The following is a 54788-nucleotide window of genomic DNA, read 5'->3' as shown; positions in this document are numbered from 1 at the left end:
CCGGCGCGTCTTGGCGATGTGCGCGATCAACTGGCCGAAGTGGAAGCTCATCTCGGGTCCGGCCTCGCACAGGCCGACCTTCTTGCCGTTCCAGTGGGTCTGCAGCGTGAGGTGCACGCGCCCGCCTTGCCAGGCCGCACCCAGCTCGTCGGGCGTGACGGCGACCGGGCTGAAGGCGGTGGCCGGCTTGCTCTGCAGGAAGCCGAAGCCCTTGGCCAGCTCGGCCGGGATCAGGTGGCGCAGGCTCACGTCGTTGGCCAGCATCAGCAGGCGGACCGCGTCGATCGCGGCCTCCGGCGTGGTGCCCATCGCCACGTCGCCGGTGATCACCGCGACCTCGCTCTCGAAGTCGATGCCCATCTTCTCGCTCGGCACCACGATGTCGTCGCGCGGCCCGAGGAAGTCGTCGCTGCCGCCCTGGTACATCAGCGGGTCGGTGTAGAAGCTCTCGGGCACCTCGGCGCCGCGCGCCTTGCGCACCAGCTCCACGTGGTTGAGGTAGGCCGAACCGTCGGCCCACTGGTAGGCGCGCGGCAGCGGCGCCATGCACTGCGCCGGCTCGAAGGCGAAGGCATGGCGCGCCTTGCCGTGGTTGAGCGTCTCGTACAGGTCCTGCAACTGCGGCGACACGAAATTCCAGTCGTCGAGCGCCTGCTGCAGGCGGCTGGCGATGCCGCTGGCGTAGTGGGCCAGGCCCAGGTCGCGGGAGACGACGACGAGCTGGCCGTCGCGCGAGCCGTCCCGGTAGGTGGCGAGTTTCATGGGGCGCTGTTCCTCGGTGCGCGACGGGACGCTCCCGGCGAAGTTTCGATACAGTGAATCGGCTCCGTGATTGTAAATTTGACCGCATGCGCTCCCTCTGCCTTCCATCCGTGCCACCGGCACGTGCCGCCGCACCGGGAGCGCCGTTGGGGGGGAGGCGGCGCCGATGAGACGGCGCCGCCTGCCCCTGCTGGCCGGCCTCGGCGTCGCGCTGCTGCTGCACGTCTGGGCGATCGGCGGGCTCGGTCTGGCGGCGCCGGCGGGCACCGCGCCGGTGGCCGCGCCGCGCCCCGTGCTGGCCCTGGCCGTGGCGCCGGAGCACACGGCGCCGCGGGAGATGCCGCCGGCCGTTGCGCCGCTCGTGCCCGCCGTGCTGCTGGCGAGTGCCGACCCGCCGGTGTCGCTGCCGGTCCGGGCCGCGATGACGTCGGTCCCGGTGGCCACGCCGTCACCGGGGCGCAAGCCCCGGCCGGCGCCGCTGTTGCCGCAACAGGACGCAACGCCGGTGGCGCCGGTGGCCGACGAGCCGGCGGCCGAGCGGCACGCCAGTTCCGAGCGCGCGCCAGCGATGCAGGACGCGAACGATGCCGCCCCGGCCGATGCGGCCCCCGCGCAGGCCGCGCCGCCCCGGCTGCCGGACGGCCTGTTACTCGCTGCCGCCGCCACCGCGACCCCCGCTGCACTGGCGGCGCCCCCGGCGGCGCCGGCCATCGACGTCGCCACCGCGCCGACCTACCGCACCCGCATCCCGGCGGCCGCGCGGGTCGACTACCGGCTCAGCCGCGGCGCCATCACCGGCAGCGGTGAAATCGACTGGCAGCCGCAGGCCGGCAGCTACGTGCTGCGGCTGGAGGGCCGCGTGCCCATCATCGGCACGCTGATCACGCAGACCAGCCGCGGCGGCTTCGACGCCGCCGGGCTGGCCCCGGAGCGCTACACCGACCGGCGCCTGCGGCGCGGTGAGCAGGCGGCGAACTTCCAGCGCGCGGCCGGCAGGATCAGCTTCTCGGGCCAGAGCCCCGAACTGCCGCTGATGCCGGGGGTGCAGGACCGCTTGAGCGTGATGCTGCAGCTCGCCGCGATCGCCAATGCCTGGAACAAGCCGCCGCTGAGTGGTGAACATCTGCGCATCCAGGTGGTCGGCGCGCGCGGCGACTCGCACGTCTGGTCGCTGCGTTTCGAGGGCGTGCAGCCGGTCGAGACGCCGGGCGGCAGCGTGCGGGCGCTGCGTTTCCTGCGCGAGCCCGAGAACCCGCAGGACACGCGCGCCGAATTCTGGCTCGACCCGGCCCGTCAGTACCTGCCGGTGCGGGCCCGGCTGACGGACGGCAGCAGCGACGCCTTTGAACTGCTGAGGGTGAATTGAGTCCAATGGCCGAAGCTGCACGCTTGCTGGCTTGAAAGTTGCGTCGAACGCACCATCTGGCTCTCAAAGGGGAAGTCCATGCAGATGCTCTACAACTCCGACAGTTTTGCGGTGGTGCAGTTCGAGGTGGCGTCCGCCGGGCCGGATCTCCGTGACGGCGTGCCCGGGCTGACGCGGGGCGGCTACGAGATCGTCGACAAGTTCGCCCGCAAGGAGATCTTCATCGAAGGCGCGCTGGCGGCGAGCTTCCGCGAGGGCGTGGACGCCTTGATCGAGACCTCGCCGTCCGAGGAAGAGATCGACGCCTATGTCGCTCGCTACGCGGCGCTGATGCAGCAGCCGCTCGTGCTGCACTGACGTCGGGTCACGCCGCGGCGGGCGGAATCACGGCGGCGGGTGTCGGGGCTTCGGCCGGGGGCTCGACCGCGGCGTCGATCGGGGCCGCGAGTTCCGTCGCCGCCCCCTGCACCACCAGGTGCACGAATTGCAGCTTCGCCACCACCGGCCGCGGCAGCACGAAGGGGTAGAAGTCGTGCTGCCCCATGCTGCGCGACAGCTCGTTGAGCACGCTGGTCAGCGCGACCCAGTCGTTGACGAAGGCCAGGAACTCGGCAGCGCCCGGGTCGTCGGGGCGCCACAGCACACTGGCGTCGAAGGGCTCGATCTCGATCGCCACCGCGCGGGCGTCCAGGCCGAAGCTGAGCGCCGTGTCGTGCGTGTCGACCATGTGCAGGTAGTGCGCCCAGGTCTCCGCCCAGTCCTCCCACGGGTGGGTGCTGGCGTAGCTGCTGACGTGGCGCTGTGCCCAGTCGGGCGCCGGGCCCTCGACATAGTGCCGCTGCAGCGCGGCCGCGTAGTCCGCGCGCTCGTCGCCGAACAGCTCACGGTAGCCATCGAGCCAGGGCGTGCCGGCCACCAGCCGGTCCCAGTAGTAGTGGCCGACCTCGTGGCGGAAGTGCCCCAGCAGCGTGCGGTAGGGCTCGCGCATCGCGGCGCGGGTGCGCTCGCGCACCGCGTCGTCGGCCTCTTCGAGGTTCAGCGTGATCAGGCCGCTGGCATGCCCCGTCATCACGGCGGGCGCGCCGGGCTGTGCGGCGAGCACGTCGAACATCAGCCCGCGCTTCGCATCCATGTCGTCGCCGGCGGCCCGCGACGCGACCGGCAGCCCGAGCGAGATCAGCTGCGACACCAGCCTGCGCTGCGCGAGCTCGATACGGCGCCAGAGTTCGGCGTGGTCGGGCTGCGTGAGATCCGGAATGGTGTGGTTGAGCCGGCAGGCCCGGCACAGGGGCTGGAAGCTGCCATCGGCCGACGCCGCCACCAGCCAGTTGCAGCCGGCGACGGTGTCGAAGTTGCCGCAGCGCCGGTAGAGCGTCTGCGGGTCGCCGTCCGCGAGCCAGGTGCGCTCCTGCGGGCCGGGCTCGAGCGCCAGCACCTGCCCGCGCTCGGCTTCGTAGCCAAGCGCGGCGCCACAGCCGTTGCACAGGCTGTTGCGAAAGAACACCGGCCGCCCGCAGCGGCAGCGGTAGCTGCGCGGCACGCGCGGCATCGCCGACGGGGCGGTGCCGTGCGGGGGCGCAGGGGGCGGCGTCTCGGGCACGTCGGTCATCGGGGGCTCCGCGGCCGCCGAGGGGCCGCTGCAGACCAGTCTGCCATGCAGGGGCGATCGCCGCACGGCGCGCGCAAGGCCCTGGTCACGGCGACATGCCGCGTTGCGGCCCCTGCAACGCTTGCGATACTTGCTGCCGGCAGCACCGTGCCCGCGGGCGCTGCCCTCGTGACGCCGCGCCTCCAACCACCGACCTTCCCATGTGCCAGCTGCTCGGCCTGAACGGCAACACGCCGACCGACATCGTGTTCAGCTTCACCGGCTTCGCGACGCGCGCGGTCGAGCACCGCGACGGCTTCGGCATCGCCTTCTTCGAGGGCCCCGGCGTGCGCTGCTTCGTCGACCACCACAGTGCGAGCGACTCGCCGGTGGCCGAGATGGTCCGGCGCTACCCGATCCGCAGCCGGCACATCATCTCGCACATCCGCAAGGCCACGCAGGGTCGGGTGGCGCTGCAGAACACCCACCCCTTCGTGCGCGAGCTGTGGGGCCGCTACTGGGTGTTCGCGCACAACGGCGACCTGAAAGACTTCCACCCCAAGCTGCACGCCGCCTTCCACCCGGTCGGCGACACCGACAGCGAGCGCGCCTTCTGCTGGCTGCTGCAGGAACTGGCCAAGAACCACGCCGCGCTGCCGAGCGTGCGCGACCTGACCGAGACGCTGCGCGAGCTGGCGGCGCCGGTCGCCCGCCACGGCAGCTTCAACTTCCTGCTCAGCAACGGCGACGCGCTGTGGGCGCACGGCTCGACGCGGCTGCACTGGCTGCTGCGCCAGCATCCCTTCCACGACGCGCGGCTGCAGGACCAGGACCTGACGGTGAACTTCGCCGAGCACACCACGCCGAACGACCGCGTGGTGGTCGTCGTCACCGAGCCGCTCACGGCCGACGAGACCTGGCATCCCTTCGCGCCGGGCGAGCTGAAGGTGTTCCAGGACGGCCGGCTGCTGGACGCATGAGCCCGCTGCACTGGTAACAACCGTACCGCGATGCACGGCGCCCACCGGATCTGCGTTGCGCATTGACACCGATGCGCTTGCGCTTGCGATCCAGATCGCGGAGGCTCCTGATCGCCGCCGCCGGGCAGCGCGGACCCCAACAAGCCAAGGAGCGAGAACATGCCGAGCCGACTCTTCACCGCCACCCTGCGCCGGTGGCACCTCGGGCTGGCACTCGGTGCTGTCGCGCTGCTGGCTGCTTGTGGTGGCGGGGGCGGCGCGGAGGCGGGCCGCCTCAGCGTGCGGCTGACTGACTCGCAGGGCTGCAGCTACAAGCAGGTGTTCGTCACCGTCGAACGCGTGCGCGTGCACCGCAGCGCGACGGCGGCCGATGACGACGGTGGCTGGCAGGAGCTGCTGCTGTCGCCGACGCTGCGCGTCGACCTGATGACGCTGCGCAACGGCGTGTTCGAGGAGCTCGGCACGCTGCCGCTGGATGCTGGCGACTATTCGCAGGTGCGGCTGGTGCTCGGGAGCAATGGTGCGAGTGCGCCGTTCGCGAACCAGCTGACACGGGCCGACGACAGCGTGGTCGCATTGAGCACGCCGAGCGGCCAGCAAAGCGGCCTGAAACTGAACCTCCACGTGACGATCCAGCCTGGGCAGCTCGCCGAACTGGTGCTCGACTTCGATCCCTGCAAGTCGGTCGTCAAGGCCGGCAACTCCGGCAACTACAACCTCAAGCCGGTGATCACCGCGTTCGCCGAGCCGGTCAACGACATCGAGGGCCACACCCTCGCGGGCGCGGTCGTCAGTGCGCAGCAGAACGGGTCGAGCCTGAAGTCGACGGTCGCCGGGAGTGACGGACGTTTCGTGCTGTGGCCGGTGGCGGCAGGCAGCTACGACCTGGTGATCACCGCCGACGGGCGGGCCAATGCGGTGCTCAGCGGTGTGACCGTCACGAGCGGCACGACCGTCGTCAGCGCAGCGGGTACGCCCCTCGTGCCGGCGGCGAGCGGCAGCTTCCGCAATGTCTCGGGCAGCGTCGCCACCGGTGCGACCGAGATCGACGCCGCGGTCAGCGCGCTGCAGCTGCTGAGTGGTGGCACGGCGATCGAGGCGGCGGCCACCCCCGTCGACGCGCTGACCGGTGCTTATGCCTTCTCGTTGCCGACCGCTGCGCCCGGCAAGGCCGACTGGGTTGCGGGCACCCTGTCCTACAGCTTCAGCGCGGACGCGCCGGTCGCGGGCCTGTACAGCGTGCGTGCCACGGCGGTGGGGTTCCCGGCGGCGAAGGAGGCGGCGGTGAACCTGGGCGCCGCGGACGCGACGGGCGTGGACTTCGTCTTCCCTTGATCCGGCCCACCGACGGCCGGTCGTGGCCCATGCGCTGCTCGTGCTGAGCGGTGCGCGGCTGCGCGTGCAGACGCTGCGCGCCGGGGCCTCAGCGCGCCGCGTTGAGCGCCGCGCGCGTGGCCTGCGCGACGCGCCGCGCCGCGCTCGCGAACTCCGCGTCGTGGCCGGCGTACAGCACCGCACGCGACGAGTTCACGACGACCGGCGCGCGTGTCTGGTGCTTGTCGCCGCGCCAGGCTGCCTTCACCGTGGCTGCCGCATCACCGCCCTGCGCGCCGACGCCGGGGATCAGCAGCGGCAGCGTCGGCGCGAGTTCGCGCACGCGCGCCAGCTCCGCGGGGAAGGTCGCGCCGACCACCAGGCCGAGCTGGCCGGTGGTGTTCCACGGCCCCTGCGCCAGTTGCGCGAGGTGCTCGTACAGCCTGGGCGTGCCGTCGACATCGGCCAGGCGCTGGTTCTGCAGGTCGCTGCCGCCGAGGTTGGAGGTGCGGCACAGCAGGATCGCGCCCTTGCCGGGCCAGCGCAGGTAGGGCTCGACCGAGTCGAAGCCCATGAAGGGCGACAGCGTCACCGCGTCGGCCTGGTAGCGCTCGAAGGCCTCGCGTGCGTACTGCTCGGCGGTGCTGCCGATGTCGCCGCGCTTGGCGTCCAGGATCACCGGCACGTCGGGCGCCACGCGGCGGATGTGCGCCATCAACCGCTCCAGCTGGTCTTCGGCGCGGTGCGCGGCGAAGTAGGCGATCTGCGGCTTGAAGGCGATCACCAGGTCCTTGGTGGCGTCGACGATGCGGGCGCAGAAGTCGTAGATGCGCTCGGCGTCACCGGTCCACGGCACCGGGAACCTCGACGGCTCGGGGTCCAGCCCCACGCACAGCAGCGAATCGTTCAGCCGTTCGGCGGCGAGCAGTCGATTGCGAAAGCCCATCGGTGCGGTCCTCGTCAGGCGATGCGGCGGGCCAGCTCGGCCGCCTTGCCGGTGTAGTTGCCCGGCGTCAGCGCGCGCAGGCGCTGCTTCTCGGCCTCGGGCAGCTCCAGCGTCTCGATGAAGGTGGTGATCGACTCGCGGGTGATCGCCTTGCCGCGCGTCAGCTCCTTGAGCCGCTCGTAGGGATTGGGCAGGCCGTGGCGGCGCATCACGGTCTGGATCGGCTCGGCCAGCACCTCCCAGGCGGCGTCGAGGTCGGCCGCGAGCGCGGCCTCGTTGACCTCGAGCTTGCCGAGGCCGCGTGCCAGCGAGTCCCAGCCCAGCAGCGCGTAGCCGAGCGCCACGCCCATGTTGCGCAGCACGGTCGAGTCGGTCAGGTCGCGCTGCCAGCGGCTGATCGGCAGCTTCTGGCTCAGGTGCGCGAGCAGCGCGTTGGCCAGGCCGAGGTTGCCCTCGGCGTTCTCGAAGTCGATCGGGTTGACCTTGTGCGGCATTGTGCTCGAGCCGATCTCGCCGGCCTTGAGCTTCTGCTTGAAGTAGCCCAGGCTGATGTAGCCCCACATGTCGCGCGACCAGTCGATCAGGATGGTGTTGGTGCGCGTCACCGCATCGAACAGCTCGGCCATGTAGTCGTGCGGCTCGATCTGGATCGTGTAGGGGTTGAACGCCAGGCCGAGCTGCTGCTCCACCACGCTCCGGCTGAAAGCCTCCCAGTCCACGTCGGGGTAGGCCGACAGGTGGGCGTTGTAGTTGCCGACCGCGCCGTTCATCTTGGCCAGCAGCGGCACCGCGGCGATGCGCTGTCTCGCCGTGACCAGGCGCGCCACCACGTTGGCGATCTCCTTGCCCACCGTGGTGGGGCTGGCGGTCTGGCCGTGGGTGCGGCTGAGCATTGGCAGGTCGGCGAACTGGCTTGCCATGCGCGTGAGCGTGGCCACCAGGCCGTCGAGCGATGGCAGCACCACGCCCTCGCGCGCCGCGCCCAGCATCAGCGCATGGCTGGTGTTGTTGATGTCCTCGCTGGTGCAGGCGAAGTGCACGAACTCGCCCGCCGCCTGCAGCTCGGGGTGGCCGGCGAATTTCGACTTCAGCCAGTACTCGACCGCCTTCACGTCGTGGTTGGTGGTCTTCTCGATGTCCTTGATGGCCTGCGCATCCGCTTCGGCAAAGCCGCTGACCAGCGCGCGCAGGTGAGCGCGGGCTTCGCTGCCGAGCGGCGCCAGTTCAGGCAGCCCAGCGTCACTGAGGGCGATGAACCACTCGACCTCGACCTGCACGCGGCGGTGCATCAGGCCGAACTCGCTGAGCAGCGGCCGCAGCGCGGCGAGCTTGGCGGCATAGCGGCCGTCGAGCGGCGAAAGGGCGGTCAGGGCGGTCAGGTCCATGGGGGAACGGTCGGTCGGGCAAACGTGCCGCACGGGTGGCAGGGAGCTTGCAATTGTAGGAGGGGCCTCGCGCCACACCCCCTACGGAACGCCACGGTCCGGTCGAGGTGGCTCGCTAGAATCGTTTCGCAGCCTCCACCCCACCCCACATGAAACTCATCGGTTCCCTCACCAGTCCCTACGTTCGCAAGGTCCGCGTCGTGATGGCCGAGAAAAAGCTCGAATACAAGTTCGCGCTCGACGACGTGTGGGGGCCGCAGAGCACGATTTCCGAATCCAACCCGCTCGGCAAGGTGCCCTGCCTCGTGATGGAGGGCGGCGAAGCGGTGTTCGACTCGCGCGTCATCGTCGAGTACCTCGACATGCTGTCGCCCGTGGCGCGGCTGATCCCGCCGTCGGGCCGCGAGCGCATCGAGGTGCGCACCTGGGAGGCGCTGGCCGACGGCCTGGCCGACGCGGCGATGCTCGCGCGCCTGGAGCAGACCTGGGCCGGGCGCAGCGACGAGCAGCGCAGCGGTGCCTGGGTCGCGTGGCAGATGGCCAAGGTCGACGCCAGCCTGCAGGCGATGAGCCAGGGCCTGGGGGACCGCCCGTGGTGCGGGGGCAACCATTTCACGCTGGCCGACATCGCCGTCGGCTGCGCGTTGGCGTGGCTGGAGTTCCGCTTCCCGCAGATCCCCTGGCGCGACGATCATCCGTCGCTGTCCAGGCTGCTCGACAAGCTGGTCCAGCGACAGAGCTTCATCGACACCGCGCCGCCGGTGGCCTGAAAGATAGCGCCCCGGCCCGCTCCCGCCAGCGGGAGAGGAAGAGTAGAAAGCTCAAGCCGCCGCGGTCCCCGGCACCGGCAACTCCAGCGTCACCGCCCAGCCCTCCGGGTGCGGCCCGCTGTCGAGCCGGGCCGACAGCGCCGCGGCGCGGCGCTGCATGTTGGCCAGGCCGCGGCCCCCGTGGACGAGCGACGGCGGCACGAACAGCGGCATCTCCACCTGCGCCTCGCTCATGCGCTGCTGCAGCCCGTTGTCGATGACGGCCAGCACGAGCCGCTGCGCGCCGCGGGCCTCGAGCCGCAGCCACACCACGGTGGCATGGGCATGCTTGATCACGTTGGTGAGCGCCTCGCGCACGATGCGCAGCACGTGCAGGGTCTCGGCCGCCGGCAGCTCCACTTCGCTGGCCGCGTCGTCCACCTGCCACACCAGCCGCACCCCGGCCGCGCGCAGCGAGGGTTCGACGCGAAAGCGCAGCTCGGCCAGCGCCTCGATCAGCGGGCGCTGGTCGGTCTCCAGCGAATCGAGCGCCAGCCGCAGCTCGACCAGGCAATCGTCGAGCGTGAGCTTCAGGTCGCGCAGCGGCTCGTCGACGCTGCGCGGCTCGCCGCCCGGCGGCGGCAGCGACTGGCGCTCGACCTGCGAGGTCAGCGCCATCGCCGCGACCAGCCGGCCGCCCAGGCCGTCGTGCATTTCGCGCAGGATGCGGTCGCGCTCGGCCAGCACGGCCTGCTGGTGCTCGCGCTGGCGCGTGCCCTCGAAGGCGAGCTGCAGTTCGCGCTCCTTCTGCGCCACGCGGTCCTGCAGCTCGCGGTTCAGCGATTGCAGCGCCGTGTGCGAGCAGGTGAATTCGTCGACCAGCAACCACGCGACCACGGCGAGCAGCAGCAGCGCGGCCGGGTGACTCCAGGCCGCGGCATCCGGCACCCACAGCACGCCCACGCCGACCGCGAGCCCGAGCGCGGTGGCCGCGCTCAGCAGCACCGCCGCCGTCGTGCGCTCCTGCCAGGCGGTCCGGCACAGCAGGGCCAGCAAGCCCGCGACGACGGCCAGGCTGCCGATCCGCAGCAGCGTGTTCAGCGCCGGCACGTCGAGCAGCACCGCCGCCGCACCGAGCGCGAAAGCGAGCGCGGCCCAGGCCAGCAGCGCCCGGCGCACGCGCGGCGTGTTGCGGCCCACCGTGGCCAGCGCATACAGCCCGGCCAGCGCCGCGATCCAGGCCAGCGAGGCGTTGAACACGATCGCGGCGAGCGGGGCCCAGCCGCTGCCCGCCAGCGCCAGGTCGTTCTGCCAACCGCACTGCCGCGCCGCCCACAGCAGGCTCGCGGCACCGAAGCAGGCGTAGGCCGGACGCTGCGCGCGCCAGGCCAGCAGCAGCGCCAGCGCGCCCATCACGACGGTGGCGGCGCCGATGACCCAGGTGTCGCGCTGCGCAGACGCCGCGGCCGCGGCCACCGCATCCTGCGCGGCGGCGGCCCGCCAGACGATGCTGCCGGCGGCAAGCCCCAGGTGGTCGAGCCAGGAGCGTGCCCGGCCGGCACGCGCCCGCTCGTGCCGGCGCGGCCTCACGCCCAGCGGGGGCGGGACTGCGCCTGCACGGTGGCGCGGGCACGCTGCCCGAGTTGCAGCTTGCGGTAGACGTTGCGCACCGCGGTCGCGACGGCGCGCGGCGTGGTCAGCAGGCGCTCGGCGATCTCCTCGCCGACATAGCCCTGCGCGACCAGGCGCAGCACCTCGTGCTCGCGGGCGCTGACCTCGTGGTCGCGGCGCGAGGGTTCCTCGAGATCCATCATGCCGGTCTCGGACGCGCCGCTGAACTCCGAGAAGCCGGAATCGCGAAAGCTCGAATCGCTGAAGCCGTCCTCGCGGAAACGCTTGAGCAGGTGGCGGGCGATCGCCGGGGAGATCGGCGACTCGCCGCGCGCAGCCTGCTCGACGGCACGCACCAGCTCCTCGGCGGTGCAGCCCTTGAGAAAGTAGCCGTCGGCGCCGGCCTCGATCGCCTGGATCACGCGCGCCTCGTCGCCGAACACCGAGAACACCAGGATGTGCGGATGCCACACGCCGTCGATCGCCGGCGCGTGGCTCAGTTCGCCGATCAGCTCGGTGCCGTCGCCGTCGGGCAGGCCGAGGTCGGACAGCAGCACGTCCGGGCGGCACTGCGGCAGCTCGATGCGCGCCGTGCCGAGCCGGCTGGCATGGCCGACGCAGCGGATGCCCGGCGCCTCGTTGAGCGTGTCGCGCACATGCTGAGACACCAGCGGGTCGTCTTCGACGAGGTAAACCTTCAGCACGCTTTTGTCTCCTGGGCGATCCGTTTTTTTCGGTGAACCGGCCGATTGTCTGCGCAGCCTGGCCGTCCGCGCACCCGCGTTCGGGGGCCCGCTGCCGCCAGCTTAGCCGCTCAGGCCGCCGCCGTCGCCAACGGATCGGGCTGGTGCAAGAAGGAATGCGCACTCGCGCGCGGCCAGTAGAGGCGGAACACCTGGTGCGGCCAGTCGGCGTCGCCGCGCTCGGCGGCCAGCAGCGCGCCCGGCCGCACGAAGGGCAGCAGCGTCGCGAGCAGCTTCACCTCGTGGTCGGCCACGCGGCGCACGATGTGGGCCGCGGTGATCTCGCGCGGATGCTGCAGCCCGGCGGCCTGCACCAGCTCCTTCAGCGCGCGCAGCGTCTCCTGGTGGAACATGAACACGCGCTCGCTCTTGGTCGGCACCACCAGCGCCTTCTGGCGCTGCGGGTCCTGCGTGGTCACGCCGGTCGGGCAGTGGCCGGTGTGGCAGTGCTGCGCCTGGATGCAGCCCAGCGCGAACATGAAGCCGCGCGCGCTGTTGCACCAGTCGGCGCCCAGCGCCATCAGCCGCGCGATGTCGAAGGCGCTCACCACCTTGCCGGCGCAGCCGAGCCGGATGCGTTCGCGCAGGCCGATGCCGGTCAGCGTGTTGTGCACCAGCAGCAGACCCTCCTGCAGCGGCGCGCCGACGTGGTCGGTGAATTCCAGCGGTGCCGCACCGGTGCCGCCCTCGGCGCCGTCGACGACGATGAAGTCGGGCAGCAGGTTCGTCTCGCGCATCGCCTTCGCGATCGCGAACCACTCCCACGGGTGGCCGATGCACAGCTTGAAGCCCACCGGCTTGCTGCCCGACAGCGTGCGCAGCCTCTCGATGAACTGCAGCATGCCGACCGGCGAGTCGAAGGCGGCGTGCCGCGACGGCGACACGCAGTCCACGCCGACCGCCACGCCGCGCGCCGCGGCGATCTCCGGCGTCACCTTCGGGCCCGGCAGCACGCCGCCGTGGCCCGGCTTGGCGCCCTGGCTGAGCTTGAGTTCGATCATCTTCACCTGCGGGTCGCGCGCGGCCTCGGCGAAGCGCTCCTCGCTGAACGAGCCGTCGTCGTGGCGGCAGCCGAAGTAGCCCGAGCCGATCTCCCAGATCAGGTCGCCGCCGTGCTCGCGGTGGTAGCGGCTGATCGAGCCCTCGCCGGTGTCGTGCGCGAAGCCGCCGCGCCTGGCGCCGGCGTTCAGCGCCAGGATGGCGTTCGCGCTCAGCGCGCCGAAGCTCATGGCCGAGATGTTGAAGATCGAGGCGCTGTAGGGCTGCGCCCGCTCGGCCCCGATCGTGACGCGGAAGTCGTGGCCCGCGATCGTGGTCGGCGCGATCGAGTGGTTGATCCACTCGTAGCCCTCGGCGCTCACGTCGCGCTGGGTGCCGAACGGCCGCTTGTCCGGATCGCCCTTGGCGCGCTGGTAGACCAGCGAGCGCTGCTGGCGCGAGAACGGCGCGGCCTCGTTGTCGCCCTCGATGAAGTACTGCCGCATCTCCGGGCGGATGAACTCGAAGAAGAAGCGCAGGTGGCCGATCACCGGGTAGTTGCGCAGCACCGAGTGGCGCGACTGGCGCACGTCGTGCACGCCGACGACCACCAGCGCGATGAAGGTGAGCGTCCACAGTCCGCCAGTGCCGGTGACCACCCACACGAAGGCGCCGAGCAGGGCGCCGACGGCGCAGGCCAGCCACACGAAGTAGCGGATCGGGAAGTGTTCGTTCAGGCGCAACAGCCAGGCGGGCATGACGGGTTCCTCGGGGCGCGGTGACCCGGGGATGCTAGCCCCGCCGCGTGTCAGTGGGCCGGCCCGCCGGGCTGAGGGTTTCCACCGGCGCCGGGCAGCCCGGCGGGTGCTTCGAGCTGCCGGTACACCGCCGTCGCCAGCGCCTGCAGGCGGGCCCGCGGCAGGTCGGCGCTCAGCGCATAGCCCTGCCGGCCGTCGACCCAGTAGAAGCTGTGCGTCGGGCCATCGCCGCCCCACTGGAAGGCGGCGGGGGCCGAGGCGCCGGGCGCGGCCGCGCTGCCCAGCACCGACACGTACAGCGTTGCGCGCCGTCCCTGCGCGTCCTCGTACATGAACTGCGCGCGCGCCTGCCCGGCCTCGCCGGGCAGCAGCCGGCCGCCGACCAGCCGCAGCCCCTCGTCGTCGAGCACCGGCACGCGCAGCGGCGCGCCCAGCCGCTTCGACAACCACTGCACCAGGTGCGCCTGCTGCGCTGCGTCCACCTCGACCGGGTGGCGCTGCTCGGGCACGTAGACGGCGTGCGCGGCCATCGCCTCGCGCACGAAGCCCGGCGCCGCCGCCTGCGCCGCCACGGCCGGCGGCCGGCGCCACTCGGCCGCGCCATAGCCGAGCAGCGCGCCGAGCGCCAGCAGCAGGCCGGCCGCCAGCGCCTCGAACCGTCGCGCGCGGCGCGGCGGCGCGATCAGCGCGCGCGCCAGGTGCGGCGGTGCCGGCTCGTCCAGCAGCCCGGCGTGCAGCGCCTGCAGCCCCGCGCGCTGCGCCTGCCAGGCGGCCACGCGCGCCGCCTCGTCGGGGTGCGCGGCCAGCCACTGCGCCACCTCGGCGGCACGCCGGGGCGCCAGCTGGCCATCGACCCAGGCGTGCAGCTCGGTCTCGCCGGGTCGTGTGTCCATCGGGCCGTCCTTCACTTCACCACCTTCAGCGCCGTGCGGGGTGCCGGCGCGCCGTCCATCAGCTGGCGCAGTTGCTCGCGCGCCCGCGCCAGGCGCGACATCACCGTGCCGACCGGCACGCCCAGCATCTCCGCCGCCTCGGCATAGGCGAACTGCTCCACCGCGACGAGCAGCAGCACCTCGCGCGCCGCCGTCGGCAGCAGCGCCAGCGCGCGCTCCAGGTCGAGCCGCACCACCGTGCCCGGGGTCGGATCGTGGCGCGGTTCCAGCGCCGCGTCGAGCTCTGTGCTCGGGTGGGCGGCCGACTGCCGCCACTGGTTGGCGTGCAGGTTGTGCATCAGCGCGAGCAGCCAGGCGCGCAGCGCCGCCTGCACGTCGGCGCCCGGCGCGCCGGGCGGGCGCCACAGCGCCCACTTGCGGCAGGCGCGCTCCAGCGTGTCCTGCACCAGGTCGTCGGCGCGCGCCGCATCGCCGACCAGCAGCCGCGCATAGCGGCGCAGGCGCGGAATGTGGGCGATGGCGTCGGCGATGTCCAAGGCGGCGTGTGCAGAGGCACCTAGGGCGTGGCGGCGTGCCACACGCCATTGACGCCGTCGCCGGTCTTGTCGCCCGGCTTGGCGTCCTTGGCCCAGTAGTACAGCGGGCGGCCCTTGTAGGCCCATTGCCGCGTGCCGTCGTCGCGCGTCACCACGCTCCAGTCGCCGCTGGCCGCGTCGGCGGCAGCGGCGGCGAGCGGCGGCCAGTTGGCGGCGCAGGGGCCGTTGCAGACGCTCTTGCCGGAGCCGGCCGCGTCGCGGTCGAACACGTACAGCGTCATGCCGTTGGCGCCGGCCAGCACGCCGTCGGCCGCCTTGGCCGGCGCCGCGGCATGCGTGCCGTAGGAGCTGCCAGCGGAGGAAGACGTGCCCGAGGCACTGCCGTAGCCGGCGCAGCCGGCAACGAGCGCAGCGATCGGAGCGAGCGAGCAGAAGAACAGGGTCTTGCGGTTCATGGAGCCTCCGGGGGGTGTCTGTCGTGGTGAACAGTCCGGCCCGCCGGTTTATTCCGTTACCCGCCAAAAAAATTCTGCAGCTCGGTCGCCGTCAGCGCCGGCAGCTCCTCGGGGATGAAGTGCCCGGCCGGGACCGCATAGCCGCTCACCGCGCCGCTGCAGACCGCCTGCCAGTCGGCGATCGGCTGGAACAGCCGCGCCACCACGCCGCGCGCGCCCCACAGCACGCGCAGCTCGCAGGCCACGCGCTGGCCGGCCTTGCGGCTGGCGCGGTCGTGGTCGAGGTCGATGCCCGCTGCGGCGCGGTAGTCCTCGCAGGCGCCGTGCACGCCGTCGGGGTTGCAGAAGCCGCATTCGTAGTCGGCCAGCGCCTCGGGCTCGATGAACCCAATGCCCTTGCTGCCCCAGCTGCCCAGCGTGTGCCGCAGGTACCAGGCCGGGTCGGCGCCGATCTGCTTCTCAGGCAGCGGCGCGGGCTGGATCAGGTAGAACCAATGGTAGTAGGCCTGCGCGAAGGCCATGTCGGTGCGCTCGTACATCGTCAGCGTCGGCACGATGTCGATCACGCACAGCTTGCGCACCGCCTTCGGATGGTCGAGCGCGAGCCGGTGCGCGACGCGCCCGCCGCGGTCGTGGCCGGCGACGAAGAAGCGTTCATGCCCCAGCGCGTGCATCAGCCCCAGCACGTCGGCCGCCATCGCGCGCTTGCTGTAGTTGGCGTGGTCGTGCGCGCCGGGTGGCTTGGCCGAGCGGCCGTAGCCGCGCAGGTCGGGCATCACCAGCTGGTAGCGGTCGGCCAGGCGCTGCGCCACGCGCTGCCAGATCGCATGCGTCTGCGGGTAGCCGTGCAGCAGCAGCAGCGGCGGTCCGTCGGCCTTGCCGCCGACGCGGGCGAACAGCGTCACGCCGCCGATGTCGAAGCGGCGCGCCTCGAAGCCTTCGAACCAGGCCATGGCATTCAGGCGCTGCGCCCCGGTTCGTTCTCGTCGAACCAGCGCACCGCGGCATCGAGGTCGGGCACGCGCGTGTAGAAGTCCAACGCGAGCTTCGGGTCCTTCACGCGCAGCATGCTGTGGTTCAGCGTGAAGCCGCGCATCGCGGCCGAGGCCTGCTCGCAGACGCCGGGCTGGTGTTCGGTGGTGAAGCTCATGGGGGGCCTGTCACGGGGGATAGGGGGTGGGCCTGGGCATGATGCCGCAGCGCGCCGAGGCGATCGCGGTGTGCAGCCGTTCACCCGCCTCAGATCACTCAGCGTTCTTTGGCTCGTTGCGGTGTCCAGAACGCTGCCTGTCAAGCGTCAGCGCAGGCGCTGCGCCGTGTCGCTGTGTTGCGTTCATGTCCCCCGGTGTCGGCCTCACGGCCGCCCCCTCCTCCTTTACTTCACTCCACACAACGACCCGCCCCAGCGCTGCCACCACCGCGGTCCGCCTGGGCTTGAATACCTGCACAGACGGCGATGGTGCGTGCTGGTGAGGGCGCCGGGTGAGCGGCGCAGCGAAGTAGAGGAGGAGGGGGCGGCCGTGAGGCCGACACCGGGGGACATGAGCGGAGTCGTTCACTCGGCGCCCTCGCCAGCACCGCGCGGTGCTTGCAGGCGGCCGGCCGATGGACGATGGACGCGTCGACCCTCAGAAACGACCCATGCACACGAACCGCTGCAAGGAGCCCTGGCCCAGGCTTCAATCGGATGCGTTCGAATGCATGCCGTTCAGCAGTCAGCCGCCGCCCGCGCCAGCGCCGCCGTCAGCGCGCCCGGATGCGCGGGCAGGCTGTAGCCGCCGGCGCCGAAGATGCGTCGCAGCGCCGGTGCCGCCGCCGGGTCGAGCCCGACGCAGCGCACCGTGATGCCGCGCCGCGCCGCGGCTTGCACCGCGCGGCGCGCGTCGTCGATCAGGTAGCGCGGGTCGTGCGTGTCGATGTCGTGCGGCTCGCCGTCGCTCACCAGCACCAGCGTGCGGTGCGTGGCGCGCTGCCGGCGCAGCAGCGCGGTCGCGTGGCGCAGCGCGGCGCCGAGCCGCGTCGACAGGCCGCTGGACAACGCGCCGAGGCGGGCGGCTGCGTCGGCATCGAGCGCGTCGTCGAAGTCCTTCAGCCGCCGGTAGTGCACCGCGCCGCGGCCCTCGGAGCAAAAGCCGTGGATGGCGCAGGCATGGCGCGGCCCCTGCGTGCCGCAGGCCGCCTGCCAGGCCGCGGCACGGGCGGCGCGCAGCAGGCTCACGCTGTCTCCCGCTCCCGTGCCCATGCCGCCTGCTGCGCCCCGCGCCGGGCCCGCGCTGGACGCCGACGCATCGATCAGCCACAGGCTCGCACGGCGCCCCGCCGCGCGGGCGCGGCGCCGGTGCACGCGGTCGTCGGGCGGCAGGCCGGCGCGGCTGGCGGTCGCGGCCTGCGTCAGCGCGTCGAGGTCGAACTCGTCGCCGTCGAGCTGGCCTCCGCGGGCGGGTGGTGCTGCGGCGCGCGGCTGCGGCGGGCCGCGGCTTTCCGCGGGGGCCAGGGCGTCGCGGGTCAGGAGGGCGAACACCTCGCGGGGCGGCGACGAGTGCGCCTCGTGCCCGGGCGGCAGGCCCGGCGGCGCGAGCGGCCGGGTCTCGATCACGGTGCACCAGCCGGGCCGGTGCCGCGCGATCAGCCGGTCCCATTCGGGGTAGCTGTAGCGGGCGGCGGCGGCCGGCACGCGCTCGCGGTCCGGCGCCGGGCCGGCCGGCACGGGCGTTTCGTCGGGGCGGGGCGCGGCGGCCTCGGGCGCGGCGCGCTCCTGCTCGGGCAGCCACAGCCAGCTGTTGTCGTCGCGGTAGCTCGGCTGCACCAGGTAGTCGCGGGCGTTGAAGCCGGCCCGCAGCTGCCCGATGTCGTGGCCCAGCCGCGCGGCGAGCGTGCGCAGGGCCGCGGTGTGCGGCACCGCGAGCACCTGCCCGTGGTCGTCGAGGAAGAACAGCCGGCGCCCCTTCGCGACCCAGGGGTGCGGGTCGCCGTAGCCGGGGTCGAGCAGGCTGCGCGCGAGCCGCCGCATCAGCGCCTCGAAGCCGTCGCCCAGCGCGGGGCCGGCGTCGTGAAAGCGCAGCCACAGGCGGCGCAGCCCCGGCAGTTCGCGGCAGGCCAGGTGCTCCACCCGTGCGTCTTCCAGCAGCCCCACCAGCGCCTGCACCACCGGCCCGCTGCCGGCGCGCGACAGCGGCTGGCTCGCATAGGCCCGGTGCGCGGCGGCGTGGGTCGCCGCGGCGCGGTACCAGTCGCGCGCCTGCGCCTCGTCGGCGCCGTCGTGCGCCGCCAGCGCCACCGCCGCCGGCAGGTGCACGCCCTGCAGCGACAACCACGGGCGGCACGGCGGCGCGGCCTGCGGCCCCGGCGCGCCGGTGGCCAACGGCGGGGCTGTGCGCCACAGCGTGCGCAGGTAGGGCGCGAGTTCGGCGCGCAGCGCGGCGAGTGCCAGCGCCGGCGGCGCCGCTGCGGCTGCGGTGGCGTCGGGCCACGCCGGCCGGCTCGCTGCAGCGGCCGGCGCGGGCCCGTTCATGGCGCGCTCAGAAACTCGCGTCCACCACGGCCCGCAGCGCGGCGGCGAGGTCGGGGTCGTCGGACAGCGGCGCCACCAGCGCCATGCGGCAGGCCGCGGCCGGCGCGGTGCCCGCGGCGATCAGCAGCGCGGCGCGCACCAGCATGCGGGTCGACGCACCTTCGTCCAGCCCCTGGCCCTGCAGCCGGCGCGTGCGCACGCCCAGCGCCACCAGGCTCGCGGCCAGCTCGGGCGCGAGGCCCGACTCGCGCGCCACGATCTCCACCTCCACCTCGGTGCCCGGGTAGTCGCAGTCCAGCGCGCAGAAGCGCTGCCGCGTCGACGCCTTCAGCTCGCGCACCGCGCCCGCCGGCCCGGGGTTGTAGGAGACGACGAGCTGGAAGTCGGGGTGCGCCTTCAGCAGCTCGTTGCGGCGGTCGATCGGCAGCAGCCGGCGCGTGTCGGTCAGCGGGTGGATCACGGCCAGTGTGTCGGCCCGCGCCTCCACCACCTCGTCGAGGTAGCAGATCGCGCCGTGGCGCACCGCCAGCGTCAGCGGGCCGTCCTGCCAGCGCGTGCCGTCGGCGTCGAGCAGGTGGCGGCCCACCAGGTCGCCCACGCTGGTGTCATCGTTGCAGGCCACCGTGATCAGCGGGCGCTGCAGCGCCCACGCCATGCGCTCCACCAGCCGCGTCTTGCCGCAGCCGGTGGGGCCCTTCAGCATCACCGGCAGGCGCTGCGCGCAGGCGGCGCTGAACAGCAGGAGCTCGTCGCCGACGCTGCGGTAGTAGGGCTCGGACGCGACGCGGTACGCGTCCATCACGAGGCCGGCGGGCGGGCGGGGCGTGGGCGCGAGCACGGCGCGGCTTCAGCGGTGGCCCACGCTGCTCTGGTTCGGCAGGCCCTCGATCGGCGCCTCGTCGGTACCGACCGTGCTGCGCGTGAAGCTCTCCACCCGCTCGCGCATCGCCTCCGGGTCGGCGATCCACTGCGCATAGAAGTCGTAGGGGCAGGCGGCCACGCCCTTGTCGCCCTCGCGCGAATTGATCATGCCGGTGTAGCCGCGGTGCAGCAGCTTGAACAGGTGGTTCTCGCTCTGGCCGTTGCGGCGGAAGTCGCGGATCAGGTGCTTGCTGAGCGCCGCGTACTGGATGCCCATTTCCTCCTCGCCGCACTCGCCCAGCGTGCGGCCGTCGAAGCCGATCAGCGCCGAGTGGCCGAAGTACGAGTACACGCCGTCGAAGCCGGCCGCATTGGCCACCGCCACGTAGCAGTTGTTCGCGAAGGCCATCGCCTTGCTGATGAGGATCTGCTGCTCCTTGGCCGGGTACATGTAGCCCTGGCAGCGCACGATCAGCTCCGCGCCCTTCATCGCGCAGTCGCGCCAGATCTCGGGGTAGTTGCCATCGTCGCAGATGATGAGGCTGACCTTCAGGCCCTTCGGCCCGTCGCTCACGTAGGTGCAGTTGCCCGGGTACCAGCCCTCGATGGGCACCCACGGCATGATCTTGCGGTACTTCTGGACGATCTCGCCCTGGTCGTTCATCAGGATCAGCGTGTTGTAGGGCGCCTTGTGCGGGTGCTCCTCGTGCTGCTCGCCGGTGAGCGAGAACACGCCCCAGACCTTGGCCTTGCGGCAGGCGGCGGCAAAGATCTCGGTCTCGGCGCCGGGCACCGTGGCCGCGTTGGCGTACATCTCGGCGCTGTCGTACATGATCCCGTGGGTGCTGTACTCCGGGAAGATCACCAGGTCCAGCCCCGGCAGGCCGGCCTTCATGCCGACCACCATGTTGGCGATCTGCTTCGCATTGGCCAGCACCTCGGCCTGGGTGTGCAGGCGCGGCATCTTGTAGTTGACGACCGCAACGCCCACGGTGTCCTTGCTGCTGGAGATGTCTCCGTGGATCATTGGGCACTCCCGGTACGGCTGATGAACGAACCCATTCTTCGGTGGCCCCCCCGCCCGGTGAATACGTTGATTGACGTAGAACGCGCGGCGCGCCGCATCGCCTGCCTGCTGGCGCTGCTGCTCGCGGCCGGGGCCTGCGGGGCCGGGCCGCTGCGCGAGCGCCTGGCCGGCCGCGCAACGGACGGCGCCGCGCAGGACCCGCTCGACGCCGATGAAGCGCCGCCTACCCCCGGCAGCCGCGCGCGCTGGCTGCCGCCGCAGGTGCAGGTGCTGCGCGACGTGAGCTACGGCGCCGACGAGCGCCAGCGCTTCGATGTGTACCGCCCCGCCCACGCGCACGGCGCAGCCACCGTCTTCATGGTGCACGGCGGCGGCTGGGCGCATGGCGACAAGACCATGGACTCGGTGGTGAAGCACAAGGTGGCGGCCTGGGTGCCGCGCGGCGTGGTGGTGGTGTCGGTGAACTACCGCATGCTGCCGCAGGCCGCGCCGCTGGAGCAGGCGCGCGACGTGGCCCGCGCACTGGCGCTCGCGCAGGCGCGCAGCGCCGAGTGGGGCGGCGACCCCGCGCGCTTCGTGCTCATGGGCCATTCGGCCGGCGCCCACCTGGTGGCGCTGCTCGATGCCGCGCCGGCCCTCGCGGCCGAGGCCGGCGCCACGCGCTGGCTCGGCAGCGTGCTGCTCGACAGCGCCGCGCTCGACGTGCCGGCGCTGATGCAGGCCCGCCACCTGCGGCTGTACGACCGCGCCTTCGGGCGCGAGCCGGCCGACTGGCGCGCCGCCTCGCCCTGGCACCGCCTGGCCGCGCGCGGCGCGCCGCTGCTGGCGGTGTGCTCCACCCGGCGCGACGAGGCCTGCCCGCAGGCGCGCCGCTATGTCGAGAAGGCGCAGTCGTTCGGCAGCCGCGCCAGCGTGCTGCCGCAGGACCTGTCGCACCGCGACATCAACCTGCAGCTCGGCGAGCCCGGCGCCTACAGCGGCGCGGTCGAGGCCTTCCTGCGCTCGCTGGACGACGGCCTGGCCGCCACGCTGGCCGCCGCGCCGCGCTGAGGGCCGGCAAGGCCGGGGCAGGCGCCGCCTACAGCGCGCGCAGGGGCACGCACAGCAGGCAGCTCATGTAGCCGGTTTTCGGGTCGATCTCCTGCGGCCGGTCGTACCACTCCACCGCGGGCCCGTCGGCGGCCTGCCAGCCGCTGCCGGGCAGCCACTCGCGGAACAGCCCCTGCCAGGCCGCCAGCAGCTCGGGGATGCTGGAGCCGCTGTAGCGCGCGCAGGCGTAGCGCCCGCCGGGCAGCACCTGCACGCCCACCTCGCCTTCGGGCTGGAAGCTCGCGTCCACCTCCACGCAGCTGTCGTAGCGGCATTGGTCGGGCGCGGTGAGCGTGGGGCGGTCCTGCCCCAGGCCCAGCACCTTGCGGCCCGGCTGGAACAGGCCGCGCTGCGCCGCCCACGGCGCGAAGCGCTGCCACATCTGCGAGATGCCGGGGCTGCCGTAGGGGCCCACGTGGCGCATGTAGGCCAGGCGGGTTTCGGGAAACTGCTCGATCGTCACGTCCATCGTCTTCTCCCCCGGTTGCTGGGCCCCGCCCAGGGCGGGCGCCGCAGGTGTGGCGGGGCTTCGTCGTCCTGGCTGGCCGGCATTGTGGCAAGCGGCATCGCGCGGCGGGCGGGGCAAGGGCAGTGCGCACCGGCCAGCTGCCTACACTCGCACCTGGCCCTCGCGGCCTGCACCTCACCCACCACCGCCCCATGCGCATCGACTCCATCCGCCAACGCCTGCGCGCGCTCGGCGCCCGGCCCGGCCACGAGCAGAGCGTGCTGCGCCACTGGGCCTGCGCGCTGCCGCAGCAGCGCCGCAGCGCGAGGGAAGACGTGCTGCCACTCGCGCTGCGCGAGGCCCTGCCGGCGCTGGAGGCCGAGCTGCAGGGCCTGGCGCGGCTGCGCTCCGAGCACCCGGCCGAAGACGGCTCGGCCCGCCTGCTGGTGGCGCTGGCCGACGGCCAGACGGTGGAGAGCGTGCGGCTGCCGCGCGACGGCTTGTGCGTGTCGACCCAGGTGGGCTGCGCGGTGGGCTGCGTGTTCTGCATGACCGGCCAGGGCGGCCTGCTGCGGCAGCTGGGCAGCGCCGAGATCGTGGCCCAGGTGGCGCTGGCGCGCAGCATCAGCAACAACGGCGGGCGTTCGGTGAAGAAGGTGGTGTTCATGGGCATGGGCGAGCCCGCGCACAACCTGGACAACGTGCTCGAGGCCATCGAGCTGCTGGGCACCGCAGGCGGCATCGGTCACAAGAACCTGGTGTTCTCCACCGTGGGCGACGAGCGCGTGTTCGAGCGCCTGCCGCAAGGTCCTGTGAAGCCCGCACTGGCGCTGTCTCTGCACACCACCAAGCCCGAGCTGCGCGCGCAACTGCTGCCGCGCGCCCCGCGCATCGCCCCCGAGGAGCTGGTGGCCCACGGCGAGCGCTACGCCCGCGCCACCGGCTACCCGGTGCAGTACCAGTGGACGCTGATCGACGGCGTGAACGACGGCGACGACGAGTTGGACGGCATCGTGCGCCTGCTGGCCGGCCGCTACGCGGTGATGAACCTCATCCCCTACAACACCGTGGACGGGCTGTCTTTCCAGCGCCCGGCCTGGGAGCGCGCGGTGGCGATGGCCGGCGCGTTGCACCGGCGGGGCGTGCTGACCAAGCTGAGAAGGTCAGCGGGGCAGGATGTGGAGGGGGGGTGTGGGCAGTTGAGGGCGAGGGCAGGCGGTGAAGGCGTGCGACGGATTGAGATCAGGCCGGTTCTCGGTGTGGGCGTGCTTTAGTCCGGCGCGGCGCTGGTTTGACTGCACGCGAGAAGATCGCTGTTGACGAGAGATAGTTGTCTGCCGTGAACTGCTCTTCGAGTCGGCGAAGTGAGTGACAGGTAAAGACTGGCGGCTGACGTCTGACCTACCGTCACGAACGTCTGCTGCTGACAAGAACTGCCGTTGACCTTCGCTCAATCCAATGACGCACCTTCTCTGAACGGGGCTGTCTATTGCCCGATAAGCCGCCGGGTGTCTTTGAGCGAGGTGATCAAAGACGGCGCACCAAGTCCTTAAGCCATTCCCAGACGCGCTGGCCGGCGGGTTTAACTTGCACTTGGCGTTGCAGCTCTCGCTCGGCAAAGTACGCCTTGCGCCGGCGCTGCTCTGCTCGACGCCCAGCTTCGACCTGTGCGACGGTCCAGTCGCCGTGCCACTCAACATCTCCGCGCCAGATCCAGTAGTGGGACCGGCAAGGCTGCTGCCAGTTGCCCACCGATGGGTTCAAGCTTGGACCCTCGTCCGCTTCCTCCAGCGTCCATTCAGTGGGGCCAAGCGGCGTTCGAATTTTCGCGCCGCAACCGCAAGCGCACAGATGTGCTGCCGTGCCGAACTCTTCGGAGGCATAAAGCACACCCGGCTCGAGGACCTTGGGCATGTGGTGAACACGCTCCAGTCGCAGCCGCTCAAGCCGCGGCATCGCTTGCAACCTTCAAATCGCGGATGTCGAATAGGAAGTTGTTGCCCTCCACACCATCGACGTAGAAGCCGCGCAGTTGCTTGAACCGCACCACGGCGATGGCGGCGTTGAGCGCGTTCAGCTCGGCAATCTGAATGTTCGTCCGGTAGATCCCTTCCGGCGCATCCTGCGTCTCCGCGTGACCAGCGGCGCGGAGTTCCGCTGCTCTGTCCGGAGGGTAGTACGTCGTGCGCAGCATGCCCTTGATAGGTCCGTCCTTCGACAGCGACGGTCCCATGCCAACGTCAATAAAGGGGATGCCTTTGGCCATGAGCATCTCGAAGACTTCAGCGCGCGAAGAGCCCTTGTCGACGCAGACGAATGCGAAAGTCACGCCATCGAGATCACTGGCCGAACTGCTGTCAAGCATCTTCGACCGCAGGACGAGACCGTGGCGGAAGTTGTCGTAGCGGTTGGCGTAGACCTCGGCCTTGGTCCGCCCCAGTTCCTCGACGACAAGTCGACCAGGCGAGCGATAGGCGTTGTGCACGTGGAAGGGATCGACGTCGAAGGCTCGAATCTCCTTCACCGGCGTCTTGACTACGAAGTCGAGAACGTAGCTGCCTGTGCCGCCGAGACCGATGATTGCAGCGACCTCGTCAGAAAATCTCCGGGACAACTCAGTGATCTCAGCTCGGCTGGTCAGCGTATCCTGAAACTTGAAGACAGACGGCTCTTGCTCGGCTTCTACGACCCGAAACGTGTACGGACTCGCGTCGCACTTCGACATCGCCGGGCCAGCGATCAGCGCGACGTAGCTCTCGATCTTGTCGAAGAAGTTTTCAAATTTTCCCGTGTCGCGCGGCTTGTTGGAGAAGGACCGCTGCACTACCACGTCCGCGCTGGTTTGGCCCAGGGCCAACTGATGCGGTCCACCAGCCAAGTTCGCAACGGGCGAGCCGTCCATGTTGTGCGGTACCCCGCCGCTGAAGTAGATCTGGTGATCATCCTGCACGACGCGAACCTCGTCGACGAACACCAGCTTGGCGACGAAGGCCGCCCACTGAAGCGACCCGGAGCCGTCGAGATAGGGAATGTCGCGAACGATCAAGTGCGCCCCGTCGACGGCTAGGGCATAGCCCTTTCCGGCAAGGCGACGAAGATCCTCGTTATGACTGGCCAGTCTCTGAAACACTGAACACCATCCCGTCCTTGACCTTCACCGACTCGCCCGGAGAAAGGATGCCCTCCGGCTTGTGGCCTTGCCCCCGGGTGTACTTGACCGAATAGCTGATGCCCGACGCGGGCGAGTAGTCCTGCACCTCCAGAGTGACGACCTGCGTAAACGAGATCTCCTCTTCCTTCGGCCACTCGTGTGGCGTGCCCTCAACGACGATCGTGACGGTCTTCGGTTCATGGGCCATGACGGCCTCCTTTCTGCAGTGCTCGCACTGATGAGCAGTTCTTGCTAGGCGCCCGCGAACAGCCGTTCGATCTGGACATGCTGCACAAGCGCGGATGTATACAGCCGTGACTGATAGCGGACAAAAGCTCTCAAATCAGCGGAAGTGACTTGGCCGTGAAGGCATCCCGGGTGAGGTGAGCAAGGTAGGCGGCGCCCGCGACGAGGCCGACCAATCGCGCCAGCCGCTGCCAGTCGTCTTCGGCTTCCCATTTGTACAGGCGATGCAGTCCGTACCCCAGGGCGGCGAACGCGGTGACGCTGTGAAAGAACTTTCGGTGGTTCGGATGTAGGGCCGGCTCAAGAACGTCTGGCAGCGATGGCAGACAGGCCGCTGCGGCGCCCATTGCGAACGGCATGGCGTCGACGGGGCGACCCTCACGGTCTCGCACTACAGCGCACGCGCACGCTACGGCGACAAAGTTGAATTGAGCGTGTTCGATTGCGCAAGCCATTGGTGGACTCCGGTAGGTAGCTTCAGACGATGGACAGGGGGAGCGTGGTCGCGGTCATAGGCTCAGAAGCCGCTTGCGGTCCTTGCGGTAGAGCTTCACGGCCAGCAGCAGGCATGACGCCAGCGAAGCCCAGGCTTCCTTGTCATACCGATGCCCGATCTGCTCGCGCACAACATCTGTCAGCGGCGCGAGCAAGCCTTGCAGTTCGATCTGCCCAACGAAATACTCGCCAGCCAGCATGAACCCCGCGAAGGAAACCAGCCCGAGCACGATCGCAAACTGGGTTCGAGGCGAGTACGCAAGAACGACGAGGAATTCAATCAACCAATCTTTCATGTTTGCTCCCTGCCCAGCCACTTCAGCGCTGAAGTGCGGCTTGCGCTGCGGCGATCGCTGCGTCGGAGCCTTGCAACTCCATGGAAGCAGGCCCACCACTAGCGCTCCGCTTGAAGCGCACAGTCACACCACCGTGGCGAAGCGCGGCAGCTTTTGCCTTCGACGCGAGGTCCTTCTCAATAACGGCAGTTGCCGCTTTGAGCAGGTCGTTGGCGGTCGGGCCTTTGACACTGATCTTGATCACTTGGTATCCCTCGGTGGGCAGGGGTCGTTGCCGTGGGTGTCGCGCGCACGGATGCGGCCGTCCTGACCATGGATGAGCAACTCGCCCTGCCCCTGACGAGCCATCTGGCGGCCGGCCTGTATCGCCTGGGCCTGGGTGTCGAACACTTGGCTGGCACGTTGCCCGCCCTCACGCAAAGTGCCCCATTGATCGCCGCGCTGCACGATGTGGACGTTGTTTCGGTTAGCCATGAGAAGCCTCCAGTGGGTTGACATGCAGAAGTTTACAAACGATAATATAAAAAGTCAATATGTAAACCAACCAAGTCGGAGAACTCGATGATCGGAAACCGACTGAAGCGAGCCCGGGAGGCCCTTGGCCTCTCCCTGCGCGACCTCGAAGGCGCCATCCATGGGCAGGTCTCTGCCCAGGCCATCGGCAAGTACGAGCGCGGCGAAATGATGCCGGGCTCGACGGTGCTGCTCGCCCTCGCCAAGGCACTGCACATCACGCCTGAGTTCCTGCTCAGCGAGCGCGAGGTCGAGCTCACGGGTGTGGACTTCCGCAAGGCGCCGCAGGCCGGCGTGAAGGAAGAGCGGGCGGTCGAGGCGTCCGTGCTTGATCAGGTGGAACGCTACCTGGAGCTTGAGGAACTACTGCCAGGTGTTGACGAAGCCTGGCAGGCACCGACGGGACGAGAGTTTGCGATCCATCGCGTCGAGGACGCGGAGCAGGCTGCAGATTCGCTGCGCAAGCTATGGTCGCTGGGCATCGATCCAATCCCCATCATGGCTGAGCTGTTGGAGGACAAAGGTGTCAAGGTCATCGCACTTGATCTGCCGGAAAGCGTCTCTGGCTCGAAGGCGTTCGTCCGCCGCCGGGAGCACGACGACGTACCGGTCATCGTGGTGAACCAACACCATAACGGTGAAAGACAGCGCTTCACGCTGGCGCACGAACTTGCGCACCTGGTGCTGCGCTTCAGTGATCTGAGCGATGCAGAACAAGAGAAGGCCGCCGATCGATTCGCCGGCGCGTTCCTGATGGCAAAGGACATGGTGCTGCGGCTGCTGGGCAGCCACCGCACGTCCATCTCGCTTGGCGAATTGGCAGAGCTGAAGAAACTGTTCAAGGTCAGCATCGCATCGTTGGTGGTGCGCTGCTCGCAGCTTGGCGTGTTGACGAAGGCCGCCTACGGTCGCCTCTGGGCGCAGATCAGGGGCCTGGGGTGGAACGGGCCGGCCTCTACCGAGCCGAACGCACTGCCGCCCGAGGTGCCACTGCGCATGGAGCGCATGTGCATGCGTGCAGTCGCTGAAGGTGCGATATCCGAAGCCAAGGCGGCCGAACTCCTCAGCATCAGCGTGCGGGAACTGGATCGCCGGCTGATGGGGCAAGCCGCCTGATAGACCATGATCATCCTGGTCTCGGACACGTCCATCCTGATCGACCTGGAGCGAGGCGGGCTGCTGGAGGCCGCTTTTTCCTGCGGGCTGACCATGGTGGTGCCAGACCTGCTCTACGAGCGTGAACTCGAGCCCGAAAATGGACCCCTGCTCCGCAAGCTGGGCCTGGGGGTCGTCTCGCTGACACCGGAAGAGGTGGGATTCGCGCAGCAACTTCGCGCCGAACGAAAGGCACTTTCCCTGCCCGACTGCTTCGCGCTCAGCTGCGCTACGCGTGCGAATCACGCGCTCGTCACGGGGGACAAGATCCTGCGCGCCGAGGCCGCTGCCCGTCTTGGTACCGTGTATGGGCTGCTCTGGATCCTAGACCAGATGGCTGCGTCCAGAAGTGTTGCCACCACGATCTTGTACGAGGGCTTGGCACGTATTTCATCCCATCCTCGATGCCGACTTCCACATGGCGAGGTGCGCACGCGACTGGATGCGTGGGCGCGCTCATAGGTTGGGAGCCCGACACCAGGTCTTTGCACAATGGCAGGCTCTGTAGCGCCTAAGCTCCGTTGCTCATTTCAATGCCGCCTCAATGACTTTGCGTGACGCTTTGATCTCGCGAGCGGCCGTGGTCTGTGCCGCCGCAAGTGCCAGCTATCGCTGCCGAACCGACGTTTGCAGTGCTATCACGACCAGCCGAGCTGGATCGTCTGTGGGGACTGCGAGACAGGCGCCGGAGGCTAGCTTCAGATGTAGGCTTGCTGGTCAGGACATTCACTTTGCCCAGGCTTCCGATCCGAGGGGCAACGAATTCAGCTCCGTCCGCGATTCACGCCACTGAGGCCAGTGGCGATCCAGCATCGCTAGGAAGCGCTCGTTATGGCTGGGCTCTAGTAGATGGACCATCTCGTGCACCACCACATACTCCAGCAGGTCCTTTGGCTTCTTCACCAGCTCCGTGTTGAGCCGGATGTGATGCTTACGCGGGTTGCAGCTGCCCCACTTGGTCTTCATTCGCTGCAGGAAGTAGCCCGATACGCGAACACCGAGCTTGCTTTGCCATTTGTTGATCAACCCTGGCACGACCGCGTGTAACTGCGCCTTGTGCCACTCATGCATGACCTCTGCGCGCTTTTGTGCTGACGATCCCGGCCGCACTTTCAGCGTCATGCGTCGGTGGCCGAGCAGCACTAGCGGCTTCTCATTGACCTCGGCAACTGACATCAGATACCGCCGCCCCCATAGGTAGTGACTCTCGCGCTCGACGAACTGGCGCGGCGCCTCGCGCGCCTGCGCGTTCAGCTTCACCCGCTGTTCGCGGATCCAGCCCAGCTTCGTGATCGCGTAGGCCCGCGCAACCTCCGTTCGCGTCGCATGCGGCGCCACCAGCGTTACGCGCCCCGTCGGCGGGTGCACGGTCAGGTGCACATGCTTGACGTCCTTGCGCGTCAGCGCGACGAGCACGTCGCCCAGCTCAATGGTCTCTTGCATCAGTAGCCCGGCTGGTTTTTGATGATGTCGAAGAGTGCCTGGGTCGCTTCCCGGTCCCTATCCAGCAGCGGGAAGATCGCGTTCTGCACCGTCCGCTCCCGCGTCTCGTCGCCCTTCCAGCCGGCCGGCGCACGTTCGCGCACTGCGAGATCGATCTTTAGTGCCAGGGCGGCACGATGCTCTTCGTCGGTGGGGTACTTGAAGGTCTTGGCCGGGATCGAGTCGAGGTTGTTGTAGATCGTTGCGGCCTTGGTGTTGCCGTGCAACGAGGCGGGAACTCCAACCCCCGGCTGCTTCTCGGCCAGCTTCCTCACCAGTTCCTCGGCCTTGCGCAGGAACTCCTCGTACGCCTCCGCGTCCGTGCGGCTCTGCGCGATCAGGTCGTCCAGCAGCTTGGACATCTGTTCGTAGAACTTCGGGTCGGTCAGCTGGTCTCGGATGATCGTCTTGCGGACGTTGTTGATGATCCCTTCGGCGACCGCCTTCTTCGACAGCTTGCCCTGTTCGTTGAGTTTCTTGGCGATGGCGTCGTGGATGCCCGTCTGCACGATCAGCTCGGTCAGCGACAACGCGCCCAGGTCACCCAGGTTCGCCGCCGCATCGGCCTGCACGTAGGTGTTGAGCAGGTGTCGCATGTCAGCTTCGAAAGGCTTGATGTCCAGCTCCTCACCTGCATGCTTCTTGATCGAGGCCCGGATGCCGGCATAGAACTCGACCTCGCCCTTGATCGCCGCGGCCTCGGCGTCCGAGTAGCACGCCTCGGTCAAGTGTGTGGCGATGTTGGCGTAGGCCCGCACAAAGAGCGCCACCGCCTTGTAGAACGAGATGCGCAACGCCTCGGTCGCGTCCAGCGCGCCCGGGTCGGCTGCATCGCCGCAGAAGTAGCGCAGGAACTGCTCTACGTCCCGCGGCGACGGCACCGGCTCGCACAGGTAGTGCAAGGCCTGCCGCGCATCGTCCAGCTGCGCCTTGCCCTCCACCAGCCAGTTCTTCAACTCGACGTTGTTGCCACCATCACCTTTGTCGCCGCCTTCGTCGATGTCCAGTTCGTCGGAGCTGTACACGGCGATAGCCTGCTGCACGTCGCCGAACAGCTCCTTGAAGTCGACGATGTGGCCGTAGTCCTTGTCGGCGCCGTCCAGTCGGTTGGTGCGGCAGATGGCCTGGAACAGGTTGTGGTCGCGCAGCTCGTTGTCCAGGTAGATGTAGGTGCAGCTCGGCGCGTCAAAGCCGGTGAGCAGCTTGCTCACCACGATCAGCAGCTTCATGTTCGCCGGCTCATCCTTGAAGCGGCGCTTGGTCTCGTCCTCGTACTGCTTCGTCGTCTGCCCAGACTTCAGCACATGCTGGGTGTAGGTGTCGAACTTGTAGCGCTCGTCGCTGTTCGGCGGCTCGCGCGAGATGGCGTTGTGGTTCGGTTCGTACGAGGTGATGACGCCGCAGTAGGGGCCGAAGCTCGTGTTCTGAAACAGCCGGAAGTAGTGGCATGCGTCGTAGATTGACGCCGCCACCAGGATGGCCGTGCCGCGGTTGTTATCCAGCCGGGGTTTCAGGCTGAAGTCTTCGATGATGTTCGCGATGATGCGTTGCTTGCGCTCGCCGGCGCTCATCAGCTTTTCCAGCGTGGCCCAGCGGCCGCGCAGCACCGACTTCTGGTAGCGGTTCAGGTTCTTCGTCTTCTGCTCGAACCAGGCGTCGATCTTCTCCGGCGTCAGCAGTTGCTGTGGCACATCGCGCGCCTCGTACTTCAGGTCCAGCACCACCTTGTCGGCCACGGCCTGGTGGAACTTGTAGGTGTGGATGTAGGTGCCGAACACGTCGCGCGTCATCTGCTTGTCGCGGCGTAGCAGCGGCGTGCCGGTGAAGCCGATGAACACCGCGCCTTCCAGCCAGCGCTTCATCTGCTTGTTCATGTCGCCACCCTGGGTGCGGTGGCATTCGTCGACGAAGACGTAGAAGCGGCCCTGCACGCGCGGCGCCGCGCCGGTCAAGTCGGGCTCGAACTTGTGGAGCAGCGCGCACAGCAGGCGCGGCGTGGTGGCGGCCAGCTTCTGCGCGAACTCGGCGCGCGAGGTGATGCGCGGCGAGGGCGAGTCGGTGCCGATGACGCCCGCGTTGCGCATCACGCCCTCGATCTGCTTGTCCAGCTCGTCGCGGTCGGTGATGACGAGGATGCGCGCGTCCGGGTCGTGCTCCAGCAGCCATTTGGCGATCAGCACCATCAGGATGCTCTTGCCGCTGCCCTGGGTGTGCCAGATCACGCCGCCCTCGCGGCGCGCCATGCGCTCCTGCGCGGCCTTGACGCCGAAGAACTGGTGCTGGCGCGGCACCTTCTTCTGGCCCGCGTCGAAAATGATGAAGTTACGGATCAGGTCCAGCAGCCGCGCCTTGCTGCACAGCTGCGTCAGCGGCCGGTCCAGCAGCACGCCGGGCACCACGTCGGCGGCCGCGGGGTCCTCGTCCTTCCACTCGACGAAGAACTGCTCCGGCGTCCCAGTGGTGCCGTAGCGCAGCCCTTGCGAATCGCTGCCAGCCAGCACCAGCTGCACGGTGCTGAAGTAGCCCTTGTTGAAGATCTCTTCCTGGTTGGTGATGAGCTGGCGCACGCCGTCGGCCAGCTCCACCGAGCTGCGCTTGAGCTCGATCACCGCGATGGCCATGCCGTTCAGGTACAGCACGATGTCGGGCCGTCGCTGGTAGCCGCCTTTCAGCGTCACCTCTTCGGCCAGCGCGAAGTCGTTGGCCTCTGGGTTCGCCCAGTCCACCAGGTGCACCGTCTCGTGCGCCTGCCCGGCCGCCGTCTGCACCGGCACGCCGTAACGCAGCAGTTGATAGGTGCGCAGATTGGCCGCGTACAGCGTGATGCCGGTGGAATCGGCCGCCGTCTCCAGCTTCTGCAGCGCCGCGCCGATCTGCGCCGGCGTGTAGCCGCGGGCGGCGAGGTTGTCGCGCAGCAGCGCGGTCTCGATGCCGCGGTTGTGCTCGCGCTGATGCCAGTCGCCCAGCGCGCGGTAACCCAGTCCGCCAGCCGAAGCTGGTGCCGTGAAGCGCTGGACGGCGCGGTTCTGCGTCACCCGTTCGGGGCGGAGTGGCTGGGTCATGCGGCGGCTTCCTGCAATCGTTGTGGCGACCAAACCATCTCCACCAGCGCAGCGACCAGGTCTCGCCGCTCCAACTGCTGTTCCTTGGTGAAGGTCTCGAATGGCTTGAACGGCAGCTGGCGCGCTGCCGCAAACTGCTGGAACTGCGGCTGGTGCACGTAGGCGCTGGTGTCCAGGCTGGCGGCATAGAAATTCTGCTTGGCGTAGTGCATCCGCTTCTGGTCGAAGGGCTTGGCCTGTAGGCTGCGGTTCACGTCGGCCGGCAGCAGCAGCAGCAGCAGCGAAGCGACGTGATTGCGCCACTCCACGAACTCGGCCTCGGTAGCGAACAGCGTCTTCACCGCCTCGAAATCGTCGGCCCAGATGTGCTCGATGTCGAAGGGGTTCTTCACCTCACGGTTCACCAGCTTGTCGATGGACTCCGTGCGCCCGGCGCCGGTCTCGGTGGCCTCGGTGATGCGCGCCAGCAGGTGGTAGATGTAGCGCCGGCTGAACTGGTTCAAGCCCAGCCCCTGGATGCCCGTGCGCCCCTTGGCCGCGCTGCCGGCGAAGGTCACCTCGTCATCGGCCAGCTTCTGCTGCAGGATGGGCACCAGCTCTGGCAGCGGCTTGCGCCGGATGTCGCGGCACAGCAGCCACATCGCGTACGACACGCTGGAATAGCCCACCCGGATGTAGTTCACCGCCCGGCGAATTAGCCAGATGTCCAGGTAGGTGGCGGTCACCGCCATCTTGCGGCGCACGGTCTCGTCGTCGTCGGTCTCCACCAGCGGCGCCAGCAGCACTGTGCTCTGCCAGGTGAAGTCGTTGTGGGCGTTGTAGTACACGGCCTGCAGGCCCGGCGTGTAGTGCCTGCTGGCCTGCAGCACGCGCCGGTAGGCCTTGGCGAAGAACGGAAAACTTTCAGCCATCAGCTTCTGGTTGGCCTGCGCCTTGCCCAGGCCCAGGTGCGCGCTGTGGTCGCGCACCCAGCGGTGGAACACCGAGCCGATCAGTTCCCAGTCCTTGTCCACCGCGCCGGCCTTGCGCTCGCGCGTGCTGTCGGCGTACTGCGCGCGCAACCAGGCCTTGATGCAGTTGGCGTCGCGCTCGGGCTCGTGGCTGCCGCCCCAGGAGATCAACTCCAGCACCTGCTGCTTCCAGGTCTGGTTGACCTGGGTGCGGGCCTGCGGCTCTTCGATGGGCGCCAGCAGGTAGGCCTTGAGCATGTCCACCGGGCTCAGCGGCTTGCCCCGGTCGTTCATGGTCTCGAAGATGGCGTAGGCGTAGCTGTCGTTGTCGGTGGAAATCTCGATCAGGCCCACCTGCGTCAGCAGCCAGTAGATGAAGTGCGGCAGTGCAGGGCCCAGCTCGGCCATCAGGTCGTTGGCCTCGATGTCGCCGTAGCGGGCGTACATCGTCTGGATGGACTCGTCCTTGCCATCCGGGCTGAAGGCCTGGCCCTCGAACAGCGCTTTGATGACCGGCAGCCGCTCGGGGATGTCGAGGTTGAACTTGGGCTGACCCAGGTTGTCGCTGAAGATGAGTGGGGCCAGGGTCTGCACCACCGGCAGGGCCTGCACCTTGGCGGCGCGGTACAGGCAGATCAGAAGCAGCGTCAGCGAGGTCACCCGCTGCTGGCCGTCGATCAGGTAGTTCTTGCCGTTGCGCTTGCTGACGATGATGGAGCCGAGGAAATACTCGCCGTAGCCGCTGACCGCAGGCGTCTCTTCGCCGGGCTTGTAGTGGCTGAAGAACTTGGCCTGCAGATCGGACAGCAGCTCGTCGATGTTCTCCTTCTCCCACTTGTACTCGCGCTGGTACTCGTCGATGGAGAACGACTGGCTTTGCAGAAGCTGCTGCACGTTGCGGTAGTGCGGGGTGATGGCGCTCATACCAAGCGGGTTCTTCCGGTCAGGAGTTCTTGCATCATCCCCTGCTTGAGCGCGCGGGTCTTGTCGCGGCGGGCTTCGAGGGCGGTGAGTTCGGCGTCCATGTCGGAGAGCACGCTGGCGATTGCGGTCTGTTCATCTGCCGAGATTGACAACTTCACTTTGAAGGCGGTCAAGGCGGTCTTTTGTACGTTCGGCAATCCGGATCCCACGCGAAGCGCCATGATGGCAGGCTGCTGTGCCTTGAGCGCTTGGTAAAGAAAGCGGTTGTCGATCGAGTTCGGAATCACCGAGTAGCAGTGTCCGCCGCACCAGTACGGTTGTTCCATGAACTGCACATGACCGCAGGAGTTGCCGCCCTCGCTGATCGCGATGGTGTGCCCTTTGGAATTCCACTTGGTCGTGTACCCGGACGGGGTTGTGCCACCGTTCAGGTGGGCGAACTGGCCGGCATCGTCTAACTCGCTGCTACGCAACTGAGTTCCTTTCGAAACTGCCGCAAGTTCGCCGAGGAGCCTTACCGTCCAATCGGAGTGAAAACCCGGAAGCCGGGTCTGGCCGGTGAGGAGTTGCTGCATGGCGGCCTGCTTGAGGTCGCGCTTCTTGGCGATGAGGCGGTCCAGCCCGTCCAACAGCGAGTCGACATCACTCAGTGCCTCAGCGATGGCACCTTGCTCGGGAAGCGGTGGCAGCGGCAGATGCACCTTCACCAAGTCGGATTTCTTGACGTGAACGAATGACGCCTTGAACCCGTGAGCTTGCTTCGCGATGTCCGCTTCTACTCGCGCGAAGACCACCAAAGAAAACGGCAGCGTGATCTGTCGCTCGTCGATGGCGACCTTGAATATGTGCTGGTTCAAGACTCCCGACGGGCCTGCCCAAACACGTGCCCCGAAGGATGAGCCGATCGTTCCGGACCAAGCGAACAGAAGATCGCCCGGCTCGACTCGGTTCCTTTCGGCGACTGGAGCTTGCGAGAAGTTAAACGGCGCCGAGGGGTCGTTTAGATTCTGGATTCGGACAATCGGCGTGCCGCTCCGCTTCCAGTCCTCGGGCTTGAAGGCGCAGCCGTTGACTAACCGAAACGTCTGTCCGATCGAGCGGACTGCCCAGTCATCTGGAATCACGCCCACCTCAGTGAGCTTGTATCCCGGCCTCAATTCCACACCGCCCCCATCTTCGCTAGGTGGCGACCGACCTTGGCTGCCAGTGCCGCCACCTTGTCAGTGAGCTGCGGCAACGGTGTCGCGTAGCGCTCGGCCAGCTCACGGATGCGGCCGGTCAGCGTCTGCGACGCACGGTCGAGTTCGTCCCGCACGGTCGCCGCCAGCGTGGCCATCCACTTATCGTCGATCACCAGCGACTGAATATCCGCCTTGGTCAGCTTTGGGTACTTCGCGTAGGCCAGCGTGTCGAGTGCGGCCTCAGCGTCCTTGATCTGCTTCTTCAGCGCGGCGATGCCGTTACCCAGGTCCAGCCACTGCTTCAGTAACTTCAACTCGTCGGCGCCGTCGCGGTCGCTGCCGATCTCGCGTATGCGCTCCTTCACCGCCACGGCAGTGATGCTGTCGTAACCCGCGAAGATGCCCTCGTCGCCACCTTGCTCTTCCTCCAACTCGGTCTGGCTGGCCATCGCCGCGTCCAGTTCGGCCTGCAGCGCGTCGAGAGCGGCCTGTTCCGTGGCGAAGTAGCGGGCGAGGATCAAGGGCTTCGGGATCAGCTCGCAGGTCCAGCCGCGGTCCTTGGTCTTGCCCTTTTTGTCGGTCTCCAGGATGCGGCTGGTCTTGGCCACCCAACCGTCGGCGGCGATGAGGTAGGCGTCGTCCTGCATCGTGGCGGCCCAGTAGTCCATCAGGTGCTGGTAGACGTCGTAGGCGTCGATCAGCGGCACGTCGGCGAAGGCGGTCAGCAGCTCTTCGGCCAGCGTCTCGATCATTGCCTTCGGGTGGCCGCCGGCGCCGAAGGCTTGCAGGCGCTTCGTGGCTGCGGCGCGCCAGTCGGCAAAGCGCTGCGTGGCCTTCTCGTTGAAGGCCTGGAACTCGGCATGGCCCAGGATGGCGGCCTTCAGGTCGGGCAGCGGCAGCTTCAACTGCAAATAGCTGCCGGGGCCGGCCGAGCCGAAGAAGCCACTGCGCACGCCGGGCAGCACCTGCCAGTAGGGCGCCAGCGGGCTGGCTGGGTCGTCAAGGTCGCGCGCCGGGATGCCGCCGCGCAGGTGGGCGGTGATGTCGTGCAGGTCTTCGGGGTCGCTGCTGTCGATGTAGCGCGGCAGGTTGAGGTTGAAGTCGTTCTTCGCATCGGCAATCTCGGCCAGCGGCACCCGTCGGGCGTAGCGCGGCACGTCGGCCTGGCGCTGGAAGGTGTCGACGATGCGGTGGATGTCCTGCTCGCGCAGGCGGTTCTTGTTGCCGTCCTTGATGTAGCCCTTGCTGGCGTCGACCATATAGATGCCGGTGCCCGCGGCCGCGCGTGCCGCAGCGCCGGCCTTGTCCAGTACCAGGATGCAGGCGGGGATGCCAGTGCCGTAGAACAGGTTGGCCGGCAGGCCGACGACGCCCTTCAGGACGCCCGAGCGCACCAGCTGCTTGCGGATGGTGGCCTCGGCGTTGCCGCGAAAGAGCACGCCGTGCGGCAGGATGCAGGCGCCCTGGGCTGTGCCCTTCATCGACCGGATGATGTGCAGCAGGAAGGCGTAGTCGCCCTGCTTGGCCGGCGGCTCGCCCCAGGCGAAGCGCTGCCAGGGGTCGGTGGCCGGGGTCAGGCCAGTGCTCCAGGTCTTTACCGAGAACGGCGGGTTGGCCACCACGTAGTCGTAGGTGCGCAGCTGCTGGCCGTCCTTGAACTTCGGGTCGGCCAGCGTGTTGCCCGTCAGGATGCTGGCCGTCGGGAAGTCGTGCAGGATCATGTTCATGCGCGCCAGGCCGGCGGTGGTCACGTCCATCTCCTGGCCTTCCAGGGTGATGTGCGTGCCGGCCTGGGCCGCCACCTTCAGCAGCAGCGAGCCTGAGCCGCAGGTAGGGTCGTAAGCCGTGGTCGAGGCCTTGGCGTTGTGCGGCCCGATGCCCAGCACCTTGGCGATGACGCGGCTGACTTCACTCGGCGTGTAGAACTGGCCCTTGCTCTTGCCACTTTCGGTGGCGAAGTGGCGCATCAGGTATTCGTAGGCGTCGCCCAGGATGTCGTCGTTCTCGGCGCGGTTGTCCGAGAAGTCGAGCTCGGGTTTCTGGAAGATGCCGATCAGGTTGGACAGGCGCTCGACCATTGCCGAGCCTTCGCCCAGTTTGTTGGGGTCGTTGAAGTCGGGGAAGTCGCTGCGCGCCAGGCGGGTATTGGCGTCGATCAGCGGCTGGATGACCTGGGTGTTGATCTTGTCGCCGATGTCAGCCTTGCCCTTCAGCGCCACCATGTCCTGGAAGCTGGCGCCCTTGGGGATGACCACGGGCGGGGCGAAGTCATCGCTGTGGCCGTATTTGTCGCTGATGTACTTGATGAACAGCATGAACAGGACGTAGTCCTTGTATTGGCTGGCATCCATGCCGCCGCGCAGTTCGTCGCAGCTGGCCCAGAGGGAGGAATAGAGGTCGGATTTCTTGATGGCCATCGGCGGGCGGGTCAGTCGGTGTTCAATGCACTTGAGTTGGTAGCCGCGGCGGCCTCTGTCTGCGGCGCCAGTCTTACGGTCCAGTAGTTGCCGGCTTCCTGCTGCACGGTCAACAGGTCGTAGGTCCGCAGCATATCCAGCAGGCCGGAGTGGCCGTAGGTCTGTGGCGAGAACGCCGGGTCGGTGCGTTTGAGGTATTGCCCAAGGGGTCCGAGGTGAACCTTGCCCTCGGCAGTGTCGGCCGCCATCAGCTTGACGGCTTCCACCACCATCAGCGGCCGGCGCTTCGGCGCAGGCTTGGTGGCGTCGGGCTTGGGCGCTGCCGGCTTGGTGTCGGCATGCTTTTGCGCCGGTGCCGCGCCATTGGGGGCTGGTTCGGGCGTGCCGGTGGGCTTCACCCACTCAAAGAACTGGTCGCTGGCGTTGCGTAGCGCGTCCGGAGTCTTCGCTTCGCCGACGATGTGCACCGTGGCGCCGCGTTCGTGCAACTTGCGGCAAAGGTAGGCGAAGTCGGAGTCGCTGGTGACCAGGCAGAAGGTGTCGGCCCGGTTGTCGAACAGCGCCTCCACGGCATCCAGGGCGAGGGCAATGTCGGAAGTGTTCTTGCCCGAGGCATATTGGTACTGCAGGCAGGGCGTGAAGGCCAGGCGGACCAGCGCCTCCTGCCACTTGTTGGCCAAGGTGGCGTGGTTGCCGTAGCCGCGGCGGAGCACGACGCGGCCGAACTGTGCGACGACCCGGAGGGCGTGTTCGAGGATCTCTGGGCTCGTGTTGTCGCAATCCACCAGAACGGCGACGTGAGCTTCGACTTGAGTGGCGGGTCGGGCGGACATGGATCTCCCTGTTTCTTGCCATCGTACGTTCAGCTGCGCCAGTGCGTCCCCGCCCACGCCTCCGTCCTCCGGGCGTGGCCTCGCCGACGCGCCCCTTCAGGCGTCCACCCGCCTCGGCCTCCTCACCGCCCGCACCTTCCCACTCGCCTCCAGCCGCAATACAGCAGCCTGGCCCCGTCGGACTCCAGCCCGCTCACGCCGGTGCCGGCGGGCATCTCCAGCCGCTCCAGCACGTCGCCGCTGGCCGGGTCGATGCGGCGCAGTTGGATCTTGCGGTCCAGGTACTGCCCCACCAACAGGCTGCCCTCGGCCCAGGTGAGCCCCAAGGTCTGGATCATCGGAGTCGAAAGTGACCTCAGCCTTTAGCAACCTCATCGGGCTGGGCAAGCCTTCAAAGGAAGGCGACCTGAACGTCGACGATCGGGAGCCCTCATCTCCTCGCTGAAGAAAAAGCTCCCGTTCACGCGGCCTTTGGCAAAAAAGCGGATGGCTGAAGATTTTTCCGTGGGGCGGGGCCCCTGGGACGCAGCTGTCAAGTTCTGAAGAAAAAGTTGAGATAATCTGATGATCTGGCAATAATTCTTCGCCCTGAAGATTTTTCCGCCTCTCACCACGCCGCCATGACATGAGCGACATCGGCTACGCCTGGATCCAGAACGCCGTGGGCGCCCCGGATTTCCTGGGCCGGGAGCGCGCCCGCCTGGCCCCGGTCAGCCGCATCGCGCATCTGGAAGACGGCAGCCTGCTCGTGCCGCACAAGCTGGCGCCGGAGCCAACGCTCCTGCACCACGCCCTGTTCGCCATCAAGCATGAGGGCGTGAGGCTGGGGTTGCTGCTCAGCGCCTTGCGCCGCATCCCGCCGGCGGAACTGGTGGCGTGGGTGCAGGGCACCCCTAACAGCCTCTACGGCCGCAAGCTGGGGCACCTGTGGGAACGCCTGCACCAGCGGCGACTGCCGGGCCTCGACGACCCGCGCGTGGCCTCGGCCTATGCGCCCCTGTTCGACCCCGAGCGGCATTTCGTGGGGCAGGTACAGCGCGATGCCCGCTGGCGCATCGAGTTCAATGGCCTGGGTGAACTGGGCTTCTGCCCGGTGGTGCGCAAGACGCCGGCCTTGGTGGCGCTGATCGGGCAAGACATCCTGGAGCAGGCCCAGGTCTTCGCCCACGAGGTGGGCGCGGCCATGCTCGAACGCGCGCTGAACTGGGCCTATCTCAGCGAAACCGAGGGCTCTTTCGCCATCGAGGGCGAAGCTCCCTCGCAAGACAAGGCAGCCATGTTCGCCGCGTTGCTGCGCCGGGCCCACGAGCGACGCCCCCTGACCGAAGACCTGCTGGTGGAGTTGCAGAACGCGGCGATCTCCAACCCCTTCGACCAGGCCGTGCAGTTCCGAACCGAACAGAACCGCCTGCAAAGGGATGTGCCGGGCGCAGCGGGGGTGACCTACGTGCCCCCTGCGCCCGAGCTCGCCGTTGACCTGATGAACGGCCTGATGCGCCTGGCCAACCAGCGTCCCGCCGTACTGGACGCCCTGGTGCACGCGGCCGTGGTGTCATTCGCCTTCGTGTTCATCCACCCCTTCATGGATGGCAACGGGCGCTTGTCGCGCTTCCTGATCCACCACTGCCTGGGCCAGTCCGGGCGCTTGCCACCGCAGTTCCTGCTGCCCATTTCGGTGGCGATGAAGAAGCACGAGGCCGAGTACCTGCAGGCGCTGACGGCGTTCAGCCGGCCCGCACGCGAACTCTGCCAGGTGACGTGGGCCGGCGATGAGCACTACACCTACGCATGGGCGCCGGAGGCCGACACCTGGTTTCGCACCATGGACCTCACCGAGTCCGTCACCTTCACCCTGGCCATGGCAAAAGCCTCGCTGGACACGCACATGCGCCAGGAGGTGGAGTTCCTTGCGCTGTTCGACCGCGTCAAGCGCTACATCAACGAGCGCCACGACCTGCGCGGCAGCGATCTGGCCGCCTTGATCGTGACGACCTTCCAGAACGGCGGCACGCTCTCCAGCAACCGGCGCAAGCGCTATGCAGACAGGGTGCAGCCGCACGTGCTGGACGCCATCGAAGCCGCCGTGAGCCAGGCCATGCAAGGGCACGCGCTGGACGGCGAAGACCGCGATTGAGCACCGACCGCATCGGTCGTTGAGCGCGGAAACCTGCCAACTCAGGCGCGCACCCGCCCCGGCCTCCTCACCGCCCTCACTTTCCCACTCGCCCCCCCGCCGCAATACAGCAGCCCGGCCCCGTCCGACTCCAGACCGCTCACGCCGGTGCCGCTGGGCATCGCCAGCCGCTCCAGCACGTCGCCGTTCGCCGGGTCGATGCGGCGCAGTTCGCTCTCGTCGCCTTCCCAGGTGCCGTGCCACAGGTCGCCGTCGACCCAGGTCACGCCGGTCACGTGGCGGTTGGATTCGATGGTGCGCAGGATCTTGCCGGTGGCGGGGTCGATCTGGTGGATCTTGCGGTCCAGGTACTGCCCCACCCACAGGCTGCCCTCGGCCCAGGTGAGCCCCGAGTCGCGGCCCTCGCCGGGGGCGGGGATGGACGCCACCACCCGGCCGGTGGCCGGGTCGATCTTGTCGATGCGCGCCTCGGCGATCTGGTACAGGTGCTTGCCGTCGAAGGCGGTGCCGGCGTCGGCGGCGCAGGCCAGCGTGCGCGTGGTCTCGCCGCTCGCGGGGTCGAAGGCCACCAGCCGCGCGCCGGTGGCGGCCCACACGCGCTGGCCGTCGTGCGTCACGCCGTGGATGCGCTCGGCGCCGTCGAAGGGGCCGTACTCGCGCACGATCTCGGCCGCGCGTGCCGGTGGTGCCTTGTCTTGCGCCGTCGTCTTGCGGGCTGTGTCTTGGATGGTGCTCATCGTCGGGTTCCTTTCCTTTCATGGGCGCGCTGAGGAATGGTGGCGCCGTGGAACCCAATCTACGTGAGCGGCAGCGCGGCACGGAGTAACAAGTTCGTCGTGAATCCGGCCAGCGGCGGCGCCAGCCAGCGCTGCGCGCGGGCCCGCCCGATGGCGCGCACGCGGCCCGCCGCCTCCAGCTCCACCAGCGCGCGCTGCACGGTGCGCTGGCTCGCGCCCAGCGCCAGCGCGAGGGCCGAGGTGGACCACGCGGCGCCGTCGGCCAGCAGCGCCAGCAGCGAGGCTCGGTCGCCGTCGAGCGGTGGCACCAGCACCACCACCACGACGGCATCGCTTTCTTCTTCATCGGTCCGCGGCACGAGCGCGAAGCCGCGGTCGGTGGCTTCGATGCGCGCCAGCGGTGCAGCCAGCGCCCGCAGGCGGCCGATCTCCACGCGCAGGCGGGCGCGGTGCGTCTCGTCGGGGCGGCGGGTGCGGAAGGCGTGGGCGATCAGCGCGTTGCGGTCGGCGTCGCCGGGCCAGGCCTCGGCCAGCGCGCGCGCCAGCGCAAACAGCAGCGGCCGGCGCGCCAGCGGCAGCCAGGTGCTGCCGGCCTGCAGGCCGCGGCGGCAGGCGTCGACCACCAGCGCGCCGGAGGCGAGCAGCGCTTCCACTTCGGCCAGGCGCTGCGGCTGCTCCTGGCCCGCGTGCAGGAGGCGCCGCGCGGCGGGGCGTTCGAGCGCGGCGCGCGCCTCGGCCACCTCGGCCTGCAACGCCGGCACGCCGGCGCGCTCGGCCGCCGCGTGGGCGCGGGCCAGTGCCGCCTGCGCCGGCGCGGTGTGCAGTGAGCGCCACGCCAGTTCGGCGGTGGCCAGCTCGGCCACCGCCAGCAGCGCCGGGGGCAGGCCGCCGCGGGTGTCGAGGCGGTCCAGTTCAGCGGCAGCTTCCTGCAGCCGGCCGAGCAGCAGCAGCCGGCGCACCGCGATCAGCCGCGCCTGCAGCGCATTGGCGTGGTCGCCGCGCGCCTCGAGCGAGGCCGACGCGGCCGCCAGCGTGCCGGGCGAGCCGCGCAGGTCGCGCATCGCGAGGGCCACCTCGGCCTCGGCCACCACGCAGCGTGCGCGGGCCAGCTCCTCGTGGGCGCCGAAGCGGCGGGCGGCGCGCTTCAGCAGCTCGCGGGCGCGCGGGTGCTCGCCGAGCTGCGCCATCGCAATGCCGCGCAGCGCCAGCGCCGGCGGATCGTCGCGCAGGGCCACGCGCTTGAGGGCGCCGAGTGCGTCGCCGGCCACGAGGGCGCGCGCCGCGGCGGCGATCAGGGAGTCCATCGCCGCAGGGTACTGCGCGGCGGCCGGGTTCGCGCCGCGCTGGTTGCGCTGCGGTGGGCGCGGAGCGCCTCACGTTTCGTCACAAGGCCCGACGCTAGACTGCCCCTCCTTTCGTCGTTCGTTCAAGGCAGGCACGCGATGCTGAAGACTTCTTTCTGCGCTCTCGCAACGGTCGCGGCGCTGGCCTTCACCGGCGCGGCGGGCGGTGCCGAGAGCTGCGCTGCGCTGCGCGAGCGCATCGCCGCGAAGGTCCGCGCCGCCGGCGCCACGCACTACACGCTCACCACGGTCGACGCCGACGCGGCGGCCTCCGGCAAGGTGGTGGGCCGTTGCGAGCTCGGGACGAAGAAGATCGTCTACGCGCGCGGCGAGGCGGGGCCCGGCGCAGCGGCGGTTGCGGCGGTGGCTCCGGCCACACCGGCGCCGGCCCGGCCGCGCACCGAACCCCTCCTCACCGAGTGCAAGGACGGCTCGGTGTCGCTGGGTGGCGACTGCGGGAAGTAGCAAGTGTCAAGCCGAAGGTCGCATTGCGCTGCAATCGGCGGGTCGCCCGAACGGGCGGCCCGCCGGGTGCGGAGTCCACTCCGTCATCATCTCCTTCGTCATCGCGCCGGCATCGCCAGCCGACATCGCCAGCCGACATCGGGTACGGCCGGCCAGGATGGAGCAGGCGATGTAAGCGCGGCGTCGCGCCCGCGACTACCTTGTCATCCCGAGGCTTTCGCGATCCCCACCCGACGAGAACTGCCATGACCATTGCCCGCTCTTCCTCCCGCAAGGCCAAGGGCGCGCGCGCCGCGCTGCAGACCGGCCTGCCCGGCCAGGTGGTGCTGGTGCTGCAGGGCGGCGGCGCCCTCGGGGCCTATCAGGTCGGGGTTTACGAAGCGCTGCACGATGCCGGCATCGAGCCCGACTGGGTCATCGGCACATCGATCGGCGCGATCAACGCCGCGCTGATCGCCGGCAATCCGCGCGAGCAGCGCATCGGGCGGATGAATGCGTTCTGGAACCATGTCGAGCAGCCGGCCTGTGGCGCCGGTCCGCTCGATTGGCTCGGCATGGGGAACTGGCTGGCCACCATGACCACCGTGATGCGCGGCATCCCGGCGTTCTTCGAGCCCAATCTGGCGGCGCTGCGCGGCACGCGGGCCAGCGTCGGCATCGAATCGGCCGCCTACTACAGCACCGAGCCGCTGCGCCGCACGCTGGGCGAGCTGGTGGACTTCGGGGCGCTGCAGGACGGCCCGACCCGGCTGACGGTCGGGGCCGTCAATGCCCGCACCGGTGCGATGCGGTATTTCGACAACCGCAAGGAGACCCTGTGCGCCGATCACGTGATGGCCTCGGGTGCGCTGCCGCCGGCCTTTCCCGCGGTGCGCATCGACGGCGAGCCCTACTGGGACGGCGGCCTCTACTCCAACACCCCGATCGAGGCGGTGCTCGACGACCGGCCGCGACGCGATTCGCTGATCTTCGCAGTCAACGTCTGGCACCAGAGCGCACCGGAGCCGGAATCGATCTGGCAGGTGATGGGCCGGCAAAAGGACATCCAGTTCGCCAGCCGCGCCGACAGCCATATCGCGCGCCAGAAGCAGATCCACCGGCTGCGCCACGTGATTCGCGAGCTGACCCAGCTGCTGCCCGCCGGCAAGCAGGCCGACCCGGCGGTGACGGAATTGTCGTCATGGGGCTGCGGCACCACGATGCACGTGGCCCATCTGCTGGCGCCGCGCCTGGAAGGCGAGGACCACACCAAGGACATCGACTTCACACCCGCGGGCATCAAGGCGCGCCGCGATGCCGGCTATGCCGACACGCGCAGGATGGTCGAGCGCTCGCCCTGGCGCGCGCCGACCGATCCGATCGAGGGCGTGGTCGAGCACATCTGAGCCGACCGCCCGCAACCACACGCAACACGGGAGCGACCATGAGCGACTACGACGCCATCGTGATCGGCAGCGGCCAGGCCGGGCCGTTCCTCGCGGTGCGGCTGGTGCAGGCCGGCATGAAGGTCGTGCTGATCGAGCGCGAGCATTTCGGCGGCACCTGTGTCAACGACGGCTGCATCCCCACCAAGACGCTCGTGGCGAGCGCGCGCACGGCGCATGTCGCGCGGCGCGCTGCCGAGTACGGCGTGAACGTGGGCGGCGCCGTCAGCGTCGACATGAAGGCCGTCATGGCGCGCAAGGACCGCGTCGTGGCGCAGTCCGTCGACGGCCTGACGCAATGGCTGCAGGGCACGGCGGGCCTCGAGCTGGTGCGCGGTCATGCCCGCTTCACGGGCCCGGACACCGTCGAGGTCGACGGCCGCTTGCTGCGGGCGCCGAAGATCTTCATCAATGTCGGCGGTCGCGCCGTGCTGCCGGATTGGCCGGGCCTGGACCGCGTTGCCGTGCTCACAAACACCGACATGATGACGCTGGACCGGCTGCCCGAACACCTGATCGTGGCAGGCGGCAGCTACATCGGCCTGGAGTTCGCCCAGATGTTCCGGCGCTTCGGCGCACAGGTCACGGTGCTCGAGGTTGCCGACCGGCTGATCGCCCGCGAGGACGCCGAGGTGTCGAGCGAGGTGCAGGCGATCCTGGAGCGCGAAGGCGTGCGCTTCGTGCTGGGCGTGGCCGGCGCACGCGTCGAGCCGCACGGCGCGGGCATGCGCGTGCACTGCACCGCGGCCGGCGCCGCGCACGAGATCGCCGGCAGCCACCTGCTGGCTGCGGTGGGCCGGCGGCCCAACACCGACGACCTCGGGCTGGCGCATGCCGGCATCGCCACCGACGCACGCGGCTTCATCACGGTGGACGATCAATTGCGCACCAGCGTGCCCGGTGTGTGGGCGCTGGGCGATGTCAATGGCCGGGGCGCGTTCACGCACACGTCCTACAACGACTATGAGATCGTCGCCGCCAACCTGATCGACGGCGAGCAGCGCGGCGCCAGCGAGCGCATCCGCGCCTACGCCTTGTTCACCGACCCGCCGCTGGGCCGCGTGGGCCTGAGCGAAGCCGAGGTGCGCGCGAGCGGCCGCGCGGCGCTGGTCGGCGTGCTGCCCATGACCCGCGTCGGCCGCGCCAGGGAGCGCGGCGAAACCCAGGGCTTCATGAAGGTGCTGGTCGATGCACAGACCGAACGCATCCTCGGCGCTTCGCTGCTGTGCATCGAGGGCGACGAGATCGTGCATTCGCTGCTCGACGTGATGGCCGCCGGCGCTTCATACCGCGTGGTGCAGCGCGCCGTGCACATCCACCCCACCGTCAGCGAGCTGATCCCCACGCTGCTGGGGCAACTCGTGCCGCTTGCCCCGCTGGAGAACCGGCCGTGAGACCGGGCGTGCCCGGCGCGCGGCCGACCCCGCTGCGACGCCGCGGCGCCGGGACGCCGGCATGACTGGGTGCGCGCAGGCGCGCCGTTCTAGAATTTCGCCTCTAGATTGCTGCAACGCAACAATTCTGTACCCCATTCGCGGATTCTTTCAGTAAGATCGAGGCATGCTGCGGTGCAGCAAATTGTGTCCCCCCCTCACCTCAATCGACTGGAGCTTCCCATGCTGAACACTGAACAATTCACCGCCACCAACAAGGCCAACTTCGAAGCCGTGATGGGCCTGACCGCCAAGGCTTTCGAGGGCGTCGAGCAGCTCACCGCGCTCAACCTGCAGGTCGTCAAGGCCGGCCTCGGCGAAGTCGCCGAAACCGGGCTGGCCGCGCTGTCGGCGAAGGACCCGCAAGCCCTGCTGGCGCTGCAAGCGGCTCCGCTGCAAACCGCTGCCGAAAAGGCCACCGCCTATGGCAAGCAGGTGTACGGCATCGTCGCCGGCATCAAGGCCGATGTCGAGAAGGTCGCTGCCGAGCAGGCCGCGGCGGCGCAGAGCTCGTTCGTCACCCTGATCGAGACCGCCGGCAAGAACGCGCCCGAAGGTTCGGGCAACGGCATCGCGCTGTTCAAGTCGACGCTGGCGACCATGAACAACGCATTCGACGGTCTGCAGAAGGCCGGCCGCCAGGCCGCCGAAACCGCTGAAGCCAACTACGCCGCCGTGACGGGCTCGGTGGTGAAGGCCGCCGGCAAGACCAAGCGCGGCTGAGCCGGCAAGAGCGCGACATGAGCGCCTCGTCGCTGCACCTGCTCGGACTGGACGATCTTCTCGGAGACCTCCGGTACGCGCGCAGGAGCGGCGATCTGGGCCGACTGGCCTTGCTCTTGTACTGTGAAGTCCGGCGCTGGGCCCGCATGGCGGGCGAGCAGGAACTGGCCGAACATTCGTCGGAGCTGTTCCTGCATTGCCCGCATACTGGCCGCGAGGAGTTCCTCGCGCAGGTCGACGACCTGATCGTCGAGCTGGAGAATGCCTACCCCGGGCATGCCCGAAGCGCGTTTGCCGACCCCACCGCCCGGCCCGCGAGTTCCATTGCGGCGGGTCCCGCGAAACACTGAAGACGCCGCCGACGGCTTCCTCGCGCGAAACTGCGCGCGACGCCGGGCTTGATGCCTGCGGGGTGTATGGTCGGTTCCAGATCCCGTTGACCGGTGCCTTTGGCGCACCACCGACACCCGAGGAGCACCCATGAACCTGCGCGCATTGGCGATCGTGGCGGTGGTGGTCGCGCTGGTGCTGTTCGCGCTGCTGAACTGGCCCGCCTTCATTGCACCGACCGCGCTGAACCTGGGTGTTGCGACGGTGAATGCGCCGCTCGGCCTGATCATGCTGGTGGCCACCGGCGTGCTCGTCGGGCTGTTCCTGGTCTACATCGTGTTCCAGCAGGCGGGCGTCATTTTCGAGGCGCGCCGCTACGCGAAGGAGCTGAAGGCCCATCGCGAGCTGGCCGACACGGCCGAGGCCTCGCGCTTCACCGAGCTGCGCCTCTTCCTCGACGCCGAATTGCGCAAGATCGAAGCGCAGAACGCCGCCGCCACGCGCGAGCTGGGTGCGCGCATCGAGCGCCTGGAGCAGCAGCTGCAGGACCGGCTCGCCGAGTCCACCCGCACGCTGTCGGCCCATGTCGGCGAGGTGGACGACAAGCTCGACCGGCTGCTGCCGCCGTCGTCGCCGCCGTGAGCTGAACCGGGCCCGGTTCGACGCGCCGCTCGGGCGGTCGGCATCGCCGCACCCGAAGCGGCTTGCCGCCACCCGCGTGTCGGGTACGCCCGTGGGTGCATGCTGGCAGCGGGCGTGGCGGCCGCCGGCGCGTTGGCAACGGTTCGTCAGGGGCTGTCGAATCCGGGGGCGGCGGTTCGTCGTGCCTGTGAGGTGAATTCGCGCCTCGATGTCCGAGCCATCCCTCAAGGAGAACCGCGATGAGCTATATCGATGGATTTGTGGTCGCCGTGCCCACGGCCAACCGTGAAACGTACCGGCAGGTGGCCGAACGCGCCGCGGCGGTGTTCAAGGAGTACGGCGCGCTGAAGGTCGTCGAATGCTGGGGCGACGATGTGCCGCAAGGCAAGCTGACCTCGTTCCCGATGGCCGTGAAGTGCAAGGACGACGAGACCGTGGTCTTCTCGTGGATCACCTGGCCCGATCGCAGGGCGCGCGACGCCGGCATGGAGAAGTCCATGGCCGACCCGCGGCTGAAGGCCGGCATGGACCCGATGCCGTTCGACGGGCAACGGATGATCTACGGCGGCTTCGAGGTGATCGTCGACCAGTGACGCCCGGCGGGGCGGCGGCCGCGCCGGCGCAGCCCCTCGTCAGCCGGGTCGGCCGTCCACACGCGCGCGCCACAGCATCGGCGCGTAGTGCAGCGCGTACAGGCCGAAGCCGCACGACCACAGCCAGGCCGACAGCACCACCGCCTCGACGGTGGCGCCCGGCAGGGCCAGCGGCACCAGCACCCGTACCAGTGCGGCGGCCAGGATCGACAGGTAGCAGGCGACGTCGTGGCCGTCGGCACGCAGCGGCCGGCCGGTGTGGCCGCGCGCGGTGCGCGTCATCATGCCGATGGTCAGGCCGCCGATCGCGCCGGCCGTCAGCGCATGGGTCGCGACCGACGGTGCCATCCAGCCGGTCTCGGCCGCCGCCCGCAGCGCTAGGTGCAGCGGGATCCACAGGTAGGCCGCGTGCAGCACCCACACCAGCGGCGTGCGCAGCGTGCGCCAAGGCTGCCACAGCCCGCAGCGCGCCAGGTGCGCCGCCGCGCACCCGCCGAGCAGGGCCGCGAGGGCAGGGCCGTGCAGGCCCAGCGCATCGGCCGCCAGCAGCGCCAGCACGCCGCCGAGCGCCACGCGCTCCAGGCCCGCGTGGCGGCGCGCCTGCGCGCCGGGCACGCCGCTGTTGGTGAACATCGGGATCACGCGCCCGCCCATCACGGCCATGATGACCAGCACCGCGTCCAGCGCGATCTGCACGCCCAGCCAGCCGGGCAGCTCGATCACGCCGAGGTGGGCGAGGTGCATGCCGAACTGTGCCGCACCCAGCAGCACCAGCAGCGCGACGAAGAAGTAGTTGCGCCGGTTGCGCGCCGCGATCAGCGGCACCGCCAGGCCGGCCGCGGCGGTCAGCGGGAACGCGGTGTTGACCAGCGCCGCGGTCCAGCCGAACGGCGTGAGCACCAGCACGCGCCCGGCCACCCACAGCAGGGCCATTGCGGCCAGCGGCGGGCCGGTCGGCGTGGGCCGGCCGGACCAGTTGCGCGCCGCGGTGAACAGGAAGCCGACCACCACCGCGAGGGTGTAGCCGAACAGCATTTCGTGGGCATGCCACAGCGGCCCGGCGAGGTAGGGCCGGCCGAGCCAGCCGCTGAACTGCAGCGACCACAGCAGCACCGACAGCGCGGCAAAGCCGCTGGCCAGCAGGTAGAACGGCCGAAAGCCGAGCTGCCACAGGGCGAAGCCCGGCACGGCTGCTGCTGCCGGCTCGTCGAGGCGCAGCGGCGCGGCCATCACGCGCGGGCCGCGGCGCGCGGCGCGGGGCCGGGGCGTCCGATGAACAGCACCCGCGACAGCGCTTCGCGGTTGTGCACCAGGTCCTCCAGCGTGTACTTGTCGAGCACCGCGTAGAAGGCATCGGTCGCCTCCTTCAGCACGCCGTGCAGGCGGCAGACGCGCGCGATGGAGCAGGTGTTGGTGGCCTTGTCGAAGCATTCCGCCGGCATTGCCGCCCCTTCGGTTTGCCGCACCACCTCGCCGACGACGACTTGCGCCGGTGCGCGCGCCAGGCCCAGGCCGCCGCCCTTGCCGCGCACCGTGGCCACCAGCCCCGACTGGCCGAGAAAGTGCACGACCTTGGTCAGGTGGTTCTCCTTCACCTGGAAGGCGGTGGCGATCTCGGCGATCGTCGCGCGGCGGTCGGGCTCCGAGGCCAGGTAGATCAGCACGCGCAGGCTGTAGTCGGTGAAGCGGGTCAGTTTCATGGTGGGGCGATGATGTCAGGAGCGCGCGGCAGCGGCCAGCCGCGCCCGCTCGGGCAGGCCCGCCGGGCGGCGCAGCAGGCGCAGCGCATAGACCGCCAGCAGCACCGCGCCGGCGGCGAATACCGTGTCGCCCGGCACGCGCAGCCAGACCAGCGTTTCCATCACGCCCGAGTGCACGATCGCCGGCGAGCGGGCGTACCACAGGCCCTGCGTCACGCTGGCCCAGGCCTGGTAGATGCCGGCCGGCAGCAGCGACAGGAACACCATCATCGCCAGGCCGATGTTCAGGCTCCAGAATGCCGGCTTCAGCAGGCGGTCGGCATGCAGGTGGTGTGCGTACAGCCCGCGCAGGCAGAACAGCATCAGGCCGATGCCGAGCATGCCGTACACGCCGAACAGCGCCGCGTGGCCGTGGGCCGGCGTCATGTTCAGGCCCTGCACGTAGTACAGCGAGGCCGGCGGGTTGATCGCGAAGCCCAGCAGCCCGGCGCCCACGGTGTTCCAGAAGCCCACCGCGACGAAGCACAGCACCGGCCACTTGTAGGCCGCCAGCCACGGCGCCGCGCGGCTGCGCCGCCAGGTCTGCAGGGCCTCCAGGCCGATCAGCGTGAGCGGCACGACTTCGAGCGCCGAGAACACCGCCCCCACGGCGATCACCGAGGTCGGCGTGCCGGTGAAGTACAGGTGGTGCAGCGTGCCGAGGATGCCACCGAACAGGAAGACGATGGTCTCCATCACGATCGCACGGTTCGCGTTCGCGGCGCGCACCAGGCCGAGCTTGGTGAAGATCAGCGCGACGACGGCGGTGGCGAAGACCTCGAAGAAGCCTTCCACCCACAGGTGCACCAACCACCAGCGCCAGTACTCGACCATCGAGTAGTGCGTGGTGCGGCCCCAGGTCAGCGAGGTGGCGTAGAAGCCGCCGATGCAGGCCGCCGACAGGAACACCATCGCGATCAGACCGCGGGTTTCGGAGGCGCGCCGCAGCGCCGGCCACAGCGCACGGCCGAGCAGGAACAGCCAGAACAGCAGCCCGACGAACAGCAGCAGCTGCCACACGCGGCCCATGCTGGTGAATTCCAGGCCCTGGTTGCCGATCCAGAAGGCGAACGCGCTGCCGCGCCGCTGCAGGGTGCCGAGCCAGCCGGTGACGGTGGAGCCGACCACGATGGCGATCAGCGCCCAGAACAGCACGTCGACGCCGAGCTTCTGCAGCCTGGGCTCATGGCCCGACAGCAGCGGCGCGATGTACAGGCCGGTGGCGAGCCAGGCGGTGGCGATCCAGAAGATGCCGACCTGGGTGTGGATGGTGCGGCTCACGACATAGGGCAGCAGTTCGGCCAGCGGCAGGCCGAAGAAGGACTGGCCCTCCACCGCGTAGTGCGCGCTGACGACGCCCATGACGATCTGCAGCAGGATCAGCCCGACCACCGCGAAGAAGTACTTGCGCGTGGCCAGCATCGACGGCGTGGCCTTGGCGCCGGCCAGCGGGTCGGCGGCCAGCGGCGCCAGCGGCTCTTCGTGCTTCGCGGCGCCGTGGTACCACAGCATGCCGGCGACGCCGGCCAGCAGCAGCACGATGCTGACGATGGACCACATGGCGCTGCCGGTGGTCATGGTGTTGCCCACCAGCGGTTCGTGCGGCCAGTTGCTGGTGTACGACAGGCCGGTCTCGCCCGGCCGGTCGGTGCCGGCGGCCCAGGCCGACCAGAAGAAGAACGCCGTCAGCGCCTGGCGGTCCTGCGCATCGGGCAGGGTGCCAGGGGTCATCGCGTACTGTTCGCGCAGGGGGGCGAGCGAGGCGTCGTCGCTGAACAGCGCCTCGTAGTGGCGTGCCACGGCGCGGATCGCCTGGGCGCGTTCGGGCGACACGAGGATGCGGCCGTCCGCGGCGGCGTAGGTGTTGGTGCGGAACTCCTGCTTCAGCAGCGCGTCGACCGCGGCCCGGTCGGCCACCGACAGGTCGGCATAGCCGACCCGGTACTGCCGCTGCGCGTGGATGTCGCGCCAGGCCAGGGCCTCGCGGTGCAGCCAGTCGGCCGACCAGTCCGGCGCCACATAGCTGCCGTGGCCCCAGACGGTGCCGAGCTGCTGGCCGCCGGCGCTGAGCCAGGCCTGCTGGCCGTGCATGACCGCGCCGGGGCCGAACACGACATCGCCGTCGGCGGTGGCGACCGCCTGCGGGATCGGCGGCGCCATCAGGTGGATCTGCCAGCCGATGTAGCCGAGCGCGCCGAAGGACAGGATGAAGACGAGGCCGAGCCAGCGCCACAGCCGGTGGTTCTTGTTCATGACGTTTTCCCCGGGGCCGGCTTCAGTGGCAGGAGCCGCAGCAGTGCTCGCGCGGTGCCAGCTTGACGATCTGCACGCGCCAGACGACGGGGCCCGCCTGGAGGTAGCTCCACTCGAATTCCCCCGGGCTGCAGGCCTGGAACTGCGGCCGCAGCGGCGCCGGGTCGTGGTCGTTGACCAGCTCGAGCGTGGCGCCCGGTCGCAGCGACTGGAAGGTCGAGAAGATCAGCGGGTGGCGCTCGCGCGGCGGGATGCTGCGGACGTCGAGGGTGGCGGATGCGGCGGGGGTCGAGGACATGGAGGCTCCGGACGGTGAGGTGGCGGTTTGAAGATGCATTTTGTGTACACCTATGCTAGCCGGCCTGGCCGATTGAAGCAATATTTAAAATGCAGCTTTTGGTTGACGCATGTCAAGGACGTGCCGTCGGCGTCGTGGCGGCCGAGGAGCGGGTCGTTCCGGATGCTCGCGCTGGCCATTGCCCTCGCAGGCCCGCGGCCCTTTCGATTCGGGGATGATCGACGCCTGCTTCGGTCCACCCACCCCGGCGAGATCCTTGCTGCGGGGGCGGGCCGGTCTTCCCCGCGTCTCCTCGACTCGATGACTTCCCACTTCCTGCGCATGGCCCTGGTGCTGGGCCTGCTGTCCTCGATCGGTCCGTTCGCGATCGACATGTATTTGCCCGCGCTGCCGGCCATCGGCGTGGCGTTGCACGCCGACGTGCATGCGGTGCAGATGAGCCTGATGGCCTTCTTCGTGTCCTTCGCCATCAGCCAGCTCGTCTACGGCCCGGCGTCCGACATGTTCGGCCGCAAGCCGCCGCTGTACGTGGGCATCGGGCTGTTCGTCGTCGGCAGCGTGGGCTGTGCGCTCGCGCCCGACATCGGCTGGCTGATCGCCTTCCGCTTCCTGCAGGGCCTGGGCGGCGGCGCGCCGATCGTGGTGCCGCGCGCCATCGTGCGCGACCTGCACACCGGCGTCGAGGCCACGCGCTTGATGTCGCTGCTGCTGCTGGTGTTCAGCGTGTCGCCCATCCTCGCGCCGCTGGTCGGCAGCTTCGTGATCGACGCCGCCGGCTGGCGAGCCATCTTCTGGGCCGTCACCGGCATCGGCGTGGTGGGCCTGCTGCTGGTCGCGCTGACGCTGGAGGAGACGCGGCCCGCCGCGCAGCGCACCCAGAGCGACGTGGCGAGCACGCTGCGCGCCTTTGCGCTGCTGCTGCGCGACCGCCACTTTCTCGGGCTCACGGCGATCGGCGCGTTCGGCATGGCCAGCTTCTTCATCTTCCTGGCCAACTCGTCCTTCGTGTTCATCGGCCACTACGGGCTCACGCCGCGGCAGTACAGCCTGGCGTTCAGCGTGAACGCGGCCTCGTTCATCGGCGTGTCGCAGTTCGCCGGCCGGCTGACGGCACGCTGGGGCCTCGCGAGCATCGTGCGGGTGGCGGTGCTCGGCTTCGCGCTGTCGCTGGGTGCACTGCTGGCCTTCAACCTGGCCGGCATCGACCGGCTCGACGTGATGATCGTCGTCATGCTCGTCGGCTACGGCTTCCTGGGCCTGGTGGTGCCGACCACCTCGGTGATGGCGCTCGACGACCACGGCGAGATCGCCGGTGCCGCGTCGGCGCTGATGGGCACGCTGCAATTGGTGCTGGGCGCGGCGGTCATCGCCGTCATGAGCCTGTTCGCCGACGGCACGGCCCGGCCGATGGTGGCCGGTATGGCCGCGGCGGCGCTGTGCGCGCTGGTGCTGACGCGGCTCACGCTGGGCGGGCGCCGTCGCGCGGCGCCGCCGGCCGCCGCGGCACACCCCGGCGCCTGAGCAGCCCCTCGCGCGGCAGAGCCTGCGCCGCCGTGACGGGCGGGCCGTCATCACGGCGACTTGTGCGGCGCCGACGATCTGCGGGTCTTCAACCCGGCTTGTCGTGCCGCTTGGAGCGCGCCATCGACTCGATATCCAACAACGTCTTCCGCAGGAGGGGCTCCATGTTCACCGGTCTTCGTCACAACGTTCGCGTCTATGCGCTTGCCATGCTGGTTTCCACATTGCCATGGGCCGCGGCAGCCCATGATGAGCAAGAACGCGAAAACGCGGGGCGGGATCCGGTCGTTCTGACGTTCTCGACGGTCGGTGACTCGCGCCAGGATCTGGTGGCCTTCGATCCGACGACGGGGCCGCTGTCCGGGCAGGACAAGATCTGGCTGCAGAACACCAAGGCCTTGTCTCGCATCATCCGTTCGGTGGAGTCGCAGCAGTCCAAGCTGTTGTT

Annotated in this window: 55 protein-coding genes (2 of these 55 running past the window's edge); 19 read left to right on the top strand and 36 right to left on the bottom strand. The window is 69.4% G+C overall.

From position 1 onward, the window contains the following. Positions 1 to 762: the 5' portion of a fumarylacetoacetate hydrolase family protein gene (locus tag ACQY9S_RS15540; RefSeq protein WP_428420803.1), read on the bottom strand. It extends 222 nt beyond the left edge of the window; the window shows 762 of its 984 coding nt (coding positions 1-762); its start codon is at positions 760 to 762; its stop codon lies beyond the left edge, outside the window. A gap of 166 nt (positions 763 to 928) precedes the next feature. On the opposite strand from ACQY9S_RS15540, the gene ACQY9S_RS15535 reads away from it, so the two are divergent. Both ACQY9S_RS15535 and ACQY9S_RS15530 read left to right on the top strand, forming a co-directional pair. Further along, complete coding sequence (locus ACQY9S_RS15535) at positions 929 to 2128, top strand: DUF3108 domain-containing protein (RefSeq protein WP_428420801.1); 1200 nt, start codon at positions 929 to 931, stop codon at positions 2126 to 2128. A gap of 78 nt (positions 2129 to 2206) precedes the next feature. After that, positions 2207 to 2485, top strand: coding sequence for a BTH_I0359 family protein (locus ACQY9S_RS15530; RefSeq protein WP_428420799.1), 279 nt, complete (start codon positions 2207 to 2209; stop codon positions 2483 to 2485). Positions 2486 to 2492: 7 nt separating this feature from the next. On the opposite strand, the gene ACQY9S_RS15525 is transcribed toward ACQY9S_RS15530, so the two are convergent. Beyond that, positions 2493 to 3737 carry a zinc-binding metallopeptidase family protein gene (locus ACQY9S_RS15525; RefSeq protein WP_428420798.1) on the bottom strand — a complete coding sequence of 415 codons (1245 nt, stop codon included), beginning with the start codon at positions 3735 to 3737 and terminating at the stop codon, positions 2493 to 2495. A gap of 200 nt (positions 3738 to 3937) precedes the next feature. Between ACQY9S_RS15525 and ACQY9S_RS15520 the strand changes: the two genes are divergently transcribed. Next, positions 3938 to 4696, top strand: coding sequence for a class II glutamine amidotransferase (locus ACQY9S_RS15520; protein WP_428420796.1), 759 nt, complete (start codon positions 3938 to 3940; stop codon positions 4694 to 4696). A 159-nt stretch (positions 4697 to 4855) separates the two neighbouring features. Continuing rightward, positions 4856 to 6031 (top strand): DUF4382 domain-containing protein, encoded by a 1176-nt coding sequence (locus tag ACQY9S_RS15515; RefSeq protein WP_428420794.1) that lies wholly within the window; start codon positions 4856 to 4858, stop codon positions 6029 to 6031. A gap of 88 nt (positions 6032 to 6119) precedes the next feature. Here the strand turns inward: ACQY9S_RS15515 and pyrF are convergent, their stop codons facing one another. Next, entirely contained in the window at positions 6120 to 6956 is an 837-nt protein-coding gene (gene pyrF / locus ACQY9S_RS15510; RefSeq protein WP_428420793.1) for an orotidine-5'-phosphate decarboxylase, read from the bottom strand. A 14-nt stretch (positions 6957 to 6970) separates the two neighbouring features. Then, positions 6971 to 8341, bottom strand: coding sequence for an adenylosuccinate lyase (gene purB, locus ACQY9S_RS15505; protein ID WP_428420791.1), 1371 nt, complete (start codon positions 8339 to 8341; stop codon positions 6971 to 6973). Between the two features lie 149 nt (positions 8342 to 8490). Here purB and ACQY9S_RS15500 point away from each other — a divergent pair, with 149 nt between their 5' ends. Next, entirely contained in the window at positions 8491 to 9111 is a 621-nt protein-coding gene (locus ACQY9S_RS15500; protein ID WP_428420789.1) for a glutathione S-transferase N-terminal domain-containing protein, read from the top strand. A gap of 51 nt (positions 9112 to 9162) precedes the next feature. Here the strand turns inward: ACQY9S_RS15500 and ACQY9S_RS15495 are convergent, their stop codons facing one another. The 11 genes from ACQY9S_RS15495 to ACQY9S_RS15445 all read right to left on the bottom strand — a co-directional run bounded on the left by ACQY9S_RS15495 (position 9163) and on the right by ACQY9S_RS15445 (position 20463). Beyond that, positions 9163 to 10680 carry a sensor histidine kinase gene (locus ACQY9S_RS15495; protein WP_428420788.1) on the bottom strand — a complete coding sequence of 506 codons (1518 nt, stop codon included), beginning with the start codon at positions 10678 to 10680 and terminating at the stop codon, positions 9163 to 9165. Further along, complete coding sequence (locus tag ACQY9S_RS15490; protein ID WP_428420786.1) at positions 10677 to 11405, bottom strand: response regulator; 729 nt, start codon at positions 11403 to 11405, stop codon at positions 10677 to 10679. The genes ACQY9S_RS15495 and ACQY9S_RS15490 overlap by 4 nt, the downstream gene beginning before the upstream one ends. Before the next feature lie 110 nt (positions 11406 to 11515). Further along, on the bottom strand, positions 11516 to 13180 hold the full coding sequence (locus ACQY9S_RS15485; RefSeq protein ID WP_428420784.1) for an FMN-binding glutamate synthase family protein: 1665 nt from the start codon (positions 13178 to 13180) through the stop codon (positions 11516 to 11518). A gap of 50 nt (positions 13181 to 13230) precedes the next feature. Next, on the bottom strand, positions 13231 to 14073 hold the full coding sequence (locus ACQY9S_RS15480) for an anti-sigma factor family protein (protein ID WP_428420782.1): 843 nt from the start codon (positions 14071 to 14073) through the stop codon (positions 13231 to 13233). Positions 14074 to 14084: 11 nt separating this feature from the next. Next, entirely contained in the window at positions 14085 to 14609 is a 525-nt protein-coding gene (locus tag ACQY9S_RS15475; protein WP_428420781.1) for an RNA polymerase sigma factor, read from the bottom strand. Positions 14610 to 14629: 20 nt separating this feature from the next. After that, on the bottom strand, positions 14630 to 15064 hold the full coding sequence (locus ACQY9S_RS15470; RefSeq protein ID WP_428420780.1) for a COG4315 family predicted lipoprotein: 435 nt from the start codon (positions 15062 to 15064) through the stop codon (positions 14630 to 14632). Between the two features lie 56 nt (positions 15065 to 15120). Continuing rightward, entirely contained in the window at positions 15121 to 16017 is an 897-nt protein-coding gene (locus ACQY9S_RS15465; protein ID WP_428420779.1) for an alpha/beta fold hydrolase, read from the bottom strand. A gap of 5 nt (positions 16018 to 16022) precedes the next feature. Further along, positions 16023 to 16214 (bottom strand): hypothetical protein, encoded by a 192-nt coding sequence (locus ACQY9S_RS15460; RefSeq protein WP_428420778.1) that lies wholly within the window; start codon positions 16212 to 16214, stop codon positions 16023 to 16025. A gap of 558 nt (positions 16215 to 16772) precedes the next feature. Next, positions 16773 to 18575 (bottom strand): nitric oxide reductase activation protein NorD, encoded by a 1803-nt coding sequence (locus tag ACQY9S_RS15455; protein WP_428420776.1) that lies wholly within the window; start codon positions 18573 to 18575, stop codon positions 16773 to 16775. A 7-nt stretch (positions 18576 to 18582) separates the two neighbouring features. Further along, positions 18583 to 19374: a CbbQ/NirQ/NorQ/GpvN family protein gene (locus ACQY9S_RS15450; RefSeq protein WP_428425773.1), complete on the bottom strand. Its 792-nt coding sequence runs from the start codon at positions 19372 to 19374 to the stop codon at positions 18583 to 18585. Positions 19375 to 19422: 48 nt separating this feature from the next. Beyond that, on the bottom strand, positions 19423 to 20463 hold the full coding sequence (locus tag ACQY9S_RS15445) for an aliphatic amidase (RefSeq protein ID WP_428420774.1): 1041 nt from the start codon (positions 20461 to 20463) through the stop codon (positions 19423 to 19425). 57 nt (positions 20464 to 20520) lie between these two features. On the opposite strand from ACQY9S_RS15445, the gene ACQY9S_RS15440 reads away from it, so the two are divergent. Continuing rightward, positions 20521 to 21513, top strand: a complete 993-nt coding sequence (locus ACQY9S_RS15440) for an alpha/beta hydrolase (RefSeq protein ID WP_428420772.1) — start codon at positions 20521 to 20523, stop codon at positions 21511 to 21513. Between the two features lie 28 nt (positions 21514 to 21541). Here ACQY9S_RS15440 and ACQY9S_RS15435 read toward each other — a convergent pair whose 3' ends face one another. Further along, complete coding sequence (locus ACQY9S_RS15435; RefSeq protein WP_428420770.1) at positions 21542 to 22021, bottom strand: AraC family transcriptional regulator; 480 nt, start codon at positions 22019 to 22021, stop codon at positions 21542 to 21544. 191 nt (positions 22022 to 22212) lie between these two features. On the opposite strand from ACQY9S_RS15435, the gene ACQY9S_RS15430 reads away from it, so the two are divergent. After that, positions 22213 to 23274 (top strand): RNA methyltransferase, encoded by a 1062-nt coding sequence (locus ACQY9S_RS15430; RefSeq protein WP_428420769.1) that lies wholly within the window; start codon positions 22213 to 22215, stop codon positions 23272 to 23274. A 253-nt stretch (positions 23275 to 23527) separates the two neighbouring features. On the opposite strand, the gene ACQY9S_RS15425 is transcribed toward ACQY9S_RS15430, so the two are convergent. The 7 genes from ACQY9S_RS15425 to ACQY9S_RS15395 form a co-directional block, all read right to left on the bottom strand. Next, positions 23528 to 23914: a DUF6527 family protein gene (locus ACQY9S_RS15425; RefSeq protein ID WP_428420768.1), complete on the bottom strand. Its 387-nt coding sequence runs from the start codon at positions 23912 to 23914 to the stop codon at positions 23528 to 23530. Between the two features lie 28 nt (positions 23915 to 23942). Further along, on the bottom strand, positions 23943 to 25130 hold the full coding sequence (locus ACQY9S_RS15420) for a ThiF family adenylyltransferase (RefSeq protein ID WP_428420767.1): 1188 nt from the start codon (positions 25128 to 25130) through the stop codon (positions 23943 to 23945). Next, on the bottom strand, positions 25105 to 25359 hold the full coding sequence (locus tag ACQY9S_RS15415) for a multiubiquitin domain-containing protein (RefSeq protein ID WP_428420765.1): 255 nt from the start codon (positions 25357 to 25359) through the stop codon (positions 25105 to 25107). The genes ACQY9S_RS15420 and ACQY9S_RS15415 overlap by 26 nt, the downstream gene beginning before the upstream one ends. A gap of 130 nt (positions 25360 to 25489) precedes the next feature. Beyond that, a complete protein-coding gene (locus tag ACQY9S_RS15410) occupies positions 25490 to 25756 on the bottom strand; it encodes a hypothetical protein (RefSeq protein ID WP_428420763.1) in 267 nt (88 codons plus the stop codon). Positions 25757 to 25906: 150 nt separating this feature from the next. Then, the gene (locus ACQY9S_RS15405; protein ID WP_428420761.1) at positions 25907 to 26188 is read right to left on the bottom strand and encodes a hypothetical protein; all 282 of its coding nucleotides are present in this window, start codon (positions 26186 to 26188) and stop codon (positions 25907 to 25909) included. A 22-nt stretch (positions 26189 to 26210) separates the two neighbouring features. After that, positions 26211 to 26432, bottom strand: a complete 222-nt coding sequence (locus ACQY9S_RS15400) for a hypothetical protein (protein ID WP_428420760.1) — start codon at positions 26430 to 26432, stop codon at positions 26211 to 26213. Next, positions 26429 to 26662, bottom strand: a complete 234-nt coding sequence (locus ACQY9S_RS15395; protein ID WP_428420759.1) for a DUF2188 domain-containing protein — start codon at positions 26660 to 26662, stop codon at positions 26429 to 26431. The genes ACQY9S_RS15400 and ACQY9S_RS15395 overlap by 4 nt, the downstream gene beginning before the upstream one ends. 87 nt (positions 26663 to 26749) lie before the next feature. Between ACQY9S_RS15395 and ACQY9S_RS15390 the strand changes: the two genes are divergently transcribed. Continuing rightward, positions 26750 to 27817 carry an ImmA/IrrE family metallo-endopeptidase gene (locus tag ACQY9S_RS15390; protein ID WP_428420757.1) on the top strand — a complete coding sequence of 356 codons (1068 nt, stop codon included), beginning with the start codon at positions 26750 to 26752 and terminating at the stop codon, positions 27815 to 27817. A gap of 6 nt (positions 27818 to 27823) precedes the next feature. Beyond that, positions 27824 to 28318: a hypothetical protein gene (locus tag ACQY9S_RS15385; protein ID WP_428420755.1), complete on the top strand. Its 495-nt coding sequence runs from the start codon at positions 27824 to 27826 to the stop codon at positions 28316 to 28318. Between the two features lie 264 nt (positions 28319 to 28582). Here the strand turns inward: ACQY9S_RS15385 and ACQY9S_RS15380 are convergent, their stop codons facing one another. The 7 genes from ACQY9S_RS15380 to ACQY9S_RS15350 form a co-directional block, all read right to left on the bottom strand. After that, the gene (locus ACQY9S_RS15380; RefSeq protein ID WP_428420754.1) at positions 28583 to 29299 is read right to left on the bottom strand and encodes a M48 family metallopeptidase; all 717 of its coding nucleotides are present in this window, start codon (positions 29297 to 29299) and stop codon (positions 28583 to 28585) included. Continuing rightward, complete coding sequence (locus tag ACQY9S_RS15375; RefSeq protein ID WP_428420752.1) at positions 29299 to 32400, bottom strand: type I restriction endonuclease subunit R; 3102 nt, start codon at positions 32398 to 32400, stop codon at positions 29299 to 29301. The genes ACQY9S_RS15380 and ACQY9S_RS15375 overlap by 1 nt, the downstream gene beginning before the upstream one ends. Beyond that, entirely contained in the window at positions 32397 to 34274 is a 1878-nt protein-coding gene (locus ACQY9S_RS15370; RefSeq protein ID WP_428420751.1) for a DUF262 domain-containing protein, read from the bottom strand. The genes ACQY9S_RS15375 and ACQY9S_RS15370 overlap by 4 nt, the downstream gene beginning before the upstream one ends. Next, the gene (locus tag ACQY9S_RS15365; RefSeq protein ID WP_428420749.1) at positions 34271 to 35398 is read right to left on the bottom strand and encodes a restriction endonuclease subunit S; all 1128 of its coding nucleotides are present in this window, start codon (positions 35396 to 35398) and stop codon (positions 34271 to 34273) included. Before ACQY9S_RS15365 ends, ACQY9S_RS15370 begins: the two co-directional genes overlap by 4 nt. Before the next feature lie 29 nt (positions 35399 to 35427). After that, complete coding sequence (locus ACQY9S_RS15360; RefSeq protein ID WP_428420747.1) at positions 35428 to 37872, bottom strand: N-6 DNA methylase; 2445 nt, start codon at positions 37870 to 37872, stop codon at positions 35428 to 35430. Positions 37873 to 37883: 11 nt separating this feature from the next. Beyond that, positions 37884 to 38705 carry an NYN domain-containing protein gene (locus ACQY9S_RS15355; protein ID WP_428420745.1) on the bottom strand — a complete coding sequence of 274 codons (822 nt, stop codon included), beginning with the start codon at positions 38703 to 38705 and terminating at the stop codon, positions 37884 to 37886. Positions 38706 to 38827: 122 nt separating this feature from the next. Then, the gene (locus tag ACQY9S_RS15350) at positions 38828 to 39043 is read right to left on the bottom strand and encodes a hypothetical protein (protein WP_428420743.1); all 216 of its coding nucleotides are present in this window, start codon (positions 39041 to 39043) and stop codon (positions 38828 to 38830) included. Between the two features lie 287 nt (positions 39044 to 39330). Here ACQY9S_RS15350 and ACQY9S_RS15345 point away from each other — a divergent pair, with 287 nt between their 5' ends. After that, entirely contained in the window at positions 39331 to 40839 is a 1509-nt protein-coding gene (locus tag ACQY9S_RS15345) for a Fic family protein (RefSeq protein WP_428420741.1), read from the top strand. 41 nt (positions 40840 to 40880) lie between these two features. On the opposite strand, the gene ACQY9S_RS15340 is transcribed toward ACQY9S_RS15345, so the two are convergent. Further along, on the bottom strand, positions 40881 to 41576 hold the full coding sequence (locus ACQY9S_RS15340; RefSeq protein ID WP_428420739.1) for a hypothetical protein: 696 nt from the start codon (positions 41574 to 41576) through the stop codon (positions 40881 to 40883). 59 nt (positions 41577 to 41635) lie between these two features. Then, complete coding sequence (locus ACQY9S_RS15335; protein WP_428420738.1) at positions 41636 to 42880, bottom strand: helix-turn-helix domain-containing protein; 1245 nt, start codon at positions 42878 to 42880, stop codon at positions 41636 to 41638. Between the two features lie 138 nt (positions 42881 to 43018). Here ACQY9S_RS15335 and ACQY9S_RS15330 point away from each other — a divergent pair, with 138 nt between their 5' ends. The 7 genes from ACQY9S_RS15330 to ACQY9S_RS15300 all read left to right on the top strand — a co-directional run bounded on the left by ACQY9S_RS15330 (position 43019) and on the right by ACQY9S_RS15300 (position 48529). Continuing rightward, positions 43019 to 43384 carry a DUF1161 domain-containing protein gene (locus ACQY9S_RS15330; protein ID WP_428420736.1) on the top strand — a complete coding sequence of 122 codons (366 nt, stop codon included), beginning with the start codon at positions 43019 to 43021 and terminating at the stop codon, positions 43382 to 43384. Positions 43385 to 43629: 245 nt separating this feature from the next. Next, the gene (locus ACQY9S_RS15325; RefSeq protein WP_428420734.1) at positions 43630 to 44769 is read left to right on the top strand and encodes a patatin-like phospholipase family protein; all 1140 of its coding nucleotides are present in this window, start codon (positions 43630 to 43632) and stop codon (positions 44767 to 44769) included. 38 nt (positions 44770 to 44807) lie between these two features. Further along, positions 44808 to 46202 (top strand): FAD-containing oxidoreductase, encoded by a 1395-nt coding sequence (locus ACQY9S_RS15320; RefSeq protein WP_428420733.1) that lies wholly within the window; start codon positions 44808 to 44810, stop codon positions 46200 to 46202. A 222-nt stretch (positions 46203 to 46424) separates the two neighbouring features. Further along, on the top strand, positions 46425 to 46964 hold the full coding sequence (phaP, locus tag ACQY9S_RS15315) for a TIGR01841 family phasin (protein ID WP_428420731.1): 540 nt from the start codon (positions 46425 to 46427) through the stop codon (positions 46962 to 46964). A gap of 17 nt (positions 46965 to 46981) precedes the next feature. Beyond that, positions 46982 to 47314 carry a hypothetical protein gene (locus ACQY9S_RS15310; RefSeq protein ID WP_428420730.1) on the top strand — a complete coding sequence of 111 codons (333 nt, stop codon included), beginning with the start codon at positions 46982 to 46984 and terminating at the stop codon, positions 47312 to 47314. A gap of 130 nt (positions 47315 to 47444) precedes the next feature. Then, positions 47445 to 47936: a LapA family protein gene (locus tag ACQY9S_RS15305; RefSeq protein ID WP_428420728.1), complete on the top strand. Its 492-nt coding sequence runs from the start codon at positions 47445 to 47447 to the stop codon at positions 47934 to 47936. 239 nt (positions 47937 to 48175) lie between these two features. Further along, positions 48176 to 48529 (top strand): DUF1428 domain-containing protein, encoded by a 354-nt coding sequence (locus ACQY9S_RS15300; RefSeq protein WP_428420727.1) that lies wholly within the window; start codon positions 48176 to 48178, stop codon positions 48527 to 48529. A gap of 39 nt (positions 48530 to 48568) precedes the next feature. Here ACQY9S_RS15300 and ACQY9S_RS15295 read toward each other — a convergent pair whose 3' ends face one another. The 4 genes from ACQY9S_RS15295 to ACQY9S_RS15280 are packed head-to-tail and all read right to left on the bottom strand — an operon-like array spanning position 48569 to position 52819. Next, positions 48569 to 49759 carry an NnrS family protein gene (locus ACQY9S_RS15295; RefSeq protein ID WP_428420726.1) on the bottom strand — a complete coding sequence of 397 codons (1191 nt, stop codon included), beginning with the start codon at positions 49757 to 49759 and terminating at the stop codon, positions 48569 to 48571. Then, the gene (locus ACQY9S_RS15290) at positions 49759 to 50229 is read right to left on the bottom strand and encodes an RrF2 family transcriptional regulator (protein WP_428420724.1); all 471 of its coding nucleotides are present in this window, start codon (positions 50227 to 50229) and stop codon (positions 49759 to 49761) included. Before ACQY9S_RS15290 ends, ACQY9S_RS15295 begins: the two co-directional genes overlap by 1 nt. A 15-nt stretch (positions 50230 to 50244) precedes the next feature. Then, entirely contained in the window at positions 50245 to 52521 is a 2277-nt protein-coding gene (locus tag ACQY9S_RS15285; RefSeq protein WP_428420722.1) for a nitric-oxide reductase large subunit, read from the bottom strand. Positions 52522 to 52543: 22 nt separating this feature from the next. After that, a complete protein-coding gene (locus tag ACQY9S_RS15280) occupies positions 52544 to 52819 on the bottom strand; it encodes a DUF2249 domain-containing protein (RefSeq protein WP_428420720.1) in 276 nt (91 codons plus the stop codon). Positions 52820 to 53119: 300 nt separating this feature from the next. On the opposite strand from ACQY9S_RS15280, the gene ACQY9S_RS15275 reads away from it, so the two are divergent. Together ACQY9S_RS15275 and ACQY9S_RS15270 are read left to right on the top strand one after the other, a co-directional pair. Beyond that, positions 53120 to 54340, top strand: a complete 1221-nt coding sequence (locus ACQY9S_RS15275; protein ID WP_428420719.1) for a multidrug effflux MFS transporter — start codon at positions 53120 to 53122, stop codon at positions 54338 to 54340. Between the two features lie 164 nt (positions 54341 to 54504). Continuing rightward, positions 54505 to 54788, top strand: partial view of a metallophosphoesterase family protein gene (locus ACQY9S_RS15270; RefSeq protein WP_428420717.1) — the start only. 892 nt of this gene lie beyond the right edge of the window; the window shows 284 of its 1176 coding nt (coding positions 1-284); it begins with the start codon at positions 54505 to 54507; its stop codon lies off the right edge, out of view.

Source organism: Methylibium sp. (assembly GCF_965279545.1).
In the GTDB taxonomy this organism is placed as follows: Bacteria; Pseudomonadota; Gammaproteobacteria; order Burkholderiales; family Burkholderiaceae_C; genus Methylibium.
Note: the sequence above shows the minus strand (reverse complement) of the source record. Positions and strands in the feature narration are given on the sequence as shown.

Excerpts from the sequence above, each read along its gene's own strand:
- ACQY9S_RS15485 (WP_428420784.1), bottom strand. The coding sequence starts at position 13,180 with ATGCCCGCCTGGCTGTTGCGCCTGAACGAACACTTCCCGATCCGCTAC.
- ACQY9S_RS15340 (WP_428420739.1), bottom strand. The coding sequence starts at position 41,576 with ATGAGCACCATCCAAGACACAGCCCGCAAGACGACGGCGCAAGACAAG.
- ACQY9S_RS15275 (WP_428420719.1), top strand. The coding sequence starts at position 53,120 with ATGACTTCCCACTTCCTGCGCATGGCCCTGGTGCTGGGCCTGCTGTCC.
- ACQY9S_RS15405 (WP_428420761.1), bottom strand. The coding sequence starts at position 26,188 with ATGAAAGATTGGTTGATTGAATTCCTCGTCGTTCTTGCGTACTCGCCT.
- ACQY9S_RS15515 (WP_428420794.1), top strand. The coding sequence starts at position 4,856 with ATGCCGAGCCGACTCTTCACCGCCACCCTGCGCCGGTGGCACCTCGGG.
- ACQY9S_RS15435 (WP_428420770.1), bottom strand. The coding sequence starts at position 22,021 with ATGGACGTGACGATCGAGCAGTTTCCCGAAACCCGCCTGGCCTACATG.
- ACQY9S_RS15290 (WP_428420724.1), bottom strand. The coding sequence starts at position 50,229 with ATGAAACTGACCCGCTTCACCGACTACAGCCTGCGCGTGCTGATCTAC.
- ACQY9S_RS15300 (WP_428420727.1), top strand. The coding sequence starts at position 48,176 with ATGAGCTATATCGATGGATTTGTGGTCGCCGTGCCCACGGCCAACCGT.
- ACQY9S_RS15455 (WP_428420776.1), bottom strand. The coding sequence starts at position 18,575 with ATGAACGGGCCCGCGCCGGCCGCTGCAGCGAGCCGGCCGGCGTGGCCC.
- ACQY9S_RS15335 (WP_428420738.1), bottom strand. The coding sequence starts at position 42,880 with ATGGACTCCCTGATCGCCGCCGCGGCGCGCGCCCTCGTGGCCGGCGAC.
- ACQY9S_RS15415 (WP_428420765.1), bottom strand. The coding sequence starts at position 25,359 with ATGGCCCATGAACCGAAGACCGTCACGATCGTCGTTGAGGGCACGCCA.
- ACQY9S_RS15430 (WP_428420769.1), top strand. The coding sequence starts at position 22,213 with ATGCGCATCGACTCCATCCGCCAACGCCTGCGCGCGCTCGGCGCCCGG.
- ACQY9S_RS15480 (WP_428420782.1), bottom strand. The coding sequence starts at position 14,073 with ATGGACACACGACCCGGCGAGACCGAGCTGCACGCCTGGGTCGATGGC.
- ACQY9S_RS15370 (WP_428420751.1), bottom strand. The coding sequence starts at position 34,274 with ATGAGCGCCATCACCCCGCACTACCGCAACGTGCAGCAGCTTCTGCAA.
- phaP (WP_428420731.1), top strand. The coding sequence starts at position 46,425 with ATGCTGAACACTGAACAATTCACCGCCACCAACAAGGCCAACTTCGAA.
- ACQY9S_RS15360 (WP_428420747.1), bottom strand. The coding sequence starts at position 37,872 with ATGGCCATCAAGAAATCCGACCTCTATTCCTCCCTCTGGGCCAGCTGC.
- ACQY9S_RS15310 (WP_428420730.1), top strand. The coding sequence starts at position 46,982 with ATGAGCGCCTCGTCGCTGCACCTGCTCGGACTGGACGATCTTCTCGGA.
- ACQY9S_RS15535 (WP_428420801.1), top strand. The coding sequence starts at position 929 with ATGAGACGGCGCCGCCTGCCCCTGCTGGCCGGCCTCGGCGTCGCGCTG.
- ACQY9S_RS15350 (WP_428420743.1), bottom strand. The coding sequence starts at position 39,043 with ATGATCCAGACCTTGGGGCTCACCTGGGCCGAGGGCAGCCTGTTGGTG.
- pyrF (WP_428420793.1), bottom strand. The coding sequence starts at position 6,956 with ATGGGCTTTCGCAATCGACTGCTCGCCGCCGAACGGCTGAACGATTCG.
- ACQY9S_RS15280 (WP_428420720.1), bottom strand. The coding sequence starts at position 52,819 with ATGTCCTCGACCCCCGCCGCATCCGCCACCCTCGACGTCCGCAGCATC.
- ACQY9S_RS15385 (WP_428420755.1), top strand. The coding sequence starts at position 27,824 with ATGATCATCCTGGTCTCGGACACGTCCATCCTGATCGACCTGGAGCGA.
- ACQY9S_RS15465 (WP_428420779.1), bottom strand. The coding sequence starts at position 16,017 with ATGGCCTGGTTCGAAGGCTTCGAGGCGCGCCGCTTCGACATCGGCGGC.
- ACQY9S_RS15345 (WP_428420741.1), top strand. The coding sequence starts at position 39,331 with ATGAGCGACATCGGCTACGCCTGGATCCAGAACGCCGTGGGCGCCCCG.
- ACQY9S_RS15470 (WP_428420780.1), bottom strand. The coding sequence starts at position 15,064 with ATGAACCGCAAGACCCTGTTCTTCTGCTCGCTCGCTCCGATCGCTGCG.
- ACQY9S_RS15460 (WP_428420778.1), bottom strand. The coding sequence starts at position 16,214 with ATGAGCTTCACCACCGAACACCAGCCCGGCGTCTGCGAGCAGGCCTCG.
- ACQY9S_RS15355 (WP_428420745.1), bottom strand. The coding sequence starts at position 38,705 with ATGTCCGCCCGACCCGCCACTCAAGTCGAAGCTCACGTCGCCGTTCTG.
- ACQY9S_RS15410 (WP_428420763.1), bottom strand. The coding sequence starts at position 25,756 with ATGCCGTTCGCAATGGGCGCCGCAGCGGCCTGTCTGCCATCGCTGCCA.
- ACQY9S_RS15330 (WP_428420736.1), top strand. The coding sequence starts at position 43,019 with ATGCTGAAGACTTCTTTCTGCGCTCTCGCAACGGTCGCGGCGCTGGCC.
- purB (WP_428420791.1), bottom strand. The coding sequence starts at position 8,341 with ATGGACCTGACCGCCCTGACCGCCCTTTCGCCGCTCGACGGCCGCTAT.
- ACQY9S_RS15425 (WP_428420768.1), bottom strand. The coding sequence starts at position 23,914 with ATGCCCAAGGTCCTCGAGCCGGGTGTGCTTTATGCCTCCGAAGAGTTC.
- ACQY9S_RS15445 (WP_428420774.1), bottom strand. The coding sequence starts at position 20,463 with ATGATCCACGGAGACATCTCCAGCAGCAAGGACACCGTGGGCGTTGCG.
- ACQY9S_RS15325 (WP_428420734.1), top strand. The coding sequence starts at position 43,630 with ATGACCATTGCCCGCTCTTCCTCCCGCAAGGCCAAGGGCGCGCGCGCC.
- ACQY9S_RS15305 (WP_428420728.1), top strand. The coding sequence starts at position 47,445 with ATGAACCTGCGCGCATTGGCGATCGTGGCGGTGGTGGTCGCGCTGGTG.
- ACQY9S_RS15285 (WP_428420722.1), bottom strand. The coding sequence starts at position 52,521 with ATGAACAAGAACCACCGGCTGTGGCGCTGGCTCGGCCTCGTCTTCATC.
- ACQY9S_RS15520 (WP_428420796.1), top strand. The coding sequence starts at position 3,938 with ATGTGCCAGCTGCTCGGCCTGAACGGCAACACGCCGACCGACATCGTG.
- ACQY9S_RS15500 (WP_428420789.1), top strand. The coding sequence starts at position 8,491 with ATGAAACTCATCGGTTCCCTCACCAGTCCCTACGTTCGCAAGGTCCGC.
- ACQY9S_RS15525 (WP_428420798.1), bottom strand. The coding sequence starts at position 3,737 with ATGACCGACGTGCCCGAGACGCCGCCCCCTGCGCCCCCGCACGGCACC.
- ACQY9S_RS15295 (WP_428420726.1), bottom strand. The coding sequence starts at position 49,759 with ATGGCCGCGCCGCTGCGCCTCGACGAGCCGGCAGCAGCAGCCGTGCCG.
- ACQY9S_RS15390 (WP_428420757.1), top strand. The coding sequence starts at position 26,750 with ATGATCGGAAACCGACTGAAGCGAGCCCGGGAGGCCCTTGGCCTCTCC.
- ACQY9S_RS15375 (WP_428420752.1), bottom strand. The coding sequence starts at position 32,400 with ATGACCCAGCCACTCCGCCCCGAACGGGTGACGCAGAACCGCGCCGTC.
- ACQY9S_RS15530 (WP_428420799.1), top strand. The coding sequence starts at position 2,207 with ATGCAGATGCTCTACAACTCCGACAGTTTTGCGGTGGTGCAGTTCGAG.
- ACQY9S_RS15320 (WP_428420733.1), top strand. The coding sequence starts at position 44,808 with ATGAGCGACTACGACGCCATCGTGATCGGCAGCGGCCAGGCCGGGCCG.
- ACQY9S_RS15380 (WP_428420754.1), bottom strand. The coding sequence starts at position 29,299 with ATGCAAGAGACCATTGAGCTGGGCGACGTGCTCGTCGCGCTGACGCGC.
- ACQY9S_RS15450 (WP_428425773.1), bottom strand. The coding sequence starts at position 19,374 with ATGGACGCGTACCGCGTCGCGTCCGAGCCCTACTACCGCAGCGTCGGC.
- ACQY9S_RS15395 (WP_428420759.1), bottom strand. The coding sequence starts at position 26,662 with ATGGCTAACCGAAACAACGTCCACATCGTGCAGCGCGGCGATCAATGG.